Consider the following 55,445-nt stretch of genomic DNA (forward strand, 5'->3'; position numbering starts at 1 on the left):
CGCCACGCACTGCACTTCCTGCCAGTGGGTCGAAGGATACTTGGCCGTAAAGCAGCCCTTCTTCGGCTGCGGAACGGTGGCGATGGTAGCGCGCCAGTCTTCCTGGCGGCGAAATTGCCTGGCGGAAAGCATCGGGATCGGCCTCGCGGCGGCCGCTGCGCTGAGGGGCCGCCTGCTTTCGGCTGCAACGCCCGACGGCGCCAGCCCCGTCAGCCCCACCAGTATCGTCAGGGCAAGTCCAAGCCCCTGCAGGCTTCTGTAGACAACAGACATCGTCATATGCACGTCTCCTTTTCAAAGAAGGTTGCAATTTTAGAGGTAAATCTGAAATGAATGCTACTATAAGTACACACTGCGCCCATTGCTCGCGTCTTGCAAGGCGTATGTTTCGCGCAGTTTTTTAACGGAGAATTGCAAGGCATGGGGCGCATGGCGCGGCCACGCGACCTGCACGCCGGTGGAAGCGTTACCGGACCGTCGCTCTTGTTCGTCGATGCGCCACCAGATACACCGGATCCATGAGGCTGCGCAGCGACATCTTTGTATCCGCCCTGATCCGCCGGCTGTTTGGCCGGGGGGATTTTGCCGCGGTCGAGCGCAAGGGGGCGGAAGCTTCGGGGGCGATCTTCATACGCCAGCGGTTTCGCGACGGGCTGGAAACACTGTTCGGTCCGGCGCCGCAAAGCCTGTTCGACGAGGATGGTTCAAACGGCCGGATGTTCGAAGTCCGCCTCGAGCGTCAGGATGCCGAGACGGTGCGTCAGATGCTCGAGCGCGAACAGAAATTCGATGCCGATCTCTGGATACTCGAACTCGAGACCGACGACATCGCCGACATCGTGCCTGTCGCAGACCAGCGGCAAAATCCGCTCTGACACCTGGGGCCTTTAGCGCGCTCCGCCGCGCGCCCGGGCCGGTAAGACGTCGTTTTCCGCCTCGGGATTGCGCGCCTTGAATTGGCTGGCGGGCCTTGCCTGGTCCGGGGTGACGTAGGTGTAGCGGTCGGCGCGGCGCCAGGTTTCGACGCGCGCCTGGCTGTCCACCGGGTCGACCGAATCCATGATCCGCCAGGCGCGGCTGATGCTGCCGGTACCCTCGCTCAGATGCGGATAGAAGCGCTCCAGCACGAAGACCCCGTCGGCGAAGTTCATGCCGAGGCTGGTCAGCGTGACCGCCAGCTGTTGGCCGGAGAGATCGAGCAGGATGCGCTCGGCAAGCCAGCGGCTCGACGACAGTGCGTCGGCCAGCGCCGTTGCAAAATTCTGGGCCTCGCGCTCGCGGGCAAAGCGCACCAGCAGCGCTTCCTGGACATCTGTCAGGCTGCGCAGGCCGAGGCGATCGGTATCGTCGTGGGAGAGGTGGCGGGCAATCTGGCGCAATTGCTGGCGCAGTGCCTCCTCGCGGGCCAGTCTTTCGGCAATCGCGCTGTCGGGTGCCTCGAGCAAGGGGATACGCTCGGTCTGTGGCGTTTCCAGCGCCTTCGTCTTGCCGCGACCGGTGTCGGCATGGCGCAGGCCGACCAGCGCATCGACGACCGCAGGCGAGAGATTGTCGCGCTTGACGATGGCCTTGGCGTGTTCCGTTCCTTGCGTGCGGGCTATGGTGATCAGCGTGTCGTCGTCGATTGTTGCGGCACCGGCGATGAACGGAGCGGCAATCGCGATCGGCTGGCAGCCGATGAACAGCGCCACGGCCGGCGGCACATGCGGGCATTGCGACAAAGCAGCGACCGCCTGTCGCTTGGCCTCGTCGCTGGAGGCGAGAAACAGCGGCATGAACAATTCGGCAAACTGCCGCAGTTCGGATTTTCCGGGATGGGGCCGTTCCTCGAAGCTGGTAACCGTCGCCATCAGGACCACATCCTTCTTGCGCTCGCCAAGCGGTCCTTCCAGGTCTCGAAACCGATCACGCACGCTACCACCCACACACAGAACAAAGAGGGGAGCCGGAGATCAGCACGCGGGGCAGCCGGGCAAACGCGCTCCGGCGAAAACGTCGCGCGGAAAACGATAGGACCCGGCGGACGCTCGCGTCCGGATCTGGCTATGCCGTGACGTTAGCGCGATCAGGGTTAATAGGCAGTGAAAACTTTAATAAAAATGCGACGGAGGTGTCACGAAAAGGTACGCTCGTGAAAAGCGGGGAGGCGATTGCGGCAGCGAGGTTGCAGCAAGCATGCCGCCGGTTACTTTCAACAGGTTACGCGTAGGAAACGCCCTGGCGGGCACTGTGGCTGCGCAGGGCGACCAGCAGCCTGTCGCGGGTATCGTAGCCCGATTGAAACAGGTCGAGCGCGGCCGCAGCCGCAAACTGCGCTTCCGTGCTCTTCAGGTCGATGCGTTTTTCCGCATACCAGCAGTCGAGAGCGCCGCGAAGCACGTCTACATCGTCGGTTGTGAAGGCTGAGTTGAGCAGAAGCGTCATTGCACATCTCCCAAGCTGTGGGATGAAAACACTGTATGTCATGAACTGCCGGTGTTTGCAGGGCCGGCCAGTAGGGGAACCATACGCCAAACGGCCAAAGTCGCAAATAATATTTGCATGACGTTTTCGTGTCACACACGCTCGCAGCAGGGCTCGCCGACAGGCGGGCACTGGTGCTAACAATATGAATCCATTCTATTTTAGAATTTTGCGCCTCAACCATTGGTGGTTTCTCATGCCAATCCGAAGCTCCCGTTCCGACCTGTTGGCACGGCGGCGGACCAAAACGCGTTGCAGGGCGTCCCGTGCCGTTAAGGTCTTGTTAACGATCCCCTGTCTCAATCCGCGCAAGCACACCGCGACCCGGCGTCTGTTCGAATCGCTACCGCCGCAAACCGTCCCTTCGGGCGCCCCGGCAAACCGTCAGACACGTACCGCACTGCTATTGGAAAGGCGCGAATGCCCTTCGGACATGCTCTTGCCAGCAAGACTTTTCCCGAGGGAGCGCCGGTCCGCCAAAAAGGCGGACAGGGTGAAATCGATCGCAAGTTCATCCGTCTCAAGATTGCAATGGAGACGAGACATGGCTGATATCATAAGACTGGAAGACCGACGAAACCACAAGCCGCCACCTCCGGCCCATGATGGCACGGCGGCCCGCATCCTGCTGTTTACCGGCGTACGCTACGAGCGGCTCGAGCCGCCCAAGCGCCGCACGGCGCCTGGCGCCAAGCGGCCGAAAACGAAGACGAGAAAACAGGGCTGACAGGCCTTGTCCTGATATAGCCGATCTAGCTTGCGTCGAAGGCGTCGCATCGCGCCTTGGCGAGAAAATCACTGGCGCCCTCTTTGAAACTCGGCTGCGGCGCCATGGTCCGCAACACCACGTAGCCCTGACCCTCTGTCATCTCCACGAGAATGGATTGCGCCAGCTCTGCAGGCAACGCCTTGCGGATCGCGGCAAGCTGCACCGGCGCTGCCACGAGCACGTCGAGCGCACCCCCGACCGAGGTCCGGTCGCTCATGCTGAAAACTTCGTTCGAAGCGCTGTCGTAGATCCCCAGGGACCAGAATGGCACATGGCCCGCCGCCATCAGGTGCACCGGCATGTCGGCAAGGTCGAAGGCGCAAACGGCGGTATGCATGTAGGGATCGCCGTTCGAGAGACTGCCCGCACTGGTGGTGGGGTCCAGCACGTGAAAGGCATCTTCCTCGCCGAGCGCCTCGACCCGCTGGAAGGCATCGCGATCGCTGTAGGCGGGCAGCGCCAAGATGATCACCAGATGCAGCAGGGCCGCACCGAGCACGCCGACGACGATGGCAAACAGCACCTTAAGCATGGTCGCAGCCGATCTTCTCGACCTTCGGCATCGAGAGGTCGATCAGCCCCGCGCTGCCAGCCGCCGGCGTGTCCAGCAGCGTCAGCACCAGCTTGAAATTGCCAGCCGGCGGCAGCGCCAGCCAGTTGCCGGCGGAGGCATCCTTCGAGACGACGATCGAAAAGCTGGAATCGCTGTCGCGTAGCACGTTCCAAGAGTTGATTGCTGCCGGGCGGCCGGGTTGGGCTGCCAGCGGCTTGCCGTCCGGGGCGACGGAGAACAGCGTCCAGAGCCGCGCCGGCGGCGTCTGGCCGCTGATGCGGTAGCGGCATCCGGCCGACAGCCGGTCATGCCCATCGTCGTCGCCAGCGGTGAATTCCAGCCCCTCAGCGGTGCCGTAGAGCAGCCGTCCGTCGCGGGCGCGGTGGGATTTGGCATAGGGGTCGGCGTCCACGGTATGCAGCGCCGGAAAGGCCTGCCAGGCGCCAAGCCGGATCGCGCCGAAACCGGCGCTGGCATCGAGCGCATAGAGCGTGAACAGGATGCCGCCGCCAAACGCAATGGCCAGCGACAGCGCGACCAGAAGAGGAACCCGAAACACAGCGGCGTCCTTGTGAGAACTCAAGCGTCAAGCTTATTCCTGATTCTGCCGGGAGGGGGAAGGGCGGGATGGTCCGTGGGCCGAGCGCGCCCCTGCCAAAGCTTCGGCGAATGTGGCACATTGCCGGAAATTTCGTTCTTGCAAAGGACACGCAATGATCCGGCTGCTGTCACCCGACGATGTAGATCTGTTTCGGTCCATTCGCCTCGAAGCCTTGCGAGCCTCGCCGGAAAGTTACGCCAGTAGTGTCGAGGATTGGCAGGACCTTCCAGATCAGGAATGGCGCCGCCGTCTGGTGGACAATGATGTCTTCATCGCAGTCGAAAACCACCTGCCGGTTGGGATCATGGCGCTTGCGCGGCAGCGCCCAGCCAAGAAGGCGCACCGCGCCATGATCCAGATGGTCTATCTGCGCGAGAATGCCCGCGGCAGGGGGCTTGCGGAAGCGCTTCTGGAAGCATTGGTGGAATTTGCCCGTGGCCAGGGCATTCGCCAGCTGGAGCTCGCGGTCAGTGCCGAAAATGATGTTGCGATCCGCTTTTACCGTCGCCGGAGCTTTACCGAGATCGGTCGAATACCCTGCGCATTGTTGCACCAGGGCAGGGAGATCGACGAAATTCTCATGGCCAGACGGATCGTCGCCCTAAAAAACTGAAGACGGGAATCGATTCGCCGGTATTGAGCCTCACCCGGACGGCAACCCGCGAGCTGTCTCGAAAGCCTCTACGCCGGGGCTTCCCGGATGCCGACGCGAAATATCGGTTTCGTTTATCAACACACGCGGGAGATTTACGAAACGGTTCGCAAAATCGAGGATTGCAACACCAGTATCGGTTTTTCTGCATGGGTTGAACCGAGTAATTTCCGGTCAATGGCAACTAACGACCCTTGAGATAGCAGACTATTCCAGACGCTTGGGCGCTCCACATATTGCAGTGCACTATGAGCCCATCTCCGGGCTCGGTCGATCAGGCAAAAAGGAAAAGCCATGCAAAAGCTCCTCTCCGCTCTAGCCCTATCAACCGCAATCCTTCTCGGGCAGTCGGCTGCCCGGGCCGCTCCCGCCGACGATGCGATCGCCGGTTGGACCTCGCTTGGAACCTATGTCTTCGGCACCAGCGCCGTGGCCGGCACGGGCGAAACTGCCATCACCAACAAGGCGCAACTGGATGGCAAGTTCAACTATTTCCAGAACAATGCGGCAGAAGTAACGATCGGCTCGGAAGTCCAGCGCTATACCGCTGGCAACGCCCAGACCCACGTCTTTGCCAGCGACCGGCTTAACCTGACCGGCGTGCTTGGCGGCGGCGACGCCTCCTATTCCGGCGGCTTCACCAATGTCTTCGGCCAGATCAGCGGCTCGATCAACGTCAACAGTCCGATCGACCCCGCACAGTTCGGTTTTGCCAGCGGCACCAAGATCGAGGTCGGCAACATGATCGTGCTGCAGTCGCGCGGCATATACAGGGTCGACTCGATAGGCACCGATGGGAAGATCACGCTTCTTGCCATGTTCAACTCCAACACCACCAATCCCGTCACCAACGCGCTTGCCGTCCTGACGCCCTTCTATGCCCTGAAACTCGCCCAGCCGACCGCCACCAACGCCGCCGGCACGGCCACCACCATGGTGTTCGACACCATTCCCGCCTCCATGCCGACAGGAATGGCCGTCGGTTATGTCAAGGACAACGCCTTCCAGCGAAACGACGACTACCGGGCTGTCACTGTCGACAAGACCACCAAGACCGTGACCACGCAGAAGAAATTCGTGTTCATCAGCCAGCCCTCGACCTATCAGAACCCGGCCGGCCAGCTGATGATCTTCGTGCCGCCGATCCGCTCTGCGCAAATCATCACCAAGGACACCTTTGACCTCAAGAATGGCGACTACGCCTTCGATGCAAACGTCAACTACCCTGAGGCCGTTGCCAGCCGCCAGGTCAACACGATTGCCGAGCTGAACGCCTTGCCCGCCAACCAGCCGAACGGTTTCTGGGGTGCTGCCTGGCTCTACGGCAAGAATACCACCGCCTCGACAACGAGCTCCGACGAGATCGACAGCGAGAGCTGGTTCGACTTCTACAAGGGGCCCGACATCTTCTCGGCCTTCACCCACGGCGAGACCGTGACCCAGGGCTTCCAGCTCAACAACGACGAATGGGCGCCTGCAACCGCGGATGTCGGCGCCGGCTATCTCAAGCGCCTCACCGGTCCGCTGGTCGGCGATATCAGGCTCACGAAAGTCGTGCGCACCAGCGCCGGCAAGGTCGATACCTACGTCAACGGCACGCTGGTGGATACGAAGAACTACACCTGGACCAATGCCAATCCTGCAGAGTTCATCGTCAACCTCGCCATCGGCTCGATCAGCGGCAGCTACTCCGCCAACGTCCTGTTTCCGCTCAAGCCCTCCAACTTCAACAATATGAAAATCGGCGTCAAGCGGCTGGCGTTTTACAAGAAGTAATCAGCTTTTGCTGAATGAAGGGACTGCGGCCCTCTGGCCGCAGTCAGCTGAGGTTAAATGAGTCATTGATGAAATCCATCGGCGTCCTGCTGCTGGCTCACACCTGGCGAAGCGTGGCACCGACTGTCAGCAGCAGCGGTGAATGATCCGAGACTTCGGGCTCTGAGACAACCTCGAAAGCGTCTACGCCGACGGCATCGTTGACCAGCATATAGTCGGCGTAGCGTTCTCGCTTGGGGTAGAATGACGTTCTGGTGCCCCGAAAGCCCCGGCCGGTGACAAGGTCGGTGAGGCCTATATTCCTGAGAACATCGAATGTCTTGCTTTCAGGCAGCAAATTGAAATCGCCGCACGCCACGACAGGCTCTCCCGGTCGCGCAGTCGACATGATCAGCAACGCAAACCTGTTGGCCTGCTGATGCCTTTCGGGAGTGTCGTGCTTGCCGCTCAAGTCGCGCAAGCCATGCATCTGTGCAATGGTAATGCATTGCTGCAATTCCACATCGAACAGCCGAACGGCGTGTGCGGTCCGCGACCGCGGATGCAGTCCGTATCCGTCAGACGAATAATCTCCGTGAACGAAGCCCTGTGTCTGGCCAATGATGGGAATGGTGGCGCGAACGAATGTCGCTAGACCCCATTGCGACTTATATGGCTGCTCGCCATCAAACAGATCGCCCTCAGCGGCCGGGCAGAAGATCGACGTGTGATGGGGCAGGGCCACCGCAACGTCAACCAGAAAATTGGCTCTTTGCGGTAGGGCGGTACCTTGGTCGCGGTAGGTGAGCCAACGCTGCCCTGTACCCGGTGTCTTGACCACTTCCTGCAGGCAGAGAACATCGGGGTCGACTGCAGCCACGTAGGCAACGAGGCGCTCATAGAGGCGTCCGCCCCAGCCGTTCAGACACAGCACGCGCACATCTGCCTCCCGTACTCCAATGCATCAATCTCAAACGTGAAACCGGCGATGTGTCTAGCAATCCTTCACGGCAACTGCTGGAATTGCCGTCACTACTCCACACTCGCCACCCGCTGTCCCTTCAGCGGTGGTGCGGTCTTCAACTGCTCCTCTAGATCCCGCAGCACCTTGGTCGATTCGGCCGACAGCGAGCGGGGCCGGACCGGGGGTGGTTCGGCGCTGGCGGCGGCGTCCGTGGCGGCTTTGCGGGCGGCTGTTGTCATCGGTTTCTGGGCCGGGAAGGGGTCGGCGATGCCGGGGATGGCTTTGAGCGCAATGCCCTGATGGGCGTAGTCCATGATCTTCTTGAAGGTCATCGCCGGCAGGGTGCCGCCGGTCATGTTGTTGGTCGAGGTGTAGTCGTCGTTGCCGAACCAGACGGCGCAGGTGTAGTTGCCGGAAAAGCCGATAAACCAGGCGTCGCGGTAGGCCTGCGTCGTGCCGGTCTTACCGCCGACGACGATGCCGCGGTCGAGGGCTGCCTTGCGACCGGTGCCGATGACCGGGATCTGCGTCAGCATCTGGGTCATCGAGGCATTCGCCTGCTCCGACAGCACGCGCTTTGCCGCAGGTTCGTCGCGATTGAAATCATAGAGGATCTTGCCGTCGTAGCCGACAATCTCGCTGACGCCGTGGCGCCGCGATTGCAGTCCGTCCGAGGGAAAGACGGCGTAGGCCGTCGCCTGGTCGAGGACGGTCACCTCGGAGGTGCCGATCGGAATGGTCTTGTCGTTGCGAACCGGGCTCTCGACGCCCATTCGCTTGGCCATCTCGCGGATCGGCTGGATGCCGAAATGCTCCTTGGCAAGCCGTACCGGGATGGTGTTGATCGACTTGGCGATGGCCTCGGTCAGCGTCACCCGCCCTTCATAGCGGTTCTCGTAGTTGTGCGGGCTCCAGTTGCCCCAGGAGATCGGCGCATCGACGATGGTCGTGGCCGGCGTCATGCCGTTCTCCATGGCGACCGCGTAGGTATAGATCTTGAACGACGAGCCCGGCTGGCGCAGCGCCTTGGTGGCGCGGTTGAACTGGCTTTCGCCATAGTCCCGGCCGCCGACCATGGCCCTGACGGCGCCGCCGGTTTCGATCAGTACTGACGCGCCCTGCTTGGCATTGTAGTGCTCGCCATATTCAAGCAGGCTGGAGCCGATGGAATCCTCGGTTGCCTTCTGCAGGCTCATGTCGATGGTGGTGCGAACGATCAGCGAGCGCTCGGCAAAGCGTGCCGACAGCCGCTGCACCTCGTCGAACGCCCAGTCGAGGAAGAAATCCGGCGACACGACTTCGGCCCTGTCGACCACTGAGGCCGGGTTGCGGCGCGCGGCCACCACCTGGCCCTCGGTCATGAAGCCCGATTGCACGAGGTTCGACAGCACGTCGTTGGCGCGGGCGCGTGCCGCCGGCAGGTTGACGCTGGGCGCATATTTGGTCGGCGCCTTGAACAGGCCGGCAAGCATCGCCGCCTCCGCCAGATTGACGTCCGAAATATTCTTGCCGAAATAATATTGCGCCGCCGCTGCCGCCCCGAAGGTGCCGCCGCCCATATAAGTGCGGTCGAGATAGAGCGAGAGGATTTCCTTCTTCGACAGGTTGGCCTCCAGCCAGATCGCCAGAAACGCCTCCTTGATCTTGCGTTCGATGGATCTTTCGTTGGAAAGAAACAGGTTTTTAGCCAGCTGCTGGGTCAGCGTCGAGCCGCCCTGGACGACGCCGCCGGCTTGCGCATTGACGGTCAGCGCCCGGAACAGGCCGAAGACGTCGATGCCGAAATGATCGAAGAAGCGCCGGTCCTCGGTCGCCAGTACCGCCTTGACGAAGTAATCCGGCAGTTCATCGACCGGTACTGAGTTCTCGTGGATGATGCCGCGGTGGCCGATTACATTGCCGTAGCGGTCCTCGAAGGTGACGGCGAAATTACCGCGGTTGCGCCAGTCGCCGACCGTCGATTCGAAGGCCGGCATGGCAAGCGCCAGCATCACCACGGAGGCCGCGACACCGAGCGTCATGCCTTCGCCGAGCAACTCGAACACGATGCGCTTCCAGCCATGCATGCGGAAGCGGCGGAAGAAGATGGTGATGTCTTCCCAGATTTCGGCGGCCCGGAAACCGGCATTCCAGACGGTGGAATCGATCAGCGAATCCAGCCGCAGCAGCAGGAAGCGTTTTCGGCGCGGCCTCTTCGGCGAAGGCCCTTCGGGCTCTATCGGCTCCTGCATGCGTGATTTCCCGTATGATCTTCGAGCCTTCCGCCGAATGCGGCAGGCTCAGCCTTCCCCGGCAACCCGATATCCCCTATATCCGCCACAGGTTGAACAATTGGTTGCTTTCCGGCAAATCACAAAACAAAGCAGCGCGGCTTTCCTGAAACGGCCGGCGCGCAGGGATAGCAAGAGCATGGACGAAACCCCCTTCTGGCAGCGCAAGACCCTTGCCGACATGACACCGGGCGAGTGGGAGAGCATCTGCGACGGTTGCGGCCTCTGTTGTCTCAACAAGATCGAGGAGTGGGACAGTGGCGACATCTATTTCACCGATGTCCGCTGCAAGCTGATGGACAGCGACAGCTGCCGCTGCACCAGCTATCCCAACCGCTGGGATTTCGTACCCGACTGCGTCCAGCTGACACTTGAGAATGTGTCGGAAATCCAGTGGCTTCCACCGACCTGCGGCTACCGGCTGATCAACGAGAGGCGCGATCTCTACTGGTGGCACCCCCTCGTCTCCGGCGACCCCGAGACCGTCCACGCCGCCGGCATCTCGACCAGGGGCCGCACCTTCAGCGAAGAAGACGTGCCGGTCGACGACTACGAGGACCACGTAGTGGACTGGCCGCTGACGGTCGGCGACATGCCAAGGGATGGCGACGGCGATGCGGAAGAAGACGAGCGCCAGCGGGCTGATGAAATAGGGAAATAATCCTCTATTCCCAAATTCAAATACCGAAATCATCATTATAGGAAAATAGTCCTTGACGGCGTGACGGTTGTTTGTTAGTTTTAGGTATAGTCGGAGAGGTGCGGGCAAGAAGACCCCCAGCCTGATCTCCCCCCCTTGTGGGGGAGATGTCAGCGTCGCTGACAGGGAGCCTATCGAGACCGCCGCATTCACCCCCCCTCTGCCCTGTCGGGCATCTCCCCCACAAGGGGGGAGATCAGCTGGGGCCGTATTGTCTGCATCCCTGGTAATTAGATGCCTCACATTCTGACACCTCATGGTCTGCCGCCAAAAGCGGGGACGTTGGTGAGGTAACGGCCAAGGCGACGCCAGCCTGATCTCCCCCGCTTGTGGGGGAGATGTCAGCGTAGCTGACAGAGGGGGTGGCCACCGTGATTTCTGGGGGTATAGGCAGGTTGTAAACGGCTGCCCTCGCGGGTATATAGAAATGATGTGTTTCTATAGGAGCTAGCGATGTCCTCCACAATCTCGGCGAATGTCGATGGCAAAACGGCCACGAAATTGAAGATGGTGGCTTCGATGGAAAACAGGTCCGTATCGAACGCGGTTTCCAGCGCAATCACTGTTTTCGTTGGGCTTCCCAAGGGCGTTCGCGATTTGCTGCTCGAGTTGAACGCACAGAACGACCAGGACACGATCACCAGGCTTGGCCGCGAAATGATGGCTGCGGCCGCAAGGGTCCGTCTTGAGAAGGCAACCGCCGATCTCGCATCCGAGCACCGTTTCGGAGGGCCTGAAGATGCGTCCAGCGAGATCGACATGTTGGAGGAGGCCACGTCCCTTACCCGAGCCGTAGCGCACCGGAAGTAAGGCATGGATCGTCCGGTCCGGGTGGTGCTCGATGTCAATGTCTTCGTCGCCAACATAATGGCGCACGACCGTGGTCATGTGGGAACTGCAACGCAGACCCTGGTGTCGATGGTGAGCAACCAGAAATGGGGCGTGGCCGACAGGTCTCAGTTGGTCGTCTCCTTCGAGATGATCGAAACCCTTGAGACGGTTCTCCGCCGGCTGCAATTTTCGAATGACCGCATTGATGCCTATACCGGCTCTATTGTCGATATCATGAAATATGGGCCGGATGGGCTTGATCCCTATCTTATCCTGGGCGGAGAAGAGCGCTTCGCCATGTCCGACGTCGAGGATGCAGGCGTGCTGGCGACGGCCTTCGGGTCCGAAGCCGACATTCTTGTCACGGATAATTTGAAAGATTTCGCTTCCAACGATGCGTCTGTCGTCGACACTCAAGTGGTGAACACGACGTCTTCTGGCAAGCGAACCCTCCAGGCTCTCAGATACGAGATCGGCAGCGCGGATCTGATTATCGCGCACCCGTTCGATGTCATGCAGTGGATACGCCTGGGCTACGATTTTACGCCCGGCATCCTGTGGAATACGATCCAGAAGCCAGACAATTCGGTTGGCCTATGAGTATTTCGGCAACTGCCGAGACTGCCGCATTCACCCCCCTCTGCCCTGTCGGGCATCTCCCCCACAGGGGGGAGATCGGGTGCGGCGGCCTCATTGGTTCAGCATTCCGAAAAATTCCATGTCCCGCCCGCTGACGCTTTCGTGTCCGGCGCGCTGACCCGTGAGAGTTGCCATGCATGAATTCGAGGGTTTCGATCCCGGCCTGTTCGGGTACTGGCCGAATGCGCTGGCCTATCGGGGTTGCGATATCGGGTGGGGTGCCAACGAGTGCCTTCGACAGGCGGAAGCCTGCCTGCTGGAAATCAAATCCGGCAGTGCCGAGGATGTCCTTCGGACTTTGCTCAACGAGATGACGGTCGAGATGCGGGCCGAGTTCGACTATTTCAAGGGACTGCGCTCTGCGGCGGAAGCGTCCGGCAAGGCGTTTGCGGAAGGGACGGGCGACGAGGCTGCGGCAAAGCTTGCCCGTGCCGATGTCAAGCTGTCGGTCGATGCGATGTCGCTGATCGTCCGGACGCTGGAAAAGATCGATGGCCTGCAGCGCCAGATGGCGCGCGACCGGGAAACGGAGATCGAGCGCCATGCCGATGGGCCCGGATATGTGGAAAACAAGCGCCGGCTGCTGGCGATCATCGAGCAACGTGCCGAGGATCGGGCGCGGGCAATTGTTGCGGAACGCGATCTTCAGCGGGCTAACCCCGGTCTGGATCCCGCCGCCACCGCCACCGGGCCGCCGCAAGGGGATCCGCCGGCTGCTGAAGCTGATGCGGTATTTTGACGACGTGTTGAAGACCCACAGTACGGAAATGGCGCAACTCAGGTGCACGAGCCGCGCCGCTGCGATTTCGGCGGACAACCGGGCCTTCAGGCAGGCCGAACCTTCGCCGGCAAGTGTGACGGCCGTGTCCGAGCAACTCTCAAGCGTCACGGCGTCGGGGCTTGCTTCAGGCCAATCGGCTGGTGCCGGTCCGGCGCTGGCGGCGAGGGGAGGCCGGATGGCGGGCGATACCGATTGCGATGCCGTCCTCAATGCGCTTGCCGCGGAATATCTCGCCGTCAAGGACTGGGAGATCGCCGGTCGCGATCACCAGAGGCCGCCGCCGGGGTGTTGGCGCAGCTGGTTGCTGCTCGGCGGTCGCGGCTCCGGCAAGACAAGGGCGGGTGCAGAATGGGTGCATGGGCTCGCCAGCGCCGGAGACCGGTCCGATCTTCGTATCGCGCTGGTCGCCGAAACGCTTGGCGATGCCCGCGAGGTGATGATCGACGGCGTGTCCGGCATCTGTCGCATCGCCCGGCTGAAGCGGCCGGATTTCGAGATCTCCCGCCGCCGGCTGGTCTGGCCGAATGGCGCGGTGGCCCAGATATTCTCCTCCGAAGATCCAGAAAGCCTGCGCGGGCCGCAGTTTCATTTCGCCTGGTGCGACGAGCTGGCCAAATGGAAGCATGGCCAGGAAACCTTTGACATGCTGCAGTTCGGGCTTCGCCTCGGCGAGCATCCGCAGCAGCTGGTGACCACGACGCCGCGCCCGGTGCCGTTGCTCAAAAACCTATTGGCCGATGCCGGCACGGTCGTTACGCGTCTGTCGACGCTGTCCAACGCGGGCAACCTGTCGCCGGGTTTCATCTCGGCACTTGCAGCCCGCTACGGCGGTACGCGGCTAGGGCGCCAGGAGCTGGATGGAGAACTGATAGAGGACCGCGAGGATGGTCTCTGGAAGCGCGACACGATTGCGGCGCTGGTGCAAAAACTGACTGGCCCGCTCCGGCGCATCGTCGTTGCCGTCGACCCGCCGGCCTCCGCCGGGCCAAATGCCTGCTGCGGCATCGTCGTCGCAGGCCTCGAGGCCTCGGGAAGGGCGGTGGTACTGGCCGATTGCTCGGTGGAAGGCGCAAGTCCTGCCACATGGGCGGGGGCTGTCGTCAGGGCCTTCCGGCGTTTCGATGCCGACCGCATCGTTGCCGAGATCAACCAGGGCGGCGACATGGTGACGGCCATGCTGCGCAGCATCGACATCAACCTGCCGGTAACGACGGTACGTGCGACGCGCGGCAAATTTCTGCGGGCCGAGCCGGTGGCAGCCCTCTACGAACAAGGCCGCGTGGGTCACGCCGGGCGTTTCACGGCGCTGGAAGACCAGATGTGCGATTTCGGACCGGATGGATTGTCGCTCGGCCGGTCGCCCGACCGGCTCGATGCGCTGGTCTGGGCGTTGACGGCGCTGATGCTGGAAGGTGGCGGCGAGCCCCGTGTCCGCGGCATCTGAAACCGTGGATAATGACGGGCAGCGCCGGGCTGCCCGCAGTCTCAGGCCTGGGCGGTATGGGTCGCCGGCTTTGGAGCCGTCTCGCGGGTTTGCATCTGGCGCCATTCGCTTTCATGGCGCTCGAAAACATGCTGTGGAACGGTTTTGGTGCTTTGATCGGGCTTTGACATCAGAACCTCGCTGGACGTTGACTGGGCAGATAACGACTTTGTGACATCATAGTTCCACAGCTTAAAGCGGTTGTAAATCAGGGGTTTAAACATGTTAAACGATTGAATTTTTTTTAAACCGATTGAAGTTGTGGAGATCATGCAATCCCCGGCCACGTTGCCGGATCAAAGCCTCGTCGGCATCGATGTCCTCTGTCGAGTTCAATCCAGGATGCTTGCGGCCGTGCCCAATATACGCGCGCAGGGTTGTGTCGCTGAGCTATGAATCGCCTCACAAAGAAAGGACACGCAGCGCTCTCCGGAGCGCATTCGCGACGTGACGACCTCCGGTGCACAAGTCCATTCCGCTGCATAGACAATGGAGAGACAGATGAGCCTGAACCGCGACTTCTTCTTCGACCAGCTGCGCGAAAAACTCTATCCAAACGGCCTGAACATGGCGCAGGTCGAGGGCCACGAGGCCGTCCTCGATGCCTGGGAAAAGGACCACGCCAAAAGCGACGACCGGTGGCTCGCCTATATCCTGGCGACCGCCTACCACGAATCCGCCTTCACCATGCAGCCTGTCCGCGAGACGCTGGCCAACACCGACGAGCAGGCCGCAGCCAAGCTGGAGGCGGCCTGGGATGCGGGAAAGCTCTCATGGGTGAAGACGCCGTACTGGCGCAAGGATGCCGATGGGAAATACTGGTTCGGCCGCGGACTGGTGCAGATCACCTTCAAGGCGAATTACCGGAAGCTCGGGGATGCCATCGGCGTCGATCTGGTCGCCGATCCCGATCTTGCGCTGGATCTGGACGTGGCCGTCCTGATCATCTTCTACGGCATGCTGAACGGCAGCTTCACCGGCCGCAAGCTGGCGGACTATTTTAACAAGACCAAGGGCGACTGGGTCAACGCCCGCCGGATCGTCAATGGCCTCGACCGCGCCGACACGATTGCTGGCTACGGCAAGATCTATTACGCGGCGCTCAGCTACACGGTTTAGAGGCAACCAGCCTTAGTCGGGCAGGAACCTGCGGACGAGGTCGCGTGCGACACGCTTGGGCTTGCGGGTGGCCGCATCGACGCAGCACCAGGAACTGATGACTTCCGCGGACACATCCTTGCCGCGCTTGAAGATGGTCTTGAACGACGCCCGCGAACCACGGGTCTCCGTCGCCGTCACCAGCGCCTCGACATTGTCGTCGAGGAAAAGCGGCGCACGGTAGGTTATGTCGTGCTTGAGCGCGACCCAGAGCAGGCCTCCCCGGGCCTCGATCGGAGCGACATGCTTCCAGTAGCTGACGATCGTCTCCTGCACCCACTGCAGATAGACGGCGTTGTTGACATGCCCCATCTGGTCGATGTCCCCCGGCGATATCGTGATGCGGTGCTCGAACGTGGGTGTCGGGTGATGCGGCATGTCCTACACTTGGGAGCAGCGGGAGGGCTATTCAATACCGGGGTGAGGAGAGGCTCAGATCCAGCCGGTCTTTTTGAAGCGCATGTAGAGCCCGCCGCAGAGAACGACGATGACGCCGAGCACGACGTAATAGCCGTATTCGGTCTTCAGTTCGGGCATGTTTTCGAAATTCATGCCGTAGATGCCCGCAATCGCAGTGGGCACGGCAAGGATAGCCGCCCAGGCCGCAAGCTGCCGGGTAATCACCCCCTGGCGCTGCTGCTCGAGCAGGTTACTGGCCTCGAAAACGGAGGTGATGACGTCCCGGAGACCGGCAACCATCGATTCCACCCGGTGGACATGGTCGAGCACGTCGCGGAAATAGGGCTTTGCCTCATAGTCGAGACAGGGCAGGTCGAGATGGACGAGCTTGCCGCACAGTTCCGACATCGGCCCGAGGACGCGCTGGAACAGGATGACCTGACGGCGCAGCTGGAACAGGCGGGTGATCTGGGTCCGCTCCAGGAAGGATTCGAGCATGCGGCTTTCCATGCCGAGCACATGGTCCTCGATCGTCTGGACGACCGGCAGGTAGCCATCGACGATGAAATCGATGATCGCATGCAGCACGTAATCCGTGCCGTGGGCCAGCAACTGCGGCGATTCCTCGAGCTGGCCGCGCAGCTGGCTGTGGCCCCGGTCCGATCCGTGCCGGACGGTAATGATGTGGCGCTTGCCGACGAAGATCGCCGTCTCGCCATAGTCGATGTCATCGCCGGTGAGGTGTGCGGTCTTTGCCAGCACGAACAACTGCTCGCCGTAGATATCGAGCTTGGGGACCTGCTTGGCATTCAGCGCGTCCTCGACGGCCAGGCGGTGCAGCCCGAACGAGCGCTGCAGCACCTGCAGTTCGTCGAGGGTCGGATCATGCAGCCCGATCCAGACGAATTCGTTCTCCGCCACCGGCGCAACCGCTGCCGCAATCGGCACCTTCTCGGCCCGCACTCCATCGCGATACAGAAAGGATGCAACAACACTCATGCAAAAGGACCCCGTCTCGGCCCCATGCAACACCCGCATGAACGCCATCTACCGCCGCTATCTAGGCACCCCGCCGCGCGATGTAAGGGCGGGTGCGAATTTTTGCGTGGTGCAAATCGCATCCGTTGGAAGTTGACAATCGTCTGTGGGTTTCAATGTGTGAACCGGTCTTGCAACTGTCACGAAACTGTCAAGCAGCGCGGCTAGCGTCGGGCTCAGTCAAGAGATCGGAGACAGCCATGACATTGAAATTTCTATCCGCCGTGCTCGCAGCCGGAGTTGCAAGCCTTTGCGCCATCGGCGCTGCCGGAGCCGCCGACCAGCCGCACAATGTCATCCTGTTTGTTGCCGACGGTCTCCGCAGCCCCGTTGTCGACGACACCACGGCGCCCAACATGGCGGCGCTCGCCCGCAACGGCGTCTATCTGCGCAACAGCCACTCGCTGTTTCCGACCTTCACCACGGCCAATGCCTCCGCACTGGCGACCGGCCATATGCTTGGCGATACGGGCGATTTCTCGAACACCATCTACACCGGCTTCCAGGTTCCCGGCGCCGGCAAGAGCCTGACGCCGTTTCTCGAAAGCGATCCGGTGCTCGGCGATGTCGACGAGCATTTCTCCGGCAACTACCTGAACGAGGCGACTATCCTGCAGCTGGCCCGCGACAAGGGGTTCGGCACCGCCTCGATCGGCAAGCTCGGTCCCGCACTGATTTTCGACCACACCGAGCGAACCGGCGAAAAGACCATCCTGATCGACGATGCTACCGGCACCGAGAAGGGTATCCCGCTGTCTGCCGAAACGCAGGATCGCCTGAAGGCAGCCGGGCTGCAACTGGCGGCGCCAGGCCGTGGGCCCAACAGCAAGTCGGGCGATTTCCAGACGGCAGGGACGAAATCGGCCAACACCATCCAGCAGGATTATTTCGCTGCCGCCGCCACCCGCGCCGTGCTGCCCGAGCTTGCCGACAAGCACAAGCCGTTCGTCATGGTCTTTTGGTCCCGCGATCCGGATGGCACCCAGCATAGCCAGGGCGACAGCCTCGGCAAGCTGGTGCCCGGCATCAACGGCCCGACCTCGATGGCGGCCATCCGCAATGCCGACGACGATCTCGGCCGCCTGCGCGCTGCCCTGCAGGAACAGGGACTGGCCGACAGCACCGACATCATCGTGACCGCTGACCATGGTTTCTCGACGATTTCGAAGCAAAGCCAGACCAGCGCCGCCGGTAAGGCGAGCTACGCCGACGTCACCCCCGGCCTTTTGCCGGTCGGCTTCCTTTCGCTCGACCTTGCCAAGGCGCTGAGCCTGCCGCTGATCGATCCGGACCAGGATTACAAGGCGATCGACGCCGGCCAGCACCCGAAGAGCGGCAACGGCCTGATCGGCGGGGACAAGGACCACCCGAAGGTGGTGGTGGCTGCCAACGGCGGATCTGACCTGATTTACCTGCCGGACGGCGACAAGGCGATGGCAAAGAACGTCGTCGATGCGCTCCTGAAGCAGGATTACGTCAGCGGCATCTTCGTCGCCAAATCGCTCGGTGCCTTCCCCGGTACACTGTCGCTCGACGACATCGCGCTGGAAGGGTCTGCCGTCACGCCGATGCCGGCCATCGCCGTCAACTTCCGCTCCTTCTCGACGATCTGCGGCCAGCCGGAGCGCTGCACTGCCGAGGTCGCCGACAGCGGACTGCAGCAGGGCCAGGGCATGCACGGATCCTTCAGCCGTGCCGATACCTGGAACTTCCAGGCGATGATCGGCCCGGACTTCAAGTCAGGCTTCGTCGACGCCGCGCCGACCAGCAATGCGGACATCGGCAAGACCATCGCCCGCATCCTCGACCTCAAGACCGAAGACAAGGGCAAGCTCGTCGGCCGCGTCATCACCGAAGCGATGAAGGACGGCACCATGCCCGAGGTCGCCACGAAAATGCTGGTGTCGGAACCGGCCGAAAACGGTCTGAAGACGATCATCGACATGCAGATGGTCGGCGATACCCGATATTTCGACGCCGCCGGCTTCCCCGGTCGCACTGTCGGTCTCACCGTATCGGACGGCACATCGATGAACTGAGGCAGGCCGATCGAGGTTCAAAACGGCGCGATCTCGGCGCCCTGGGAAAAGATCCCTGCCGAGATCGCATTGGACTTTCCCGCTTGATGGACTGAGCCCGGGGCAGCATGCCCCGGTTGAACGCCGGCGGCACGCATGCTAACCGCTGCGACAGACAACGTCCTCGAGGAGTGCCACGCGTGATCCGTCATATCGTCTTCTTCAACGTCGCCGATCGGGCCAATCTGGAGGCGGTCCGGGCAGGCCTGTCGATCCTCACCGAAATTCCTCACGCCCGGCTGCTGGAGATCGGCACCAACGTCAAGACCGACCAGCTCGGCACCGACGTCGACCTCGTCGTCTACGGCGAATTCGACGACGAGGCAGCACTGGCGGCCTACAAGGCCCATCCGAATTACCAGATCTCGATAGAACGCGTCCGGCCGCTGCGCGAGATGCGGATTGCCGCGGACTACGACAGCGAGACGGCGGTGCGGGAGGCGATTTAGGGCGGCGGGGCGTTTGGCTGGCGGATTTCGAGCGGCTGGGTTTGCGGAAAGCGGCGGTCGCTTGAGGGCGCGCGACAGGGATGTCCATTGCTACTGTAATGGCCTACGCCCTTTAAAGCTGCGGTATCTGGGAGCAGCACGTGAGTTTTCAAATGAATACCAAATCTAAACTGTGCCTCGCTCTTGTCCTTTCACTGGTGCTGCTGGTTGCCCGCGCAGAAGCCAGGCCGGCTATGCTGAAACAATCAACGATTGACGGCGTCATGCATGCGATCATAGCACGCTGGAATTTGCCGTCTGATTTGGCGATTCGCGGGCTACGCGCCGAAGTTCGGGTCAACCTGAACACGCGTGGTGAAATCAGCGGCAAACCCGCGCCACATATAACCGGTGGTACCGCCGCTCAGCAGCAAAGATTTGCAGAATTGGTCACTCGAACGATTTTGCAAGCCGCACCGTTTACCGGGTTGCCATTGGACAAGTACAAGTCGTGGAAGACACTGATCGTCAGGTTCGAAGCACAAGCATTTTGAGGACACGTCGCGTTTTCGGGACAGCGTGAACAGACGTTCAAAGCGTGGCGCAGATATCCTCCCAGGCGGGGGAGACATCAGCGTATATGCCAGCGAATTCTAACTTTGCGCAGAGCCCCCTCTGCCCTTTCGGGCATCTCCCCCACAAGAGGAGATCCGTCGAGCCTGCTCTGCCAGCCCCACAGGCTTAAGGCGACTTAATCGCAACTCAAAAGGACATCCCGATGAAACTCCCGTTCACCCTGCCGTGGCGTTCCACGGCGGGCCGCAGGGCTGTGGCCGAGCACAAGGCAAGCGGCTCGATGATGACGTTGACGTCCGAGGGTCGGGCGCACTGGACGGGGCGGTCCTATGGGGCGCTGGCGCGTGAGGGGTTCATGAAGAACCCTGTGGCGCATCGTTCGGTGCGGCTGGTGGCCGAGGCGGCGGCATCTGTCTCCTGGCTGCTCTACGAGGGTGACCGGGAAGTTGGCGAGCATCCGTTGCTGTCACTGATGCGACAGCCGAACGGGCGCAAGGCGGGCCCGGATTTCTTCGAAGCGCTGCACGGCCATTTGCTTCTGTCGGGCAATGCCTATGTCGAGCCGCTCATAGTCGGCGGCGCGTTGCGCGAGCTGCACCTGCTGCGGCCGGATCGTGTCGCCATCGTCGAGGGCCGCGATGGCTGGCCGGAAGCCTATGAATACCGCGTTGGCGGCCTCGTGCGCCGCTTTGCTGCCGAGAGCGATGGCCTGACGCTGCTGCACCTGAAACTGTTTCATCCGCTCGACGACCATCTTGGCTTTCCGCCGCTGGCAGCTGCCCAGGTGGCGCTCGATCTGCACAATGCCTCCTCCACCTGGAACAAGGCGCTGCTCGACAATTCGGCGCGGCCATCGGGGGCGCTCGTCTACCAGCCGAAGGAGGGCGGCAACCTGTCGCCGGACCAGTACGAACGGCTGAAACAGGAACTCGACGAAGGCTATTCCGGGCCGATGCGGGCCGGCCGGCCGCTGCTTCTCGAAGGCGGGCTGGACTGGAAGTCGATGGGCCTGTCGCCGAAGGACATGGATTTCGTCGAGGCCCGCAATGGCGCTGCCCGTGATATCGCGCTGGCTTTCGGGGTGCCGCCGATGTTGCTCGGCATCCCCGGCGACAACACCTATGCCAACTACCAGGAGGCCAATCGCGCCTTCTACCGGTTGACCGTCCTGCCGCTGCTAACCCGCACCGCCTCGGCGCTCTCCCTGTGGTTTGCCACGGCTTATGGCGAAGGCCTGCGGCTGGAGCCGGATCTCGACAAGATCGCCGGCCTTGCCGCCGAACGCAGCGAATTATGGGCCCGTGTCGGCCAGGCGGATTTCCTGACAGACGCCGAAAAGCGCCAGGCGGTGGGTTATTGAGGTGGCGCCCGAAATTTGTTATACATCGTATAACAAGATAAGGAGCTTCCCGATGACAAAGCCCGTCCTCTCAGACCCCATCGCCCTGCGTATTCCGGAAGACATCCTGAAGGACATCGAAACCATCGCCAAGGTCTCCGAGCGCAGCCGCAGCTGGGTGATTGTCAGGGCACTGAAATATTACCTGATGCAGGAAGGCAATGACATCCTGCAGATCATGGAAGGCGAGGAACAGATTCGCAATGGCGAGGTCATCGACGCTGAGGATCTGTTTGCAGAGTTACTATCTCCCGTGCAACATGATGCTGCATGAGAAAAATCATTCTTTCGGCAAATGCCGGAGACTATCTGCGGTGCGAGAAGGCCTATCTCGCAAGCTTCAATCCGCGAGCATCAGACACCGCAATGAGACAGCTTCGCTCGGCATTCCGGCTGCTGGCCGGATACCCCCAGGCGGGCGTCGCGGATACAAAGCTGCCGGGTCGTCGGATTTACGTGGCCGGCAATTACATCATCGCTTACCGCGTCGAGCCGGACGCCATCAAGATTTCCTATATCCGGCATGGGCGCCAGCAGGCGCCTGATCTCGACAAGGACGAAGGCGCGGATATTCCCGACACGGATTAGTTCCGAGATTAAATCAAGCCATGTGGGGCCGGCAGCAGCAATTTAGCCGCCCGTTATCCGCTCATTCAAAATATCAAGTTCCTCGCCAAGCCAGCGAAGTTCGGGCGCGAACGGATTCAAAAGACTCACTGAAATCGGAACCTGCCGTCCCATGCCGAGCATGGTCGACGCTGGCAGCGGCATGCGACATCCCGTTCCTAAACCGGAGATCTTAACAATGGCGCACCTTCCAGGCGAGACTTCGCTGTGGGCGACGAGGCTCGTCGGCGCTTCGGCGGGGGCGGCTGTGTCGCTGATCTATCTGCTGCCTAAAACCCGTCGCGAGGCGGCCATGCGCTTTTTCACAGGCCTTGCCTGTGGCCTGATCTTCGGCGGTCCGACAGGCGTCTGGGCGTCCGAGCGGCTCAATGTCTCGCACGTGCTGGCAGCATCGGACATCATGCTTGCCGGCTCCGCCGCCGCCAGCCTCTGCGCCTGGTGGGCCCTCGGCATCCTGTCGCGGCTTGCCGACCGCTACGGCCAGAAACACGACGCCTGACGGGAGCGCCTAAACCGCCCCTGACGGGAGCCGGTAGACCGCCCCTGACAGAAGCGGGCCACTGCCCCTGACGCCATCAACATCGCAATCCGGAGACTTCGCCATGACCGCACCCAGCGTGTCTGCTCGATCCCCCATGGGCATCGACAGCTGCAAATTTGCCAGTCTCGAACTCAGGGGCCTCACCCGCGACGGCAGCTTTTCCGGCTATGCCAGCGTCTTCGGCGAGGTCGATCTCGGCAGCGATCGCGTCGAGCGCGGCGCCTTTGCCCGGTCGCTCGCCACCCGCGGTGCATCGGGCATCCGCATGCTGTTCCAGCACGACCCGTCCGAGCCGATCGGCGCCTGGAAGACCATCCGCGAGGATGAGCGCGGCCTCTATGTCGAGGGCCAGCTGGCAGACGGTGTGGCGCGTGCCCGTGAGGTGCATCAGCTCTTGAAAAATTCCGCCCTCGATGGCCTGTCCATCGGCTTTCGTACCGTCAGGGCCCGCACCGACGCAAAGTCCGGCGTGCGGCACATCCTGGAAGCCGACCTCTGGGAAATCTCGGTAGTCACCTTTCCGATGCTGCCGTCGGCGCGTGTCCAGAATGTCAAGAATGCGCGGTGGTTCCGCGACAGGGAGACCGAGCTCGTCCGCCACATCAGGCGGGCGGCGCGGCAATTGATGACCGAAACCTTCAAACAAGGATGATCGCATGAGCGAGCAGACAGCGACGGCACCGCGCGGTGGTGCCATGGAAATCAAGACAGTGCCGGAAACCGTGGGGGCTGCCTTCGAAGAATTCATGGAGGCGTTCGAAGCCTTCAAGGATGTCAACGACCGGCGCCTCGGCGAGATCGAGGGCAAGCTGACATCGGACGTGGTGACGCGCGAAAAGGTCGACCGCATCAACAAGGCGATGGACGATCACAAGAAGGTCCTCGACCAGCTGGTGCTGAAAAAGGCCCGCCCGCCGCTCGGTCGCAGCCTTCCAGGCTCCGTCGATGCCGCCGAACACAAGGCGGCCTTCGAGACCTACATTCGCCGTGGCGACGCGTCGGGATTGCGCGAGATCGAAGCCAAGGCGCTGTCGGTCGGTTCCAACGGGGACGGCGGCTATCTGGTGCCCGACCAGACCGACACCGAGATCGGTCGCCGCCTGTCGGTGGTCTCGCCGATCCGTGCGCTGGCGACGGTTCGCCAGGTGTCCGGCTCGGTGCTGAAGAAGCCGTTCACCACGCAGGGGCTTGCCTCCGGCTGGGTGTCGGAAACTGCCGCCCGGCCGCAGACCACCGCGCCGCAGCTGGCCGAGCTGACCTTTCCAACGATGGAACTCTATGCCATGCCGGCCGCCACCCAGGCGCTGCTCGACGATGCCGCCGTTGACATCGAGAGCTGGATTTCCAGCGAGGTCGACATTGTCTTTGCCGAGCAAGAGGGTACCGCGTTCGTCACCGGCGATGGCGTCGCCAAGCCGAAAGGGTTTCTGGCGTACCCATCGGTGGCGGATGCCGGCTGGAGCTGGGGTAATCTCGGCTATATCGCCACCGGTGCTGCCGGTGCCTTTCGCACCGCCGGGCCGACGGACGTGCTGATCGATGCCGTCTATGCGCTGAAGGCCGGCCATCGCCAGAACGGCAATTTCGTCATGAACCGCCGCAGCCAGGCAACCATCCGCAAGTTCAAGGATGCCGATGGCAACTATCTCTGGCGGGCGCCGTCTGCCGCCGGACAGCCGGCCTCGCTGATGGGCTTCCCGATTACCGAAGCGGAGGACATGCCGGATATCGCCGCCGATGCGCCGGCCATTGCCTTCGGCGATTTCCGCGCCGGCTACCTCGTCGTCGACCGCACTGGTATCCGCGTCCTGCGCGATCCCTATTCGGCCAAACCCTACGTGCTGTTCTACACCACCAAGCGCGTCGGCGGCGGCGTGCAGGATTTCGAGGCGATCAAGCTGATCAAGTTCTCGGTCAGCTGAAGCACCCCTCATCCGCCTGACTGCACCTTCTCCCCGAGGGGAGAAGGGAATGCCGGCACCGCCTCTCGCTCCATCTCCCTCTGCCTTCGGGGAGAGGGCAGGGTGAGGGCGCGGGCCGCCTACTCGATCTCATATGAAAGATGTCCCATGACCTATGCCCAGATCACTCCGCCCTCAGCGGAGGCGTTGACGCTCGCCGGGGTGAAGGCCCATCTGCGGCTGGATACGTCCGACGAAGACGAGCTTGTTGCCGGCCTGATCGCGGTTGCCCGCGAGCATCTGGAGCGCAGCACAGGCCTTTGCCTGATGACCCAGCGCTGGCGTCTCTATCTTGATTCAATCTGTGAAGACGGCGTGATTCCGATTGCCAGGGGCCCGGTGCAAGCCATTGTTGCCATTACCGTTTATGACGAGCTCGGCCAGCCCTCGATAGTCCCGCTCGAAGGTTATGTGCTGGATGGCATCAGGCAACCGGCGCGGCTTATGCTCCGCCAGCGCCTGTCGTCCGGTCGCGCCGTCAACGGTATCGAAATCGATTTCGTCGCCGGTTTCGGCCCGACCGCCAACGATGTGCCGGACACGCTGAAGCGGGCAATGCTGACCCATGTGGCGCAGATGTTTTCGTGCCGCGGCGTCATCGGCATCGAGGACCAGCCGGCGCTGATCCCGCCCGGCTACGACCGGCTGGTTGCGCCCTTCCTGCTCCGGAGCCTTTGACCATGCGCTCGACCTTCTTCGACCCCGGCCGCATGACCGCCCGGCTCAATCTGGAGGCGCCGCTCGAAACGCCAGACGGCCAGGGTGGCGTTACCCGGACCTTCGTCGAGACGGCATCGTGCTGGGCGCTGATCGAGCCGGTCAGCGGGTCGGTGGAAGAGGAAGCGTCGAGCGAGATATTCAGGCGCACGCACCTGATCTGGCTGCGCTGGCGCAGCGATGTCGTGCCCGGCATGCGGCTTCGCAAGGGCAACCGGCTGTTCTCTATCGGCGGCACGCAGGACCCCGACGATAGCCGCCGGTATCTGATCTGTCATTGCCAGGAGAAGTCGGTATGACCGCCCTTTCGACATATACCCTGCCAGACCTCGCGGCAGTGCTGGCAAAGCTCTTGGCTTCCGGCAACGCGCCTTTTCGGCACCCGGCAGGCAAGGAGACCCGACGATGAGATCCGCTGCCAACGAGTTGTTGCAGGCCATCCACACCGCGCTTGCCGGCAGCATATCCCTGACAGAGACGATCGGTAGCGACGGTATTCGCGATCGGCTTGTCACCGGCCGGCAATTGCCGTGCATCGTCGTTTCCGAACTCGCCAGCAACGATTATTCGACATCCACCGAGCCCGGAGAGGAGCATTTTCTGACGCTGCAGGTCTGGTCCGATGCTGCCGGCCAGCGGCAGGCCCAGCAGATCGCCGCCATCGTCGGCAGTCTCCTGCAGGACGCGTCCCTGCCACTTGCCACATACGCGCTGGTCAATTTCCGCCATCTCGCAACGAAGGCAAGGCGCGAGCCGAAGACGCGGCTGTTTTGCGCCGAGATGCGGTTTCGGGCGGTGACCGAGTAGAGATGGCAGCGACCGGCTATGGCTCTCACGCTTGCGCCAGCACGGCACCCACCGCCGTTGCCCGCCGCACCAATAGTCCGAGCGCCAGGATCAGCATGAGTGCGCCCGACGAGAGAACGACACAGACGCCCAGCGCAGTCGGCGCTCCGGCGTAATCGAGGACGGCGGTGAAGACTACAGGGGCAGTGGCATTGGCGAGGTTCTGCGGCAGCGATAATCGTGCGGAATGCAGGCCGTACTCGCTTGGCGAAAACAGCGCCAGCGGCAGCAGCGCCCGCGCGACCGCCATGACGCCGGAGCCGAACCCGAACAGCAGCGTGAAAATGACAAGCTGCGCCGTGGACGCTCCGAAAAGCAGCAGGAGCAGGAAGCTCGTGACCATGAGGCCTATGCCGATGATGGCGCTCAGCACCGGGTTGCCGCGCCGGCCAAGCAGCATGTCCATCAGCCGCGCGGAAATACCGATGACACCGCGTGCCGAACCGAGTTGCAGCGCCAGTGCCGGCGACGCGCCGTATTGCCGGAAGATCTCGAGCAGCGACGGGGCCAGCCCGAAGGTCACGAAGGTGGATATCGTCGTCGCCGATGCTATCAGCAGGAAGGCCTTGCGCCGGCCCGCCGGTGACAGCGGTACAGGCGGCGTCAGGTGTCCGGGCTCGCCTCTTTCGACGACGACAGGCTTCGGCAGGGCAAATAGATAAAGCGGCAGGCAGAGACAAAGGTGCAGGGCGGCGCAGGCGACATAAGTTCCCCGCCATCCGAGATGGGCATTGAGCAGGGTCAGGATAGGCCAGAAAAGGGTGGCCGAGAGGCCGGTAAACAGCATCATGATGGTGATGATGCGCTTGCCGTTCATCCCCTCGCGCTCGATGACGGCGGCATAGGCCGGTGCATTCAGCCCGAGCGCACCGCCGAACCCGATGACAAGCCAGGCGATCCCGTAGACGACGATACCGTTTGCCGCCGAAAGCAGCAGCAGGCCGACTGCAAAGACGATCGATGAGGCTGCAAGCACACGCGCCGCGCCGTAGCGGCCAAGCCAGCGACCGGTGACCGGGCTGCAGAGGCCGCTGACTACCATCATCAGGGTCAGGCCGGAAAAGACCACCTCGTTGGGAAGGCTGAGATCGGGCGCTACGATGCGCCCCATCACGCCGAGCATGTCGAAGCTGGTGCCCCAGCTGATAAGCTGCGTGATGCTGAGGACGGCAACGATCTGGGCCGAGCGCGGTGAGAAGGCTTTGGGCATGAAAAGCGGTGCTTTGTGACCTGTTTGTGACCTTGCGTAGCAGCTTGGCCGAGGCGTTGAAAGTGACATCTCGATGACGTCCGGACGCTGCCTTTTGCCGATGTCCGGCGCGCAGAAAATTCCGGTTTTGCAAGCGCCGGTTACGGCGCATTTTCCTTGAAAGGATATCCCGATGGTCGCGCAGAAAGGCAAGGACCTGCTGTTGAAGATCGACAATGGCGGCGCTTACGAGACGGTGGCGGGCCTGCGCAGCAAAAAGCTGTCGTTCAACGCCGAGACGGTGGATATCACCGATGCCGAGAGCGCCGGGCGGTGGCGCGAGCTTCTTGGCGGCGCCGGCGTCCAGCGCGCCGGGCTTTCCGGTTCGGGCCTGTTCAAGGATCATGCGTCGGACGCCCTGATCCGAACCGCCTTTTTCAACGGATCGATCCTCTCCTGGCAGATTGTCATTCCCGATTTCGGCACCGTCAGCGGTGCGTTCCAGGTATCGGCGCTCGATTATGGCGGCGAGCACAATGGCGAGGTTACCTTCGATATCGCACTGGAATCGGCAGGCGTCATCACCTTCGGGGTGCTGTGATGCTGCGCCCGCGCACAGGTGCCCGCGCCAATCGTCGCCGCGGCGAGATCGAGGCGGAAATCGACGGCGAGCGCCGCATCCTCTGCCTGACGCTCGGCGCACTGGCCGAACTCGAGACCGCGTTTGCTGCCGACGATCTCGCCGGCCTGGCGGCAAGATTTTCGCAAGGCGGCCTTAAGGCGGCCGATCTCATCCGCATCCTCGGTGCCGGCCTGCGGGGAGGCGGTAACGTCTATTCCGACGACGACGTCGCGGCGGCCGGCATCGGCGGCGGCATCGCTGCCACGGCGGCTATCGTTGGCAATCTGCTGGCGGCAACGTTTCTCGGCGATCAGGAGCAGGCATCGCCGGGCCCTCGCTAGCCGCAGCAGGCGAGGCAGTTGACGGGGCCGACAGGGCAGGGCCAGCAGCCTTTCCCTGGCATCGTGCCTTGCATGTCGGCCTCTGCCTGCTGCGGCTTCCCCCCGGCATATTCTGGGCGATGACGCCCATTGAATTCCACGCCATGGCCGGAGGCCTGTCGCCGCACAGTTCGTCGCTCGACCGCGCCGGACTGGCCGCAATGATGGTGCTCTTTCCGGACTGATCCCATCAAACGTTGCACCGAGCTGCAGGAACCCGATGACCGAAACAACCGATCTCTCAGACACCAACACCGAGGCGCAGGCCTTGAAGCATACCCTCGACGATCTCGACAGCCGCTCACGGTCGTTCGGTTCGGCGCTCGGCAGCGCACTGACGTCTGCGACCACAGGCGGCAAGGGGCTCGACAGCGTGTTGCAGGGCCTTGCCAGCCGGCTGACCAATATCGCCCTGTCGGCCGGGTTGAAGCCGCTCGAAACGGCACTCGGCGGCGCTGCGGACAGCCTGAGCAGCGGCATCGGCAAGCTGTTCGGCTTTGCCAAGGGTGGCGTACCCGGGAACGTAACGGCCTTTGCCGACGGCGGTGTAGTAGCCTCGCCAACCTATTTTCCGATGGGCAGCGATCTCGGGCTTATGGGCGAGGCGGGCTCCGAAGCGATCCTGCCGCTGAAGCGCGGCTCCGACGGCTCGCTCGGAGTGGCGAGTTCAGGCGGCGGCGGTTCGTCCGTTGTCGTCAACATCACCACGCCGGATGTCCAGGGCTTCCAGAAAAGCCAGGCGCAGATTTCCGCCATGCTGGCGCGCACGGCACTGCGCGGCCAGCGCAATCTTTGAGGCTACCGATGACCCTCGCATTCCACGATATCCGCTTTCCGCTGCGCCTGTCGCTGGCCACCAGCGGCGGGCCGGTGCGGCGCACCGATATTGTCAACCTGTCGAACGGCCGCGAAAGCCGCAACAGCCGCTGGCGCGATGCCCGCCGCAGCTACGACGCCGGCTCTGGCGTCCGCTCTGTCGCCGATCTCTATGAGGTACTGGCGTTCTTCGAGGCCCGCAGCGGCCAGCTTTCCGGCTTCAGGTTTCGCGATCCCATCGACTTCGCATCCGCACCGCCCGGCGCACCGGTGACGGCCCTCGACCAGCCGATCGGCACGGGTGACGGCACGACGACCAGTTTCCCGCTTACGAAGACCTATGCAGATATGGCCGGGCAGTCCGTGCGCGGGATCGCAAAGCCGGTGGCCGGCTCTGTGCTGGTGGCCGTCGGAGGCATCGCCGTTCCGGCAGGCGACGTCTCCTGCGATCCGGCGACAGGCCTTGTCGTCTTTGCAAGCCACGCCATTCCGGCGGCGGGTGTTTTAGTGACCGCCGGCTTTGCCTTCGATGTCCCCGTAAGGTTTGCCATCGACCGCATCGATATCAGCCTGTCCGCCTTTCAGGCGGGCCGCATCCCTTCCATTCCCCTGGTGGAGATCTTGCCATGAGAACGATCGATCCGGCGCTGGCTGCCCATCTCGCCGGCGACGCCACAACGTTGTGCCATTGCTGGCGTGTCATCCGCCGCGACGATATCGTTCTTGGCTTCACCGACCACGACCATGACCTTGATTTTCTTGATACACGTTTTCTCGCGGCAAGCGGCTTTGCAGCCAGCGACGGCGAGGAACAGGCCGGATTGCCAGCAACCACCAGCGATGTCACCGGAGGCTTCTCAAGCGATGCCATTTCCGAGGCGGACCTCGCCGCCGGCCGCTACGACGCGGCTCGTGTTGAGGTCTATCTCGTCAACTGGTCCGCGCCCGACCAGCATCTGCTCCTGAAGGTGCAGGAGATCGGCGCTGTCACCCGCCAGATCGGCCAGTTCCAGGCGGAGTTGCGCAGTCTCGCCGCCCGCCTCTCCGAACCGCAGGGACGCATCTACAACCGCCGCTGCGACGCCATCGTCGGCGACCCCAGGTGCGGCATCGATCTCGCCTTGCCGCAATACCGCGCTGAGGGACTTGTCGCGTCCGTGGAAGATGCAACCAGGATGACGCTAACCGGCATTGCCGGGTTCGCTGACGGCTATTTCGCGCGAGGCAGCATGGTTCTTCTCGATGGGCGAAACAGTGGCACGGCCGCCGATGTCGATAGCCATTCGACCAGCGGCGCGGTAACGCAACTGACCCTTTGGCTGCCCCTGTCAGACGCGCCCGAGATCGGCACCCGCGTTGCGCTGACGGCCGGCTGCGACAAGGCGTTCACCACCTGCCGCGCCAAGTTTGCCAATACTGCCAATTTTCGCGGCTGCCCGCACATGCCGGGCGCCGACTTTGCCTACACCTACGCGGACGGGACGAGCCTGCACGACGGGAGCCCGTTGTTTCCATGAGCGAAGATGTTGCACGACAGGTGCTGGAGATTGCCGAAAGCTGGATTGGCACGCCCTACAGGCACCAGGGCGCCAGTAAAGGCGTGGGGTGCGATTGCCTTGGTCTCGTCAGGGGTATCTGGCGCGGACTCTACGGTGAAGATCCGGAGTTGCCTCCTGCTTACGCGCAGGACTGGGCGGAGCGCAGCGGCGAAGACCGTCTGTTGAACGCAGCGCTTCGGCATTTCGGACCATCCGGGTGCCTCGAAAATGCAAAGCCGGGCGATCTCCTCCTGTTTCGCTGGCGAGCGGAGCATGCTGCCAAGCATGCCGGTATTCTCGATCATGCCGGACATTTCATCCACGCCTACGAACAGGCAGCCGTGATCCGCTCGCCATTCGTACCGTCCTGGCGCAGACGGGTGGCCGCCACGTTCCGCTTCCCGCCGCGTTAGACAAGGGCGGTCACTTGCAAAAGGGCGCAACCTTTAGTATTTTGAAGTGGTGAGCGAAGCGCTAACCTCGCTCACCGTTTGCCTACGCTATGATGTGGACCCGGACGGTTACAAACCAGCCCGTCCGGGTTTTTCTCACAGTAAGCGTGATGCTAAGTGGAAACCACCACATAACCTCACCTCCATGTTCGAGAGCAAGGCCTTTGCCAATGCCGGCGTAGCCAATGCTCGCCGACGCGCCGGCTGGTACGACGCTTTCTGCTTCTGCTCCCGATCTTTGACGACAATACAATTTAAAAGGGTATTTTCAAGCGCGGGATTTCCCGGCGCTGACCTCCCTTGTCCAACTCAGCGAGATGTTCATGGCAACCATCCTCTTTCAGGCGGCGGGTGCTGCTCTCGGTAGTGTTTTCGGACCGGTCGGCGCGATGATCGGCAGGGCCGCAGGTGCGTTGGCGGGCAGCGTCGTCGATAAGGCGCTGATCAACGGCAGCCGCACCGTTTCGGGTGCGAGAATGGCGACGGCGCGCATTCCGGGTGCCGACGAAGGGGCGGCAATCATCCGGCTCTACGGCACTGCACGACTGGGAGGCACCTTGATATGGGCGACCCGTTTCGAGGAGGAGGTCTCCACCGAGCGCTCCGGCGGCAAGTCGACCGGGTCGCGTGTCGAGACATTCCGCTATTTCGCCAACTTCGCCGTCGGCCTTTGCGAGGGACCCATCGCCTGCATCCGCCGCGTCTGGGCGGATGGCAAGGAGGTGGATCTGACCCAGATCGAGATGCGCGTCTACAGAGGCTCCGAAGACCAACTGGCGGATCCGCTGATCGAGGCCAAGCAGGGCGCAGGCCATGCACCGGCGTACCGGGGAATTGCCTACGTCGTCTTCGAACGACTGCCACTCGATACATTCGGTAATCGCATTCCGCTGTTCCAGTTCGAGGTGGTGCGGCCGATCGGGCGCCTGGAGCGGCAGATCCGCGCGGTAACGATCATTCCGGGCTCGACAGAGCACGGTTACAGCACGACCCGGGTAACCGAAAAAACCGGTGCCGGCAGCATGCGCGCCATCAACCGCAACGTGTTGACAGCGACGACCGATTGGCAGGCCTCGCTCGACGAACTGACGGCACTATGTCCCAATCTGAAAAGCGTCGCACTCGTCGTTGCCTGGTTCGGCACCGATCTGCGCGCCGGGCACTGCCGCATCGTTCCCGGCGTGGAGACGCTGGCCCGTGACAGCGAGAGCAGTCGGTGGTCCGTGTCGGGTATCAACCGCGCGGACGCCCATCTGATCAGCCTCAGCGAGGGTACGCCTGCTTATGGCGGCACCCCGGATGACGCCAGCGTATTGCAGGCAATCGCCGATCTCAGGCAGCGCGGGCTGGGCGTTTTCATCTACCCGTTCCTGATGATGGATATTCCGCTCGGCAACGGGCTCCCGGATCCGGAAGGGGCAGGGGAGCAGGCGGCCTATCCGTGGCGCGGCCGGATCACCGCCTTCCCGGCGATCGGCAGGCCCGGCACGGTGGACCGGACAGCTGTGGCGGGCGCACAGGTTGCAGCTTTTTGCGGCGCGGCCTCCTCAACCGATTTTTCCATGGACGGCGCGGCGGTCGCCTATCACGGCACTGACGAAGGTTATCGCCGCATGCTGCTGCACTACGCCCATCTGGCTGTTGCAGGGGGTGGCGTCGACGGGTTCATCATCGGTTCGGAACTTCGTGGGTTGACGCAACTGCGCGATGCCGGCGGCAGCTTTCCCTTCGTACAGGCTCTGGCGACGATGGCGACAGACATCCGTGCCATCGTCGGCCCCGCGACAAGGCTCACCTATGGCGCCGACTGGAGCGAATATTTCGGCTACCATCCAGACGACGGCTCCGGCGACGTCTATTTCCATCTCGACCCGCTGTGGGCCTCGCCGGATATCGACGCCGTCGGCATCGACAATTACATGCCGTTGTCCGACTGGCGCGACGATGACCTCGCAAAGGCCAATCCCGACGGCTTCCGCATCCAGGACGATCTTGCGGGCATGACGGCGGCAATCGACAGCGGTGAAGGCTTCGACTGGTACTACTCAAGCGCCGCTGACAGGATTGCGCGGGACCGGTCGGCGATTTCGGACGGCCTTGCGGCAAAGCCCTGGGTGTTTCGCTACAAGGATATCGGTAGCTGGTGGAGCAGCCTTCATTATGAGCGCGTCGGGGGTGTCGAGCGCACCACGCCGACAGCCTGGGTACCCCATGCAAAGCCGATTTGGCTGACGGAACTTGGATGCCCGGCAATGGACAAGGGCGCCAACCAGCCGAACGTCTTTCTCGACCCGAAATCGGTGGAATCTGCCGCGCCCTATTTCTCCAACTGCATGCGTGCCGACAGCGTTCAGCGCCGCTTTCTCGAGGCCCACCACGATCACTGGGCCGGCTCCGGCGTCGTCGATCCCAATCGTATTTTCGTCTGGACCTGGGATGCGCGGCCTTATCCTGCTTTCCCTGTCGATACCGGCCTTTGGAGCGATGGGAGTAACTGGCGGACGGGGCACTGGCTGAACGGACGGCTCGGCGCCGGCACCCTAGCCGACGTTATCGCTGCCATCCTGACGGATCAGAATTTCACCGATTTCGATGTTTCCGAGGTGAGCGGAGACCTCTCCGGCTATGCCCAGGGAGATGTCACCTCCGCTCGCGACATGCTGACGCCGCTCCTTGAGATCTTCCAGATCGACGTGATCGAGGACGGTCCTGTGCTACGGTTTCGCTCGAGGGCTGCGGCCAGCCTGGCTCCCATTCTTATTTCCGCCGTCGTCGATGTCGAAAGCCAGCCGCTCTGGCAGGAAACGCGCGGCCACGACAGCGATTTCGCCGCCGAGGCCATCGTCACTTTCTACGACCCCCTGGCCGACTACGAGCAGGCCAGCGTCCGCTCGAGGCGGGCACCCTCTGCATCGAATCGCGTGCTCCGCAACGATCTCGGCGCCGTCGTGCCGGAGGAAGCGGCGCTGCAGGCAGCCGAAAATCTGTTGCGCGACAACAGGGCCTCGCGCCGCTCGGTCACCCTGTCGCTTTCGCCGACAGCCAGTCACCTCCAGCCGGGCGATGTGATTTCCATGGCAGATGGCCCCGAAGGCCGCTTCCTGGTGACCCGCATTGAGGACGGTGCCGCGCGAAGTATCGAAGCGCGCGAGTTCGCATCGCTTGGCGGCGGCGCGATCGCAGCCTCGACGCCGGTAAAGGCGAGTGGCGGCGGGGCGGCCTCTGATGTCTTTGCCCCTGTCGTCGAACTGATGGACCTGCCGCAGTTCGAAAGCGGCTCGCCAAGCGATTTTGCATGCGGTGCCGTCTACGCCCGACCGTGGCGCACGACCGTCCTGTCCTCGTCACCATCCACCGAGGCGTTTGCCCGGCGCGTGATGCTCGACCGTCCGGCAAAGATAGGCTCGGTCGTGGCGCCACTATTTCCCGGCGTCAGCGGTCGGTTCGACTGGTCGCAGTCGCTTACCGTCGATCTTGCCTATGGCGGGCTGGAGTCGGCACTGAAGATCTCGGTGCTCAACGGCGCCAATCGCTTTGCGGTGCAGAGCGTCCCGGGAATGTGGGAAATCGGCGCGTTCATCGAGGCGGAGGAAATTGCGGCTAAACGCTGGCGGCTGTCAGGCCTGCTGCGCGGGCTGGCGGGAACGGAGGATGCTACGGCGGCAGGCATTGCCACACATGCTCCGTTCGTCATACTCGACGCGGCCGTCAAACCGCTCGGCCTTGCCAGCGGCGAGATGGGCCTGCACCTCAACTGGATCGCCGAGGCGCCAGGATCGAACGACCGGGCAGGACCCATCGTCTTTGCAGGCGGTATCCGCGCCGAGACGCCGCTGTCGCCGGTCCACATCGCCGGGAGCCGGAATGCGGAAGGGGCGGCTGTCTTCACCTGGATACGCCGGGGGCGGATCGATGCGGACAACTGGATACCGTCCGACATTGCCCTCGACGAGCCGACCGAGCGCTACCGTGTCGATCTCATGCAGGGCGGGGTGCTGAAACGGCGGGTCGAGGTCGTTACGGCCGGATGGACCTATTCGGCGGGCGACGAGATCGCCGATTTCGGCGCGACCCAGCCCCATCTTGAGATTGTCATTTCGCAGATGGGCCAGCGGGTGCCGATCGGCATTCCGGCCGCTGCCGTCGTGGCAGTCTAGTTTTCAACCAGAGGAGTAGAGCATGGAAGACGGGAAACACTGGTACTATTCGAAGACGATCTGGGGCGCGTTGCTGGCGATCGGGTCGTCCGTCCTGCAGATGAAGGGGCTTCAACTTGGCGAGGCGGACCAGGCGACGATCGTCAACTCCGCCGTTTCGATCGCCGGCGCAGTGGGCGGATTGCTGGCAGTCTACGGCCGCATCGCTGCCAGCACCGCGATCAAAGCCAGCTAGCCAACGCTGCTTTCGGGGAATGCCGTTCCCCATACAGGATGGGCACAGGATATCTATGCCCATTCATTTGCCATTCAGACGGCTTTGAGTAACTATTCGCTCACGTTATTGTCCCCCACGGAAGTTAATGAGCATGGCATCATCCTTGAGCGTAGCAGCGGTACTCGCCATCATGGCGGGATCGGCTGTGTTGCCGGTGACGACGCCGACGCTTGTCGCGCGAGCGAAGTCGGATTGCAGCGATGCGGCGTCGCAGGTGGTCGAGAAGACCGGCGGGCAGCTTCTGTCCGTCCAGCCGTCCGGCGACAGCTGCGTCATAACAGTTCTCGTTCAGGGCAATGGGGAGCGCCCGCGTAAGGTGACTGTAAAGGTTCCGATGTAGGAGGAGCCTCGTCAGGTATCGCGAATCGTTAGGAATTGGGCGGAAACATGCGCATTCTCGTAGTTGAAGACGACGTCACACTGAACCGGCAGCTTGCCGACGCGCTGAAAGAGGCCGGCTACGTCGTCGATGTCGCTTTCGATGGTGAAGAGGGACACTATCTCGGCGATACCGAGCCATACGACGCCATCATCCTCGACATCGGCCTGCCGGAAATGGACGGCATCACCATGCTGGAAAAATGGCGTGCGTCCGGCAAGGGAATGCCGGTGCTGTTGCTGACGGCCCGCGACCGCTGGAGCGACAAGGTCGCCGGCATCGACGCCGGTGCCGACGACTACGTGGCCAAACCATTCCATGTGGAAGAAGTGCTCGCCCGCATCCGTGCGCTCATCCGGCGGGCTGCCGGCCATTCCTCCTCCGAAATCACCTGCGGCCCGGTGCGGCTCGACACCAAAAGCTCAAAGGCGAGCGTCGATGGCAAGCCGTTGAAACTCACCTCGCACGAGTATCGCCTGCTCGCCTATCTCATGCATCACAAGGGCGAGGTGGTCTCGCGCACCGAGCTCGTCGAGCACATGTACGATCAGGATTTCGACCGCGATTCCAATACCATAGAAGTATTTGTGGGCCGCTTGCGCAAGAAAATGGGAGTTGATCTCATCGAAACGGTCCGGGGGTTGGGCTATCGTATTCAAGCGCCGACCAATGATAATTAAGTCTCTCACCGCCCGCGTCCTGCTGCTGACCACGATCTGGTCTGCCATGGCGCTGGTGGCCATCGGCTTCGTCATCTCGACCCTATACCGAAATAGCGCGGAGCGCGGTTTCCAAGACCTCTTGCGGGCGCAGCTTAATAACGTCATCAATTCCGTCACTATCGGCGAACAGGGCACGCTGACAGGCAACCCACAACTCGGCGACCTGCGCTATGCCCAGCCGAAGACAGGCTGGTACTGGATCGTTGAGCCGCTAGGCACCTTCACGTCAGCGCCGTTGGTGTCCCCCTCGCTGGGTTCGGTCAACCTGCCGGTCCTGTCAGTGATGGAAGCGCCTTTCAACAAGTCCTACGAACGGTACTACATCGTCACCGACAGCGTCGGCAACCGGGTCCAGGTGGCAGAGACGGAGATCGTGTTCGTCGAAGGGGATGGCCGTGCGGCACGGTTCCGGGTGACCGGCAATATCGGCGTCATCGAAGCCGATGTCGAAACCTTTTCCCACAGCCTCTATCTAGCGTTGGGCGTCTTCGGGATCGGCAGCCTGATTGTCAACGCGCTTGCCATTCTTTACGGCCTCAGGCCGCTCGACGAGGCGCGTGGTGCTCTCGAGCGCATCAGGGCGGGTGAAAGCGAGCGGCTGCAGGGCGATTTCCCACGCGAAATCCTGCCGCTTGCCAACGAAGTCAATGCGCTGATCGACAGCAATCGCCGCATCGTCGAGCGGGCCCGCATGCAGGTCGGCAATCTCGCCCACTCGCTGAAGACGCCGATCGCCGTGCTGCTGAACGAGTCGCGCGTGCTGGATCAGTCGCATGGCGATCTCGTCAAAGGTCAGGCCGAGGCCATGCAGGGCCAGGTGCAGTCCTACCTCAACCGCGCCCGCATCGCAGCCCAGCGGGAATCGGTACTTGCCCGGACCGACGTAGAGCCGGCGCTTGAGCGCCTGGTTCGGGTGATGCGGCGGCTGAATACCGAGATCGAGTTCCAGCTCACTGTCTCCCCCGGTCTGGCGCTGGCGATGGAGCAGCAGGATCTGGAGGAAACGGTGGGCAATCTGCTCGAGAACGCCGCCCGCTTTGCGAAGACAAAGGTGATTGTCACAGCCAGCGAGGCCGCCCCGGACGTGAAGGGTCTCGATCCCGCCCGGCGCCACTGGGTCGCGCTTACCGTCGAGGACGATGGTCCGGGACTGGAGCCCGATCAGATCCGCGAGGCGATGAAACGCGGCCGCCGTCTCGACGAGACGAAGCCCGGCACAGGCCTTGGCCTGTCGATCGTCAGCGAGATCACCGCGGAGTATCAGGGAGTGCTGACCCTCTCGCGCGGCAGCGCGGGTGGTTTGCAGGCAGCCTTAATTCTGCCGGGCATCGTAAAGGATGTTGCGTGAGAGACGGCATGATGACAGAAAGATCATACGCGCCATGGGGATGCCCTGTGGAGACCACGGAACGATATTTTATTTTTTTGGCAGTTAATTCTGGTTCGGTTGCATGAAGCTTGGCATTTCCTCTTTGACCGCTGCCGCCCTCCTGGCCGCCCTGTCCCTATCCGGCTGCAGCACTACAGCTGGAAAAGGCGCTCTGGCGCGCCTGTCGCCGATCAAGAGCAACTCCTCGGCGACCTTCATTACTGCGCTCGACGGTGGCATAATCGGCAATACCGGGCTGACGATGAGCGACAACGACAAGCAGCGCGCGCTGGAAGCGGAATATCGCGCCCTGGAGGCAGCCCCGGGCGGCCAGCCGGTGGTCTGGAGCGGCCGTACGATGAGCGGCCAGGTGGTCGCCGCTGCGCCCTACCAGGTGGGATCGCAGAATTGCCGCCAGTACACCCATACTGTCACTGTCGACGGCAAGCAGACCGTCGCACGCGGCTCCGCCTGCCGCAACGACAACGGCACCTGGACACCGCTGGAATAGGTTTTCGGTCTAGTCGGGAAATGAGAGCGTCAAGCTCTCTGTGTCCAGCACAGCGTCGCGGCCGATCGGAACGACGAGCGGCGACATGCCGTGCCCGAGCGGCAGTCCGCCGAGAACCGGAACGCCGAGCGTTTCGAGATGCTCCCTTAGAATATCGATGGCTGACATTACACGCGGCGTCTCGAACCCGGTGAACTGGCCAAGCGCTATTCCGGCCACGCCCTGAAGGTGTCCCGCCTTGCGGAGCATTGTGAGTTGGCGATCCAACTGCCCACGCATCATGTTGACTGCCTCTAGCAACAGGATGGCGCCAGCCAGCGGTGGCAGTGCCCAGCCCGCAGTCGTTGCCACCATATCGAGATTGCCGCCGATAAGCGGACCCCTTACATGGCCGGATGTGGTGAGCGCCGCAGTCAACTCGTCCGGTCGCGAGAAGATGGAGGCATGACCCGGCAGCATCAGCGCCTCGTGCATGGCCTCGCAATTTTCTGCATCGAAGGCTCCGTCGGCATTTGGCATGACGGCACCGTGAAGCCCGACCAGGCCGCAGTGGCGATAAAGGCTGAGATGCAGCGCGGTGATGTCGCTGAAGCCGACCATGAATTTCGGATCCCTGCGGACGGCGTCGAAGTCGAGACGGTCGGCGATGCGGTAGGAGCCCTTGCCACCCCGCGTCGCGAAAATGGCGCGAATCCCAGGATCCTGGAATGCTGCGTTGACGTCGGCCAGCCGGTCGTCGTCTTCGCCGGCAAGATATCCTTTTTTATCGAAGATGTGGTTGCCGAACTCGACCTGCAGCCCCCAGCCTTCGAGGATCGCGGTCTGGGCAAGCACACTTTCTCGCTCGGGAGGGCTGGCTGGCGAAACGAGCCGGACCCTGTCGCCAACCGTCAGCGTCGGTGGGATGACGGCCATCGGTATCTCCCGTCGCGTCGAATGATGCACAAGACTTAGCGGCGATGATACGGCCCGGCAAGCGGCTGCAAAATCCCGGCATGATTGCGCCTCACTGCGCCTCTAGGATGCTTGCGACCAATCGCCTCAAATCTCTGCGATTATCGCTTTGGTGATTGGAATGTCTTGGCCGTTCAAGTATTGGAAATCCATGTTGTTCTGGATCATCGTCGCCGTACTGACGGCCAGTGTCGGGGCTGTTTTACTCAGGCCGTTGTTGCGCGGCGCGCAGGCGGTAGCGCTTGGCCGCGAGGGCGAAGCTGCCGTATACCGGGACCAGCTTGCAGAACTCGACCGCGATCTCGCAGGAGGGGCGATTACCGCCGAACAGGCAGGTTACGCCCGGGCGGAAATCGGCCGCCGCCTGCTCGCAGTCTCGGCTGCTCCCGAGAAGACGCGGCCGGCACAGACCGGACGCAAGACCTACCGGCTGGCGCAGGCTTTCATCATCGTTCTTCTGCCTGCCCTCGGGCTCTGTCTTTACTTGCGGACCGGCGATCCCGGTCTCCCGTCGCAGCCGCTCCAGGCGAGGCTCGACAATCCCGGCAACGACATGGCCATTCTGGTGGCCAAGGCCGAGCGCCATCTGGCAGAACACCCGGATGACGGAAAAGGCTGGGATGTTCTGGCGCCGATCTATTTCAGGACGATGCGCCTGCTCGATGCCGAGGTTGCCTATCGCAACGCGATCAGGCTGCTGGGGCCGACACCCGATCGGCTTGGCAACCTTGCCGACACACTGATGGCTGCCTCCGACGGCATGGTCACTGCACAAGCCCGCGAAGTGCTGCAGCAATCGATACAGCTTCAGCCCGACAACCCGCGCGCCCAGTTTTACCTGGCGCTGGCTTTCGAGCAGGAAGGCAAGGCGGAAGAGGCGAGAAATGCCTTCACCGCCCTCGCCAGCCAATCTCCGGCGGATGCCCCTTGGCTGCCTGTTGTCAACGAGCATATCGCCAAGAACGGCGGCACGCCTTCAACCCCGAAGACTGCGGACGCGAAGAGTGCCGACCCGAAGGCGCCCGGCGGCCCCGATGCCGCGCAGGTTGCTGCTGCCCAGACCATGGACGCCGGCGACCGCCAGCAGATGATCAGGGGCATGGTCGACACGCTCGATGCCAAGCTCCGGCAGGACCCGTACAATTTCGAAGGATGGATGCGGCTGATACGATCCTATGCCGTGCTGAACGACAGGGAGCGGGCGGCCGATGCGCTGAAACGCGGACTGGTGGCTTTCCCGGCCAGCGGCGAGAAGGGCCAGCAACTCGCCGCCCTTGCAACCCAGCTGGGTCTTCCTCTTGAAGGTGCCACGCCATGACCCGCAAGCAGAAACGCCTGGCCGTCATCGGTGGCGGCATGAGCTTCATCATCGCGGCCGTGCTGCTGGTGATGTTCGCCTTCAGCCAGTCAGTCGCCTATTTCTACATGCCCGGCGACCTCGCCAAGAAGCCGGTCGGGCCCGGCACGTTGATCCGGCTCGGCGGCCTGGTCGGCGAGGGGTCGGTGGTGCGCGGCGAGGGGACGACGGTGCAGTTTGCCGTCACCGACGGCAGCGACGCCATCAAGGTCCGGTATACCGGCATCCTGCCCGATCTGTTCCGAGAGGGGCAGGGCGTCGTCACGGAGGGGCGTTTCGAGCCGGGCGACGATGTTTTCGTTGCCGACACGGTGCTCGCCAAGCATGATGAGCGCTACATGCCCAAGCAGGTTGCCGACCGCCTGAAGAAGGACGGCGTCTGGAAAGGCGAGGAAGCCAGCAAATGATCATCGAGCTCGGCCATTACGCACTGGTTCTGGCCTTGGCCACCGCCATCATTGTCGCGACACTGCCGATGGTCGGTGCGCGCAGGCTCGATCAGGCAATGATGGACGTGGCGCGGCCGGGCTCGATCCTGCTGTTTGCGCTGGTCGCGTTTTCGTTCAGCGTGCTGACCTATGCCCATGTCGTCTCCGACTTCTCGGTCGCCAATGTCTGGGAAAATTCCCACTCGCTGGTGCCGATGGTCTTCAAGGTGTCCGGCGTCTGGGGCAATCACGAGGGATCGATGATGCTCTGGCTGCTGATCCTCGCCCTGTTCAGCGCCCTCGTCGCCCTGTTCGGCCGCCATCTGCCGGACACGCTGCGAGCCAACGTATTGTCCGTTCAGGCGTGGATTTCGGTAGCATTCCTGTTCTTCATCCTTTTGACCTCCAATCCCTTTATCCGCCTCGACCCGGCGCCGGCCGAGGGCAAGGATCTCAACCCGGTGCTGCAGGACATCGGCCTCGCCATCCATCCGCCGCTGCTTTATCTCGGCTATGTCGGCTTCTCCGTCTGTTTTTCCTTTGCCGTCGCCGCGCTGATCGAGGGCCGCATCGACGCGGCCTGGGCGCGCTGGGTGCGGCCGTGGACGCTGGCGGCATGGATCTGCCTGACGGCAGGCATCGCCATGGGGTCCTACTGGGCCTATTACGAGCTCGGCTGGGGCGGCTGGTGGTTCTGGGATCCGGTCGAGAACGCCTCGTTCATGCCGTGGCTTGCCGGAACCGCGCTGCTGCATTCGGCGCTGGTCATGGAAAAGCGCGATGCGCTGAAGATCTGGACGGTGCTGCTGGCGATCCTGACCTTCTCCCTGTCGCTGCTCGGCACGTTCCTCGTGCGCTCCGGGGTTCTCACCTCCGTGCACGCCTTTGCCAGCGACCCGACGCGCGGCGTGTTCATTCTCTGCATCCTGCTGATCTTCATCGGCGGTGCGCTGTCGCTGTTCGCCTTCCGCGCCCCGCGCCTCACGTCCGGTGGGCTGTTCGCGCCGATCTCGCGTGAAGGGGCGCTAGTGCTGAACAATCTCATTCTCACAGTCTCCTGCGGAACGGTGCTCACCGGCACGCTCTATCCGCTGGCGCTGGAAACGCTGACCGACGACAAGATCTCTGTCGGCCCTCCCTTCTTCAACCTGACCTTCGGCCTATTGATGATCCCGCTGCTGCTGGCGGTTCCCTTCGGACCGCTGCTCGCCTGGAAGCGCGGCGACCTGCTGGGCGCCTTCCAGCGGCTCTATACGGCGGCGGGCCTTGCCTTCGTCGCGGCGCTGGTGCTCTTTTATGTGCAGCATGGCGGGCCGGTGATGGCCGTTCTCGGCCTTGCCGCCGGCCTGTTCCTGATTTTCGGCGCGGCCACGGACCTCTGGTTCCGGGCCGGCATCGGCAAGGTTGCCGCCGACGTGGCGTGGCGGCGTTTTGCCGGCCTGCCGCGATCCGCCTTCGGCTCGGCGCTCGCCCATGCCGGACTTGGCGTCACCGTTCTCGGCATCGTCGCCGTCAGCACCTTCCAGACTGAAAACATCCTCGACATGAAGCCCGGCTCAACCACGGAACTCGGCGGCTACAGCCTGCATTTCGACGGCATGAAGCCCGGCATCGGTCCCAACTTTACCGAGGATCGCGGCACCTTCACCGTCAGTCGCGGCGGCGTCGCGGTCGCCACCGTCTCGTCGGCCAAACGCATCTTCACCGCCCGCAAGAGCGCCACCACCGAAGCCGGGATCCTGACCTTCGGCCTCAGCCAACTCTACGTCTCGCTCGGCGATGCCGGCGCCAATGGCAGCATTGTCGTGCGCATCTGGTGGAAACCGTTGATCGTCTGCATCTGGGGCGGCGCCATCATCATGGCACTCGGTGGCATGGTCTCGCTTAGCGACCGCCGCCTGCGCATCGGCGCCCCCAGCCGCCGTGCCAAGCCTGTGCGCGTGGCGATGGAGCCGGCGGAATGAGAGCGTGGGGGTTATACCCCCCTCTGTCGGCTGCGCCGACATCTCCCCCACAGGGGGGGAGATCATTCTTTTCCCTATTTGGCTCTAACGTCTCGGCTAATCTCCCCCCTTGTGGGGGAGATGTCCCGAAGGGACAGAGGGGGGCTCTCGCCGCAATCGCGATACTCCTGGTCCTCATGCTGTTCCCCGTGGCGGCCCTTGCCGTCAATCCGGACGAGGTATTGCCCGATCCAGGTCTCGAGGCGCGGGCGCGGGCGATCTCGACCGAACTGCGCTGCATGGTCTGCCAGAACCAGTCGATCGACGATTCCAACGCGGATCTTGCCCGCGACCTTCGCCTGCTGGTGCGCAAGCGGCTGATGGATGGCGACAGCGACCGGCAAGTGCTGGATTACATCGTTTCCCGCTACGGCGAGTTCGTGCTGCTGAAGCCTCGGCTTAGTGAAAAGACCTATGTGCTCTGGGGCGCCCCTATTGTCCTCTTGGCCGTCGGCGGCCTCGCCATGGCACTTTTCGTCCGTCGCCGTGGCGGTAAGCCGACTGGCACAGGTCTTACTCCCGACGAGGAAGCGCGTCTCGAGGAATTGCTCGGCAAGTAACGTTTCGGTTTCTTCACCTTGGCGGAAACATTCTGCAACATTACCAACATTTCATGGGCCGGACAGTTCACCGTAACGTGCAAGATCCTATATCCTTTCCATCAACTGATCGCCGCTGACCCCACGGCGCCAGTCCAGACGAAAGAGAAGGTAACGCACATGTTCGAGACCATCAAAGGCCGCCTGACGCGCAGCACTGCCTTGAAGGCTTCCGCTGTCGCCGGCATTGCTGTTGCTGCCCTGGCGACAGGCGTCCCAGCCATGATTTCCAATTCCTATGCAGACGCCGTGGTCGTCCAGGCGCCGCAGGTTCCAAGCTTCGCCAATGTCGTCGATGCCGTGTCTCCCGCCGTCGTGTCGGTGCGTGTCGAGTCCCGCGTCAACCCCGCGGCTGCCGATGAGGACGACAGCTTCGGGCTCGGTCGCGGTTTTGACGACCTGCCGGACGATCATCCGCTAAAGAAGTTCTTCAAGCAGTTCGGCCAGCAGCCGAACGGCAAGGGCATGCAGGGCGAGCAGCAGAAGCCGAATGCCGACAAGGGTCGCCTCCGTCCGGTTGCCCAGGGCTCGGGCTTCTTCATCTCCGATGACGGCTACCTCGTCACCAACAACCATGTCGTCTCCGACGGTGCCGCCTTCGTCGTCGTGCTCAGCGATGGCACAGAACTCGATGCCAAGCTGATCGGCAAGGATCCGCGTACCGATCTTGCCGTGCTCAAGGTCGACGACAAGCGCAAGTTCACCTACGTCAAATGGGCCGACGACGAGAAGGTCCGCGTTGGCGACTGGGTCGTCGCTGTCGGCAATCCCTTCGGTCTGGGCGGCACGGTCACCGCCGGTATCATTTCCGCCCGTGGCCGCGACATCGGCTCCGGCCCTTACGACGATTATCTCCAGGTCGATGCGGCCGTGAACAAGGGCAACTCCGGTGGCCCCACCTTCAACCTCAGCGGCGAAGTCGTCGGCATCAACACGGCCATCTTCTCGCCATCGGGCGGCAGCGTCGGCATCGCCTTCGCGATCCCTTCGACGACCGCCAAGGACGTCGTCGCCGACCTCATCAAGACAGGCTCCGTCTCGCGCGGCTGGCTTGGCGTGCAGATCCAGCCCGTCAGCAAGGACATTGCCGAATCGCTCGGACTTTCCGAGGCAGCCGGGGCGCTTGTCGTTTCGCCGCAGGAAGGTTCGCCGGGCCAGAAGGCCGGTATCAAGAACGGCGACGTAGTGACCGCAGTCAACGGCGAACCTATCAAGGACCCACGCGATCTCGCACGCCGCATCGGTGCCATGGCGCCGGGCAAGAAGGTCGAGGTCGCCATATGGCGCAACGGCAAGTCGCAGTCTGTCACCGTCGACCTCGGAACCTTGCCTGCCGAGCAGAAGGCATCGGCCGACGGCAACAATGCGCCGCAGGCAGAACCGCAGCAGCCAGCCTCGGAAAAGGCGCTTACCGATCTCGGCCTCACCGTCGGTCCGTCCGACGATGGCAAGGGTGTCGCGATCACCGGCGTCAATCCGGACTCCGACGCTGCCGACAAGGGCGTGAAGGAAGGCGAGAAGATCACCTCGGTCAATAACCAGGAGGTCGCCAACGCCCAGGATATCGCCAAGGTCATTACCCAGGCGAAGAAGGACGGCCGCACCCGCGCGCTCTTCCAGATCCAGTCGGACAACGGCAGCCGCTTCGTGGCTCTGCCGCTCAGCCAGGGCTGATCGCGGAGAAAGTAACGTGGAGGAAGCCGTGCAAGCCCCCGCCTGCACGGCTTCCTTGTTTTCAAAGCAACCATGGGTGAAATCATGACCACCGGTAGCCAGCCAAAATCAAACGCCGCCGATTCCGGTTGTGCAGCAGTACCGCCGGCGGGTAATGTCACGCACATGAAGATTTTGATCATCGAAGACGATCTCGAGGCCGCCGCTTACCTGACAAAGGCGTTCCGCGAGGCCGGTATACTTGCCGATCACGCCAGCGATGGCGAGAGCGGCCTCTTCATGGGCTCGGAAAACACCTACGACGTCATGGTCATCGACCGTATGCTGCCGCGACGCGACGGGCTTTCGGTCATCGCCGAACTGCGCCGCAAGGCGATCCATACGCCTGTGCTGATCCTTTCGGCGCTCGGCCAGGTCGACGACCGCGTCACAGGCCTTCGCGCCGGCGGCGACGACTACCTGCCGAAACCCTATGCTTTCAGCGAATTGCTCGCCCGCGTCGAAGTTCTGGGCCGCCGCAAGGGCACGCCGGATCAGGATGTGCTGTACCGCGTCGGCGATCTCGAACTCGATCGCCTGTCCCACGAGGTCCGCCGGGCCGGCAAGGAGATCGTCCTGCAGCCGCGCGAGTTCCGCCTGCTGGAATACCTGATGAAGAACGCCGGCCAGGTGGTGACCCGCACCATGCTGCTGGAAAATGTCTGGGATTACCACTTCGATCCCCAGACCAACGTCATCGATGTCCACGTCTCGCGCCTGCGTGCCAAGATCGAGCGGGATTTCAACATGCCGCTGCTGAAGACCATTCGCGGGGCAGGGTACATGATCAAGGACGAGGGATGAGTCGCTTCCGCGTCCTCTTCAAGTCCACCGCCGTCCGCCTGTCCGCCCTCTACATCCTGCTTTTCGCGCTCTGCGCTGCGACGCTGGTGTTCTACGTGACATCCATGTCCGAGCGGCTGATGACGGGCCAGATCCGCGATGCCGTCAGCCAGGAAGTCAATCAGGTCAAGCACGCCTATGAGGGCGGCGGCCTTAACCTTCTGCTGCGTACGATGGAGCGCCGCGCTCGCCAACCGGGAGCCAATCTTTACGTTATTGCGAGCCCTACGGGCGTCATTCTTGCCGGCAACGTCGCGTCCGTACAGCCCGGCACCTTCGACGACCAGGGCTGGACCGAAGTCCCCTTCACCTACGAGCGATATGCCGATACCGGCGCCGAGCGTCGCCACCTCGCCATCGCCAACATCTTCACGCTCGACAACGGCCTGCGCATCCTGATCGGCCGCGACCTCGGCGAGCCCGAGCGGTTTCGTCTGCTCGTACGCCAGGCGCTGATGCTGGCGCTGGCGATCATGGGTGTCGGGGCACTGGTGATCTGGTTCGGCATCGGCCGCAATGCGCTCCGCCGCATCGACCGGATGACCGATGCGAGCCGCAAGATCATGGCCGGCGACCTGTCGCAGCGTCTTCCGGTCGGCGGTTCCGGCGATGAGTTCGACCGCATGTCGGATTCGCTGAACACCATGCTGGAGCGCATCGAGAAGCTCAACGAAGGCCTGCGCCAGGTTTCCGATAACATCGCCCACGACCTGAAGACGCCGTTGACTCGTCTGCGCAACAAGGCGGTCGACGCGCTCGACATCGACAACGAGGATCGCCGGCGCGGCGCACTCGAAGGCATCATCGCCGAATCAGACCAACTGATCCGCACCTTCAACGCTCTTTTGATGATCTCCCGTGTTGAGGCCGGCGCGGTTGCAGCCGAAATGACCACGGTCGATCTCTCCGCCATTGTCGCCGACACCGCCGAACTCTACGAGCCGGTCGCCGAAGATGCCGGGCTTGTCCTCACGGCCGAGATAGAGCCCGGCGTTGAAATCCAGGGCAATCGCGAACTGATCGGCCAGGCGTTGTTCAACCTCATCGACAACGCTCTGAAATACGCGCCTGGCGGCAATGGTCAGCCGGAGGTCATTCTCAAGCTCAGCCGTGGTGCCGATGGCGTCACGCTCTGTGTCGCTGACCGTGGTGCAGGCGTGCCGGTAGAAAGGCGCGAAGACGTGGTGAAACGCTTCTTCCGTCTCGACGAAAGCCGCTCGAAGCCGGGCACCGGCCTCGGCCTGTCGCTGGTCGAAGCTGTCATGGAACTGCACGGCGGCAAGCTGCAGCTTTCCGATACCGACCCCGACAGCAGCGAGGCCCGCGGCCTGACCGCGACGATGGTGTTTGCGAACGCCGGCAAGGCGTAGGGCGGCCTTCACAAATCGGACATCGACCCATATTACCGCTGTGAACAACTTCAATGAGGACCTCACGCCATGGCTTCAGTCATTTCCGTCGCCCGTGATCAGGTGCACCAGTTCTCCAAGGCTGTGGTCGATCGCATCGAGATCGTCGAGAATTTGGGCGTTGAGGGCGATGCCCATGCGGGCGTCACGGTGCAGCATCGCTCGCGGGTGGCTGTCGATCCGAACCAGCCCAATCTCCGTCAGGTCCACCTGATCGAGCGTGAACTGCTCGATGAACTCGCAGGCGAGGGGTTCGAGCTGCAGCCGGGCGATCTGGGCGAAAACATCCTGACCGAGGGAATTTCGCTTCTGGAACTGCCGACCGATACGATCCTGAAGATCGGACCCGACGTGAGGCTGAAGGTGACCGGCCTGCGCAATCCCTGCGCCCAGATCGAAAACTTCCGGACCGGGCTTTTGAAGAAGGTCGTCTATACCGGAAAAGACGGCAACATCGTCCGCAAGGCCGGGGTCATGACCATCGTGCTTTCTGGCGGCAGAGTGCAGCCCGGCGACCAGATCGCGGCCGACCTGCCTCCGTTGCCGCACCGCCCTCTGGAACGTGTGTAAGAGAAAATCATTGCCATGCCCTTGTCGCGAACCATCGCGATCAACGCTATTGGCGGGGAGTGCACTTCGTCCTAGATTGGCTGGCAATCAGCGTCGCGCCTGTTGGCCGGGGCGTCTGACCACGACCGCTTGAACAGGCCGGAGTGCTGTGTGACCCCATCGACAGATCGACTGGATACCGTGGCTCCCGGCCTTCTGCGACCGTTGAGCCAGGCCGAAGCCAAATCTGCCCTGGCCAGACTGAAGACCCTTGGCAAGACCGAGCCGACAATAGCGGCGTTGCTGGACGGCGATACGGCGTTGCGGGATTTTATCGTCGCGGTCTTCACGCTTTCACCCTACCTCCGCGATACCGCCGAGCTCGACGCGCCTCTGCTCGCATCCGCGATCAATGTGCCGTTGCTGTCGCAGATCGACCGGTTGGTTGCCGATGCCCGGGAGGCGTGGCGGCCCGTCGACGGCGTCGCCCCTTCCGAAACCGAGCTGATGGCCCGGCTGCGGCGTATCAAGCGCAAGACGGCATTTCTGATCGCGCTCGCCGACCTAGGCCGGCTGTTCGATGCAAAGACGTCGGCCCGCCTGCTGAGCGGACTTGCCGAGGCCTCCATTTCCGCAGCAATCGACTTCCTGTTGCTGTCGGCCCACGAGGCCCGCAAGCTGACGCTGGTGAACGTCACGGCGCCAAGCCAGGGCTCCGGCCTGATCGTTCTCGGAATGGGCAAGCTCGGGGCAGAGGAACTGAACTATTCATCCGATGTCGATCTGGTCATCTTTTTCGACGAGATGGCCGGCATCGTTGCCGATCCCGACGACGCCATAGAGATCTTCCCGCGACTGATGCGGCGGCTCGTCCGCATCCTGCAGGAGCGCACGGCCGACGGATATGTGTTTCGCACAGACCTGCGCCTGAGACCCGATCCTGGCGCCACCGCCCTTGCCATGCCTGTCGATGCGGCGATGATCTATTACGAGGGCAGGGGACAGAACTGGGAGCGCGCCGCCTTCATCAAGGCCCGCCCCGTGGCCGGCGACCGGGAGGCCGGGGCAGCCTTCATCCGCGATCTCGTGCCCTTCGTCTTCCGCAAATATCTGGATTTCGCCGCCATCGCCGATATCCATTCGATCAAGCGGCAGATCCACGTCCACAAGGGCCACGGCGCGATCACCGTGAAGGGCCACAACGTCAAGCTCGGGCGGGGCGGCATTCGCGAGATCGAATTCTTCGCCCAGACCCAGCAGTTGATTGCCGGCGGACGCATGCCGTCGCTGCGCAGCCGGGCAACGGAGGCAACGCTTGCTGAACTGACCAGGGCAGGCTGGATAGATGCGGAAACGCGCGACGAGTTGACCGAGGGCTACTGGTTCCTCCGTGATGTCGAGCACCGCATCCAGATGGTGCGTGACGAGCAGACCCACCTGCTGCCCGAGACAGACCCCGAACTGAGGCGCATCGCGCTGATGATGGGCTTTGCGGACCTGCCGCGCTTTTCGGAGCGGCTTGTGTCCGTGCTGAAGACAGTCGAAAAGCGCTATTCCCAACTTTTCGAGTACGAGAAGGGATTATCCGGCGAGGCCGGCAATCTCGTCTTTACCGGCCAGGCTGATGATCCCGAGACACTCCAGACCCTGCAGCGTCTCGGCTTTACCCGCCCGGCCGATATCTCCCGTATCATCCGCACCTGGCATTACGGCCGATATCGCGCGACCCAATCGGTCGAGGCACGGGAGCGTCTGACGGAACTGATGCCGCAATTGCTGCGCGCCTTCGGGGAAAGTACGCGGGCCGACGAGGCGCTACTGCGCTTCGATCAGTTTCTCGCTGGACTGCCGGCCGGCATCCAGCTCTTTTCTCTGCTCGGCAACAATCCCGTGCTGCTCGGCCTTCTCGTTACCATCATGTCGGCGGCGCCACGGCTAGCCGATATCATCGCCGCGCGCCCACATGTCTTCGATGGCATGCTGGATCCGGGCATCATGACCGAGCTGCCGACGCGTGACTACCTCTCCTCGCGCCTCGAAAGCTTCCTGCAGCCCGCCCGGCACTACGAAGACACACTCGACCGACTCCGCATCTTTGCCGCAGAGCAGCGCTTCCTGATCGGCATCAGGCTGCTCACCGGTGCGATATCGGGAGAGATGGCGGGACGGGCGTTCAGCCATCTGGCCGATCTCGTCATCGCGTCGGCGCTGGATGCTGTTCAAACCGAAGTAAGCCTGGCGCACGGCAATTTCCCCGGCGGCCGCATCGCCGTCGTCGGCATGGGGAAGCTGGGCAGCTTCGAACTCACAGCCGGATCCGATGTCGATATTATTTTGCTCTACGACTACGACGATGGCGCAACCGGCTCGGATGGTCAGAAGCCGCTCGACGCCACCCGCTATTTCACCCGCATCACCCAGCGCCTGATCGCCGCCCTGTCTGCGCCGACGGCCGAGGGCATTCTCTATCAGGTCGACATGCGGCTGCGGCCCTCGGGCAACAAGGGGCCGGTTGCAACCCGCATCAATGCCTTCGAGAAATATCAGCGCGAGGAAGCCTGGACCTGGGAGCATATGGCTCTGACCCGGGCCCGGCTGGTTTGCGGCGACCCGACACTGGTCTCGCATGCCGAACGGATCATCGCCGGCATTCTCGCAGCGCCCGCAGACAAGCCAAAGATCGCCACTGACGTGGCGGACATGCGGGCACTCGTCGATACCGAGAAGCCGCCCGCCGGAGTGTGGGATCTCAAGCACATGCCGGGCGGCCAGATCGACATCGAGTTCCTCAGCCAATATGCGCGGCTGGTGTCGCCGCTCGCCGTTACGGCGGAAGAAAACCGGGGCTTTACTACCGCGGAAGCGCTTGCGCGCTTCGGCCCCGGTCTCATCCCCGAGCAGGATCTCGCCAGGTGCCGGCAGGCGCTGGCGCTCTATACCGAGCTGTCGCAGCTGATCCGGCTTTGCATCGATGGTGTCTTCGATCCCGCACAAGCGCCGGCAGGGTTGATCGATCTCGTGGCCCACGCCGGCGATTGCCCGGATGTGGTGACACTGGAAGCTGAACTCCGCCGCCTAGGCGACGCGACGCGCCGCATATTTCATGCGGTCCTCGTGCGGTAAGGCACCCGTCGAGGTTGGCTGGTCCGGAATATAGACGGAGATGACGGTGCCGACGCCTTCGCGAGAACGGATGTTCATGGTGCCCTGATGCAGCGTTGCCAGTGAGCGAGAGATGGCAAGTCCGAGACCGGACCCACCTTTGCTCTTGGCGTATTGGTTCTGCACCTGCTCGAAGGGCTGGCCGATCTTGCCGAGTGCGGATTTCGGGATGCCGATACCGGTGTCAGCGATCGTCAGCATGACACCCTCGCTGACATCGCGCAGGCGCACGGCGATCCGCCCGCCATTGTTGGTGAACTTGACGGCGTTGGAGAGCAGGTTGAGCAGGATCTGCTTCATGGCTCGACGGTCGGCTGTCAGCGTCCTGCCTGTCAAGAAGCGCTGCTCCACCTGAATATTCTTCGAAGCAGCGGGCACGGAAGTAAAGCGCAGGCATTCCTCGATCAAAGGCACCAGGTCGATTGTCTCGCATGACAGCTTGACATGGCCGGCCTCAATTTTCGACATGTCGAGAATATCGTTGATAACGTTGAGGAGATGCTTGCCGCTGTCGTGGATATCGCGGGCATATTCGTCGTATTTTTCCGATCCGAGCGGACCGAACATCTGGTTCTGCAGAATTTCCGAAAAACCTAGAATGGCGTTGAGCGGCGTGCGCAGCTCATGCGACATGTTGGCGAGGAATTCGGACTTAGCCTTGTTGGCCGCTTCGGCGCGGTCTTTTTCGGCCAGGTAATTTGTGTTGGCAATCGAGAGTTCCGCTTTCTGGCGCTCGAGAGTCTGCCGTGAGGCGGAGAGGTCGTCGATGGTCGCGTTGTTGCGGCGCTCGGATTCGCGCAGGCGCTCCTGGTGGCGTTTCAGCAGCGTGATGTCCGTGCCGACGGAAACGGTGCCGCCATCGCGCGTCCGGCGCTCGTTGATCTGCAGCCAGCGCTCGTCGGCAAGTTGCACTTCGGTGGTGACGGAGTAGCCAGAGCGGTCCGCATCGGCGATGCGCCGCTCGATCACAGGACGGGCTGCGGCTGCCGCCACGGCCGAACGCTCGGTACCGGGCATCAGGACGCTGTCTGGAAGCCCGTAGGCCTGCTGATAGTGGGCGTTGCACATGACCAGGCGGTCGTTCTTGTCCCAGAGCACGAAGGCTTCCGACGTACATTCGATAGCATCCGCCAGCCGCTGGTCGGCTTCGGCGTAGCGCTGCGCCAGCCGGTGCTGTTCGGTGACATCCATCGCGATGCCGATCATGTGCTCCTGGCCGGAATTGGTGCGGATAACCTGGGCACGGACCCGCATCCACACATAGTGACCGCCGGCATGGCGAATACGCAGGATCTGGTCGATCTGGCCGGCCTTGCCTTTGGCGACGGCGCGCGCCAGCTCATACAGGCTGTTGTCGTTCGGATGCATCAGGCGGGCCGCGTCGCCGAAAGATAGCGTCTTGTCCGAGGCGGGCAGGCCGAGCATGTCGTACATCGAGCGCGACCAGAAGAATTCGCGGTTGGCAAAATCGAAATCCCAAAGGCCACACCGTCCGCGCGACAAGGCAGTCTCGACGCGCAGGTTGGATTCCAGAAAAGTCTCGTCTGCATCCCGGGCTCGCCGGACCTGCATGTAGTAGGCGTAGAGGATGACCAGCAGGATCGATGAAATCCCGGCAAATAGCGTCACGTTCAGGGTGAGCTCGTCGCGCCACAGGCGGCCGATCTGTTCCAGCGACACGGCCGACACGATGAACCCGCCCTTGTCGCCGATAAGCGCGATCGAGGCGTAGTAGGGCAGGCCGCCGATGGTGGTTTCGATCACGCCGCCGCCGTCCCCGAACCGGCGAATGGTTGAGACTTCAGGAAAGAAGTCCGAGATCGTCAGGCCGACGTACCGGACCCCGTCGATGGAAGAGGCAAAGACGCGGCCGCTTGCCTGCACAAGCAGCACGAAGTCGCCGCTGTCGAGCCTGTCCTGCGGCAGGAAGGTGCGAAGCCGCGCTTCGGCCGCATCCCTGTCGCCGACATCGAACAATGTCACGTCATGGGCAAAAGCGGCGGATGCGACAGACGCGGAGAGAACCGTGGAATGACGAGCCGCTGTTTCCATGCGGCCGTGCTCCATCACCATCGCTACGATATGCGAGGCAGCCACGACGGAGAGAAAGGCGAGGATCAGGATCGGGATTGCCCGCTTGAGGATGTTTTCTGCCTTGGAAAAATTGCGTGAAACGTTGCCGACGCTTACCCCCGCACGGTCGATAAGACCGTCATGCCAAGATTTAAGATCGTCAAAATTGACACGCAGCCGCCCCTCGGCCGCAGTCGCCCGCCGCACGTCCACCATATCTCGCCCTGAACCTCGTGTGATTCGCGGCGCCGCTCGCCCGAACCTGCGCCAATGAATCATTCGCGATTCGGCTTGTCCAGAGGGCGTGATAAAACTTTCTTAACTATTTGCTATTGCAGGTTTTTTAGAAGTCGAGATTGCGCGCGTCGGAGGCAATGCCCAGTCTTCGTTGCTCTTGTCGCGCAAATCACCTGTTGCGTCGCCGCAAATCACTCCTTCAAAATGCGGTCAACGATGTCACGGACGTCGGTAGAAAGCTCTTCCGCCCGCTCGATCTGCATCAGCGCCGCGCGCGCATGATCGGCGCGGACCGGCTCCAGTGATCGCCATGAACGCATCGATGTCAGGATACGGGCGGCAAGCTGCGGGTTGCGGGGGTCTATGGTCAGGATTTCCTCGGCCAGGAAGCGGTAGCCTCCGCCATCGGCGCGGTTGAAGCCCGTCGGATTGTTGAAAGCAAGGGTTCCGACCAGCGCCCGCACCCGGTTGGGATTGGCGCGCGTGAACAGCGGATCCTGCATCAGCGCCTGGACGCGCTGCAATGTTGCAGCGCCGGGAACGGAAGCCTGGATTGCAAGCCACTTGTCGACGACCAGTGCATTGTCTTCGAAGCGGGTCTTGAAGGTCGCCAGTGCCTCGTTGGCTTCCGCCGTTTCCGGAAAGCGATGCGCCAGGATTGTCAGCGCGTGGCTCAGATCGGTCATGTTGTTGGCAGCGTCGAAGGCGGCCTTGGCGCGCGCCGGCGTGTTGTCGGACAGCGACAAAAAGCCGAGCGCGGCGTTGCGGAGCGCGCGTCGGCCGGCGCTGGCGGCATCGGGGCTAAAGTCGCCCGGTGTTGCCATGCCCTCGTGGAGCGCCGCAAAGATATCCCTTCCGGCGTCGGCGATCTGCGAAAGGATCGCCTGGCGGCCGGCGTGGATCGCGTCCGGGTCGTTGTTGGCACCAAGCTCGCGAGCCAGGTCGGCCTCGCTCGGCAGGTTCAGCACCTGAGCGCGGAAGGCCGGCTCCAGTGTTTCGTCTGCGGCAGCCGTCAAAAGGGCGTCGATCAGCGTCTGGTCGCAGGCGACGGGCGCACGATTGCGGGTGTCCTGGACTGCCCGCAGCAGGATCGGCAACGCCAGATCGGTGAGCGCCTGCCAGCGCGCAAAATGATCGGACTCGAAGCGGGCAATGAGGGCAAGATCAGCTGCGCTCTGGTCGAAGTGCAGGTTGATCGGCGCCGAGAAACTGCGGTTCAGGGAGAGCACGGGACGTGACGGGATGTCGTGGAAGACGACAGTCTGGGCGCGTTCGACCAGATGCAGCACGTCCGTCGTGAACTCCGCACCCTCGACTTTCGCCGGTGTCATTGGCTTTCCGTCTTCGGAAAGCAGGCCAAGCCGCAGCGGAATATGCATCGGCTCCTTGGCAGACTGGCCGGGTGTCGCCGGTACCATCTGCTCGAGCGACAGGGTGAAGGTCCTGGCGGAAGCATCGTAGGCGCAGGAGGCGGTGA

At 62.6% G+C, this 55,445-nt stretch carries 59 protein-coding genes and 1 pseudogene (2 of these 60 cut by a window edge); 45 read left to right on the forward strand and 15 right to left on the reverse strand.

What is annotated here, in order from left to right; all coding sequences use genetic code 11:
- Positions 1 to 279, reverse strand: partial view of a hypothetical protein gene (locus J5274_RS09420; protein WP_142829887.1) — the beginning only. Its footprint begins 1,629 nt before the window's first position; the window shows 279 of its 1,908 coding nt (coding positions 1–279); the start codon lies at positions 277 to 279; the stop codon falls past the left edge of the window.
- A 239-nt stretch (positions 280 to 518) separates the two neighbouring features.
- Here J5274_RS09420 and J5274_RS09425 point away from each other — a divergent pair, with 239 nt between their 5' ends.
- Positions 519 to 875 carry a DUF1491 family protein gene (locus tag J5274_RS09425; RefSeq protein WP_142824370.1) on the forward strand — a complete coding sequence of 119 codons (357 nt, stop codon included), beginning with the start codon at positions 519 to 521 and terminating at the stop codon, positions 873 to 875.
- A gap of 12 nt (positions 876 to 887) precedes the next feature.
- Here the strand turns inward: J5274_RS09425 and J5274_RS09430 are convergent, their stop codons facing one another.
- Positions 888 to 1,913, reverse strand: coding sequence for a DUF2336 domain-containing protein (locus J5274_RS09430; protein WP_202617137.1), 1,026 nt, complete (start codon positions 1,911 to 1,913; stop codon positions 888 to 890).
- Positions 1,914 to 2,199: 286 nt separating this feature from the next.
- Entirely contained in the window at positions 2,200 to 2,424 is a 225-nt protein-coding gene (locus J5274_RS09435) for a hypothetical protein (protein ID WP_142824371.1), read from the reverse strand.
- A gap of 459 nt (positions 2,425 to 2,883) precedes the next feature.
- Here J5274_RS09435 and J5274_RS28775 point away from each other — a divergent pair, with 459 nt between their 5' ends.
- Both J5274_RS28775 and J5274_RS09440 read left to right on the forward strand, forming a co-directional pair.
- Positions 2,884 to 3,015 carry a hypothetical protein gene (locus tag J5274_RS28775; RefSeq protein ID WP_257625643.1) on the forward strand — a complete coding sequence of 44 codons (132 nt, stop codon included), beginning with the start codon at positions 2,884 to 2,886 and terminating at the stop codon, positions 3,013 to 3,015.
- Positions 3,008 to 3,190, forward strand: a complete 183-nt coding sequence (locus J5274_RS09440; RefSeq protein WP_142824372.1) for a hypothetical protein — start codon at positions 3,008 to 3,010, stop codon at positions 3,188 to 3,190. Before J5274_RS28775 ends, J5274_RS09440 begins: the two co-directional genes overlap by 8 nt.
- A gap of 25 nt (positions 3,191 to 3,215) precedes the next feature.
- On the opposite strand, the gene J5274_RS09445 is transcribed toward J5274_RS09440, so the two are convergent.
- Both J5274_RS09445 and J5274_RS09450 read right to left on the reverse strand, forming a co-directional pair.
- A complete protein-coding gene (locus J5274_RS09445; protein ID WP_142824373.1) occupies positions 3,216 to 3,764 on the reverse strand; it encodes a DUF1254 domain-containing protein in 549 nt (182 codons plus the stop codon).
- Positions 3,757 to 4,344 (reverse strand): DUF1214 domain-containing protein, encoded by a 588-nt coding sequence (locus J5274_RS09450; RefSeq protein ID WP_142824494.1) that lies wholly within the window; start codon positions 4,342 to 4,344, stop codon positions 3,757 to 3,759. Before J5274_RS09450 ends, J5274_RS09445 begins: the two co-directional genes overlap by 8 nt.
- Before the next feature lie 154 nt (positions 4,345 to 4,498).
- On the opposite strand from J5274_RS09450, the gene J5274_RS09455 reads away from it, so the two are divergent.
- Both J5274_RS09455 and J5274_RS09460 read left to right on the forward strand, forming a co-directional pair.
- Positions 4,499 to 4,999, forward strand: a complete 501-nt coding sequence (locus J5274_RS09455) for a GNAT family N-acetyltransferase (protein WP_219274570.1) — start codon at positions 4,499 to 4,501, stop codon at positions 4,997 to 4,999.
- A gap of 333 nt (positions 5,000 to 5,332) precedes the next feature.
- Complete coding sequence (locus J5274_RS09460; RefSeq protein ID WP_142824375.1) at positions 5,333 to 6,814, forward strand: hypothetical protein; 1,482 nt, start codon at positions 5,333 to 5,335, stop codon at positions 6,812 to 6,814.
- Between the two features lie 97 nt (positions 6,815 to 6,911).
- Here J5274_RS09460 and J5274_RS09465 read toward each other — a convergent pair whose 3' ends face one another.
- Together J5274_RS09465 and J5274_RS09470 are read right to left on the reverse strand one after the other, a co-directional pair.
- Positions 6,912 to 7,733 (reverse strand): endonuclease/exonuclease/phosphatase family protein, encoded by an 822-nt coding sequence (locus J5274_RS09465; RefSeq protein ID WP_142824376.1) that lies wholly within the window; start codon positions 7,731 to 7,733, stop codon positions 6,912 to 6,914.
- Positions 7,734 to 7,825: 92 nt separating this feature from the next.
- Positions 7,826 to 9,988 (reverse strand): transglycosylase domain-containing protein, encoded by a 2,163-nt coding sequence (locus J5274_RS09470; protein WP_142824377.1) that lies wholly within the window; start codon positions 9,986 to 9,988, stop codon positions 7,826 to 7,828.
- Positions 9,989 to 10,166: 178 nt separating this feature from the next.
- Between J5274_RS09470 and J5274_RS09475 the strand changes: the two genes are divergently transcribed.
- The 5 genes from J5274_RS09475 (at position 10,167) to J5274_RS09495 (ending at position 14,422) form a co-directional block, all read left to right on the forward strand.
- Positions 10,167 to 10,688, forward strand: coding sequence for a YcgN family cysteine cluster protein (locus J5274_RS09475; RefSeq protein WP_142824378.1), 522 nt, complete (start codon positions 10,167 to 10,169; stop codon positions 10,686 to 10,688).
- A 492-nt stretch (positions 10,689 to 11,180) separates the two neighbouring features.
- Positions 11,181 to 11,537 (forward strand): hypothetical protein, encoded by a 357-nt coding sequence (locus J5274_RS09480; RefSeq protein ID WP_142824379.1) that lies wholly within the window; start codon positions 11,181 to 11,183, stop codon positions 11,535 to 11,537.
- Positions 11,538 to 11,540: 3 nt separating this feature from the next.
- Positions 11,541 to 12,158, forward strand: coding sequence for a PIN domain-containing protein (locus tag J5274_RS09485; RefSeq protein ID WP_142824380.1), 618 nt, complete (start codon positions 11,541 to 11,543; stop codon positions 12,156 to 12,158).
- 172 nt (positions 12,159 to 12,330) lie between these two features.
- Complete coding sequence (locus tag J5274_RS09490) at positions 12,331 to 12,936, forward strand: hypothetical protein (protein WP_142824381.1); 606 nt, start codon at positions 12,331 to 12,333, stop codon at positions 12,934 to 12,936.
- A 217-nt stretch (positions 12,937 to 13,153) separates the two neighbouring features.
- Positions 13,154 to 14,422, forward strand: a complete 1,269-nt coding sequence (locus J5274_RS09495; RefSeq protein ID WP_142824495.1) for a DNA-packaging protein — start codon at positions 13,154 to 13,156, stop codon at positions 14,420 to 14,422.
- Between the two features lie 41 nt (positions 14,423 to 14,463).
- On the opposite strand, the gene J5274_RS09500 is transcribed toward J5274_RS09495, so the two are convergent.
- Positions 14,464 to 14,733: a hypothetical protein gene (locus J5274_RS09500; RefSeq protein WP_142829886.1), complete on the reverse strand. Its 270-nt coding sequence runs from the start codon at positions 14,731 to 14,733 to the stop codon at positions 14,464 to 14,466.
- 229 nt (positions 14,734 to 14,962) lie between these two features.
- On the opposite strand from J5274_RS09500, the gene J5274_RS09505 reads away from it, so the two are divergent.
- Positions 14,963 to 15,580, forward strand: a complete 618-nt coding sequence (locus J5274_RS09505; protein ID WP_142824382.1) for a glycoside hydrolase family 19 protein — start codon at positions 14,963 to 14,965, stop codon at positions 15,578 to 15,580.
- A gap of 12 nt (positions 15,581 to 15,592) precedes the next feature.
- Here the strand turns inward: J5274_RS09505 and J5274_RS09510 are convergent, their stop codons facing one another.
- Both J5274_RS09510 and J5274_RS09515 read right to left on the reverse strand, forming a co-directional pair.
- On the reverse strand, positions 15,593 to 15,997 hold the full coding sequence (locus tag J5274_RS09510) for a thioesterase family protein (protein ID WP_219274571.1): 405 nt from the start codon (positions 15,995 to 15,997) through the stop codon (positions 15,593 to 15,595).
- A gap of 54 nt (positions 15,998 to 16,051) precedes the next feature.
- Positions 16,052 to 17,017: a magnesium and cobalt transport protein CorA gene (locus J5274_RS09515; protein ID WP_142824384.1), complete on the reverse strand. Its 966-nt coding sequence runs from the start codon at positions 17,015 to 17,017 to the stop codon at positions 16,052 to 16,054.
- A gap of 239 nt (positions 17,018 to 17,256) precedes the next feature.
- Here J5274_RS09515 and J5274_RS09520 point away from each other — a divergent pair, with 239 nt between their 5' ends.
- From J5274_RS09520 to J5274_RS09545, 6 genes are all read left to right on the forward strand, one after another.
- Positions 17,257 to 19,095 (forward strand): alkaline phosphatase family protein, encoded by a 1,839-nt coding sequence (locus J5274_RS09520; RefSeq protein WP_219274572.1) that lies wholly within the window; start codon positions 17,257 to 17,259, stop codon positions 19,093 to 19,095.
- Between the two features lie 179 nt (positions 19,096 to 19,274).
- A complete protein-coding gene (locus tag J5274_RS09525; RefSeq protein WP_142824386.1) occupies positions 19,275 to 19,583 on the forward strand; it encodes a Dabb family protein in 309 nt (102 codons plus the stop codon).
- A gap of 140 nt (positions 19,584 to 19,723) precedes the next feature.
- Positions 19,724 to 20,116 carry a hypothetical protein gene (locus J5274_RS09530; protein WP_142824387.1) on the forward strand — a complete coding sequence of 131 codons (393 nt, stop codon included), beginning with the start codon at positions 19,724 to 19,726 and terminating at the stop codon, positions 20,114 to 20,116.
- A 224-nt stretch (positions 20,117 to 20,340) separates the two neighbouring features.
- Entirely contained in the window at positions 20,341 to 21,498 is a 1,158-nt protein-coding gene (locus tag J5274_RS09535; RefSeq protein WP_142824388.1) for a phage portal protein, read from the forward strand.
- A gap of 52 nt (positions 21,499 to 21,550) precedes the next feature.
- Positions 21,551 to 21,811, forward strand: coding sequence for a CopG family ribbon-helix-helix protein (locus J5274_RS09540; protein WP_142824389.1), 261 nt, complete (start codon positions 21,551 to 21,553; stop codon positions 21,809 to 21,811).
- Complete coding sequence (locus J5274_RS09545; protein WP_142824390.1) at positions 21,808 to 22,125, forward strand: type II toxin-antitoxin system RelE/ParE family toxin; 318 nt, start codon at positions 21,808 to 21,810, stop codon at positions 22,123 to 22,125. The genes J5274_RS09540 and J5274_RS09545 overlap by 4 nt, the downstream gene beginning before the upstream one ends.
- 42 nt (positions 22,126 to 22,167) lie before the next feature.
- On the opposite strand, the gene J5274_RS09550 is transcribed toward J5274_RS09545, so the two are convergent.
- The gene (locus tag J5274_RS09550; RefSeq protein WP_153816482.1) at positions 22,168 to 22,308 is read right to left on the reverse strand and encodes a hypothetical protein; all 141 of its coding nucleotides are present in this window, start codon (positions 22,306 to 22,308) and stop codon (positions 22,168 to 22,170) included.
- Positions 22,309 to 22,342: 34 nt separating this feature from the next.
- Between J5274_RS09550 and J5274_RS09555 the strand changes: the two genes are divergently transcribed.
- From J5274_RS09555 to J5274_RS09580, 6 genes are all read left to right on the forward strand, one after another.
- Positions 22,343 to 22,663 (forward strand): DUF6107 family protein, encoded by a 321-nt coding sequence (locus J5274_RS09555; RefSeq protein WP_142824391.1) that lies wholly within the window; start codon positions 22,343 to 22,345, stop codon positions 22,661 to 22,663.
- A 103-nt stretch (positions 22,664 to 22,766) separates the two neighbouring features.
- A complete protein-coding gene (locus tag J5274_RS09560) occupies positions 22,767 to 23,357 on the forward strand; it encodes an HK97 family phage prohead protease (RefSeq protein WP_202617138.1) in 591 nt (196 codons plus the stop codon).
- A gap of 4 nt (positions 23,358 to 23,361) precedes the next feature.
- Entirely contained in the window at positions 23,362 to 24,627 is a 1,266-nt protein-coding gene (locus J5274_RS09565; protein WP_142829884.1) for a phage major capsid protein, read from the forward strand.
- A 147-nt stretch (positions 24,628 to 24,774) separates the two neighbouring features.
- On the forward strand, positions 24,775 to 25,344 hold the full coding sequence (locus tag J5274_RS09570; protein ID WP_142829882.1) for a head-tail connector protein: 570 nt from the start codon (positions 24,775 to 24,777) through the stop codon (positions 25,342 to 25,344).
- 2 nt (positions 25,345 to 25,346) lie between these two features.
- A complete protein-coding gene (locus tag J5274_RS09575) occupies positions 25,347 to 25,682 on the forward strand; it encodes a phage head closure protein (RefSeq protein WP_142829880.1) in 336 nt (111 codons plus the stop codon).
- Between the two features lie 106 nt (positions 25,683 to 25,788).
- On the forward strand, positions 25,789 to 26,190 hold the full coding sequence (locus tag J5274_RS09580; RefSeq protein ID WP_142829878.1) for a DUF3168 domain-containing protein: 402 nt from the start codon (positions 25,789 to 25,791) through the stop codon (positions 26,188 to 26,190).
- 25 nt (positions 26,191 to 26,215) lie between these two features.
- Here J5274_RS09580 and J5274_RS09585 read toward each other — a convergent pair whose 3' ends face one another.
- Positions 26,216 to 27,439 carry an MFS transporter gene (locus J5274_RS09585; RefSeq protein ID WP_202617156.1) on the reverse strand — a complete coding sequence of 408 codons (1,224 nt, stop codon included), beginning with the start codon at positions 27,437 to 27,439 and terminating at the stop codon, positions 26,216 to 26,218.
- 172 nt (positions 27,440 to 27,611) lie between these two features.
- Here J5274_RS09585 and J5274_RS09590 point away from each other — a divergent pair, with 172 nt between their 5' ends.
- From J5274_RS09590 to J5274_RS09650, 13 genes are all read left to right on the forward strand, one after another.
- Complete coding sequence (locus J5274_RS09590) at positions 27,612 to 28,019, forward strand: phage major tail protein, TP901-1 family (RefSeq protein WP_111220336.1); 408 nt, start codon at positions 27,612 to 27,614, stop codon at positions 28,017 to 28,019.
- On the forward strand, positions 28,019 to 28,381 hold the full coding sequence (locus J5274_RS09595) for a gene transfer agent family protein (protein WP_142829875.1): 363 nt from the start codon (positions 28,019 to 28,021) through the stop codon (positions 28,379 to 28,381). Before J5274_RS09590 ends, J5274_RS09595 begins: the two co-directional genes overlap by 1 nt.
- The gene (locus J5274_RS09600) at positions 28,363 to 28,605 is read left to right on the forward strand and encodes a rcc01693 family protein (protein ID WP_219274950.1); all 243 of its coding nucleotides are present in this window, start codon (positions 28,363 to 28,365) and stop codon (positions 28,603 to 28,605) included. Before J5274_RS09595 ends, J5274_RS09600 begins: the two co-directional genes overlap by 19 nt.
- 35 nt (positions 28,606 to 28,640) lie before the next feature.
- A complete protein-coding gene (locus J5274_RS09605; RefSeq protein ID WP_219274573.1) occupies positions 28,641 to 29,216 on the forward strand; it encodes a phage tail tape measure protein in 576 nt (191 codons plus the stop codon).
- A gap of 8 nt (positions 29,217 to 29,224) precedes the next feature.
- Positions 29,225 to 29,866, forward strand: a complete 642-nt coding sequence (locus J5274_RS09610; protein ID WP_143122960.1) for a DUF2460 domain-containing protein — start codon at positions 29,225 to 29,227, stop codon at positions 29,864 to 29,866.
- A complete protein-coding gene (locus J5274_RS09615; RefSeq protein ID WP_219274574.1) occupies positions 29,863 to 30,753 on the forward strand; it encodes a DUF2163 domain-containing protein in 891 nt (296 codons plus the stop codon). The genes J5274_RS09610 and J5274_RS09615 overlap by 4 nt, the downstream gene beginning before the upstream one ends.
- Positions 30,750 to 31,187 (forward strand): NlpC/P60 family protein, encoded by a 438-nt coding sequence (locus J5274_RS09620; RefSeq protein ID WP_142829866.1) that lies wholly within the window; start codon positions 30,750 to 30,752, stop codon positions 31,185 to 31,187. Before J5274_RS09615 ends, J5274_RS09620 begins: the two co-directional genes overlap by 4 nt.
- A gap of 362 nt (positions 31,188 to 31,549) precedes the next feature.
- Positions 31,550 to 35,383: a glycoside hydrolase/phage tail family protein gene (locus tag J5274_RS09625; protein WP_219274575.1), complete on the forward strand. Its 3,834-nt coding sequence runs from the start codon at positions 31,550 to 31,552 to the stop codon at positions 35,381 to 35,383.
- 22 nt (positions 35,384 to 35,405) lie between these two features.
- On the forward strand, positions 35,406 to 35,618 hold the full coding sequence (locus tag J5274_RS09630) for a hypothetical protein (protein ID WP_142829862.1): 213 nt from the start codon (positions 35,406 to 35,408) through the stop codon (positions 35,616 to 35,618).
- 133 nt (positions 35,619 to 35,751) lie between these two features.
- Entirely contained in the window at positions 35,752 to 36,000 is a 249-nt protein-coding gene (locus J5274_RS09635; protein ID WP_142829860.1) for a hypothetical protein, read from the forward strand.
- 47 nt (positions 36,001 to 36,047) lie between these two features.
- Entirely contained in the window at positions 36,048 to 36,719 is a 672-nt protein-coding gene (locus tag J5274_RS09640; RefSeq protein WP_111220345.1) for a response regulator transcription factor, read from the forward strand.
- Positions 36,709 to 38,109, forward strand: coding sequence for a HAMP domain-containing sensor histidine kinase (locus J5274_RS09645; RefSeq protein WP_142829858.1), 1,401 nt, complete (start codon positions 36,709 to 36,711; stop codon positions 38,107 to 38,109). The genes J5274_RS09640 and J5274_RS09645 overlap by 11 nt, the downstream gene beginning before the upstream one ends.
- A gap of 103 nt (positions 38,110 to 38,212) precedes the next feature.
- Positions 38,213 to 38,641 (forward strand): hypothetical protein, encoded by a 429-nt coding sequence (locus J5274_RS09650; RefSeq protein WP_219274576.1) that lies wholly within the window; start codon positions 38,213 to 38,215, stop codon positions 38,639 to 38,641.
- Positions 38,642 to 38,650: 9 nt separating this feature from the next.
- Here the strand turns inward: J5274_RS09650 and J5274_RS09655 are convergent, their stop codons facing one another.
- Positions 38,651 to 39,556: an LD-carboxypeptidase gene (locus J5274_RS09655; protein WP_219274577.1), complete on the reverse strand. Its 906-nt coding sequence runs from the start codon at positions 39,554 to 39,556 to the stop codon at positions 38,651 to 38,653.
- A 190-nt stretch (positions 39,557 to 39,746) separates the two neighbouring features.
- On the opposite strand from J5274_RS09655, the gene ccmI reads away from it, so the two are divergent.
- The 9 genes from ccmI to J5274_RS09700 all read left to right on the forward strand — a co-directional run bounded on the left by ccmI (position 39,747) and on the right by J5274_RS09700 (position 51,619).
- On the forward strand, positions 39,747 to 40,913 hold the full coding sequence (gene ccmI, locus J5274_RS09660) for a c-type cytochrome biogenesis protein CcmI (RefSeq protein WP_142829852.1): 1,167 nt from the start codon (positions 39,747 to 39,749) through the stop codon (positions 40,911 to 40,913).
- Entirely contained in the window at positions 40,910 to 41,359 is a 450-nt protein-coding gene (ccmE, locus tag J5274_RS09665; RefSeq protein WP_111220349.1) for a cytochrome c maturation protein CcmE, read from the forward strand. The genes ccmI and ccmE overlap by 4 nt, the downstream gene beginning before the upstream one ends.
- The gene (locus tag J5274_RS09670) at positions 41,356 to 43,344 is read left to right on the forward strand and encodes a heme lyase CcmF/NrfE family subunit (RefSeq protein WP_142829850.1); all 1,989 of its coding nucleotides are present in this window, start codon (positions 41,356 to 41,358) and stop codon (positions 43,342 to 43,344) included. Before ccmE ends, J5274_RS09670 begins: the two co-directional genes overlap by 4 nt.
- Before the next feature lie 176 nt (positions 43,345 to 43,520).
- On the forward strand, positions 43,521 to 43,943 hold the full coding sequence (locus tag J5274_RS09675) for a cytochrome c-type biogenesis protein (RefSeq protein ID WP_142829848.1): 423 nt from the start codon (positions 43,521 to 43,523) through the stop codon (positions 43,941 to 43,943).
- Positions 43,944 to 44,102: 159 nt separating this feature from the next.
- Complete coding sequence (locus tag J5274_RS09680; RefSeq protein WP_142829846.1) at positions 44,103 to 45,656, forward strand: Do family serine endopeptidase; 1,554 nt, start codon at positions 44,103 to 44,105, stop codon at positions 45,654 to 45,656.
- 165 nt (positions 45,657 to 45,821) lie between these two features.
- The gene (locus J5274_RS09685; RefSeq protein ID WP_111220777.1) at positions 45,822 to 46,499 is read left to right on the forward strand and encodes a response regulator transcription factor; all 678 of its coding nucleotides are present in this window, start codon (positions 45,822 to 45,824) and stop codon (positions 46,497 to 46,499) included.
- Positions 46,496 to 47,908, forward strand: coding sequence for a HAMP domain-containing sensor histidine kinase (locus tag J5274_RS09690; RefSeq protein ID WP_142829845.1), 1,413 nt, complete (start codon positions 46,496 to 46,498; stop codon positions 47,906 to 47,908). The genes J5274_RS09685 and J5274_RS09690 overlap by 4 nt, the downstream gene beginning before the upstream one ends.
- A gap of 69 nt (positions 47,909 to 47,977) precedes the next feature.
- A complete protein-coding gene (locus J5274_RS09695) occupies positions 47,978 to 48,517 on the forward strand; it encodes an MOSC domain-containing protein (protein ID WP_142829843.1) in 540 nt (179 codons plus the stop codon).
- Between the two features lie 150 nt (positions 48,518 to 48,667).
- Entirely contained in the window at positions 48,668 to 51,619 is a 2,952-nt protein-coding gene (locus J5274_RS09700) for a bifunctional [glutamine synthetase] adenylyltransferase/[glutamine synthetase]-adenylyl-L-tyrosine phosphorylase (RefSeq protein WP_142829841.1), read from the forward strand.
- Positions 51,620 to 51,640: 21 nt separating this feature from the next.
- On the opposite strand, the pseudogene J5274_RS09705 reads toward J5274_RS09700, so the two are convergent.
- Together J5274_RS09705 and pepN are read right to left on the reverse strand one after the other, a co-directional pair.
- Positions 51,641 to 53,947 (reverse strand): annotated as a pseudogene (locus tag J5274_RS09705) (PAS domain-containing sensor histidine kinase); the annotation flags it as partial.
- A gap of 212 nt (positions 53,948 to 54,159) precedes the next feature.
- Positions 54,160 to 55,445, reverse strand: partial view of an aminopeptidase N gene (gene pepN / locus J5274_RS09710; RefSeq protein WP_142829838.1) — the 3' end only. It continues 1,363 nt past the right edge of the window; the window shows 1,286 of its 2,649 coding nt (coding positions 1,364–2,649); its start codon lies off the right edge, out of view — the gene reads right to left on this strand; the stop codon is at positions 54,160 to 54,162.

It is taken from the genome of Rhizobium sp. L51/94 (assembly GCF_019355555.1).
GTDB classification, from domain to species: Bacteria; Pseudomonadota; Alphaproteobacteria; order Rhizobiales; family Rhizobiaceae; genus Rhizobium; species Rhizobium rhododendri.

Coding starts and splice junctions, on each gene's coding strand:
- J5274_RS09425 (WP_142824370.1), top strand. CDS start 519: ATGAGGCTGCGCAGCGACATCTTTGTATCCGCCCTGATCCGCCGGCTG.
- J5274_RS09435 (WP_142824371.1), bottom strand. CDS start 2,424: ATGACGCTTCTGCTCAACTCAGCCTTCACAACCGACGATGTAGACGTG.
- J5274_RS28775 (WP_257625643.1), top strand. CDS start 2,884: ATGCCCTTCGGACATGCTCTTGCCAGCAAGACTTTTCCCGAGGGAGCG.
- J5274_RS09440 (WP_142824372.1), top strand. CDS start 3,008: ATGGCTGATATCATAAGACTGGAAGACCGACGAAACCACAAGCCGCCA.
- J5274_RS09445 (WP_142824373.1), bottom strand. CDS start 3,764: ATGCTTAAGGTGCTGTTTGCCATCGTCGTCGGCGTGCTCGGTGCGGCC.
- J5274_RS09455 (WP_219274570.1), top strand. CDS start 4,499: ATGATCCGGCTGCTGTCACCCGACGATGTAGATCTGTTTCGGTCCATT.
- J5274_RS09460 (WP_142824375.1), top strand. CDS start 5,333: ATGCAAAAGCTCCTCTCCGCTCTAGCCCTATCAACCGCAATCCTTCTC.
- J5274_RS09470 (WP_142824377.1), bottom strand. CDS start 9,988: ATGCAGGAGCCGATAGAGCCCGAAGGGCCTTCGCCGAAGAGGCCGCGC.
- J5274_RS09475 (WP_142824378.1), top strand. CDS start 10,167: ATGGACGAAACCCCCTTCTGGCAGCGCAAGACCCTTGCCGACATGACA.
- J5274_RS09480 (WP_142824379.1), top strand. CDS start 11,181: ATGTCCTCCACAATCTCGGCGAATGTCGATGGCAAAACGGCCACGAAA.
- J5274_RS09485 (WP_142824380.1), top strand. CDS start 11,541: ATGGATCGTCCGGTCCGGGTGGTGCTCGATGTCAATGTCTTCGTCGCC.
- J5274_RS09490 (WP_142824381.1), top strand. CDS start 12,331: ATGCATGAATTCGAGGGTTTCGATCCCGGCCTGTTCGGGTACTGGCCG.
- J5274_RS09495 (WP_142824495.1), top strand. CDS start 13,154: ATGGCGGGCGATACCGATTGCGATGCCGTCCTCAATGCGCTTGCCGCG.
- J5274_RS09500 (WP_142829886.1), bottom strand. CDS start 14,733: ATGATCTCCACAACTTCAATCGGTTTAAAAAAAATTCAATCGTTTAAC.
- J5274_RS09505 (WP_142824382.1), top strand. CDS start 14,963: ATGAGCCTGAACCGCGACTTCTTCTTCGACCAGCTGCGCGAAAAACTC.
- J5274_RS09510 (WP_219274571.1), bottom strand. CDS start 15,997: ATGCCGCATCACCCGACACCCACGTTCGAGCACCGCATCACGATATCG.
- J5274_RS09515 (WP_142824384.1), bottom strand. CDS start 17,017: ATGAGTGTTGTTGCATCCTTTCTGTATCGCGATGGAGTGCGGGCCGAG.
- J5274_RS09520 (WP_219274572.1), top strand. CDS start 17,257: ATGACATTGAAATTTCTATCCGCCGTGCTCGCAGCCGGAGTTGCAAGC.
- J5274_RS09535 (WP_142824388.1), top strand. CDS start 20,341: ATGAAACTCCCGTTCACCCTGCCGTGGCGTTCCACGGCGGGCCGCAGG.
- J5274_RS09540 (WP_142824389.1), top strand. CDS start 21,551: ATGACAAAGCCCGTCCTCTCAGACCCCATCGCCCTGCGTATTCCGGAA.
- J5274_RS09545 (WP_142824390.1), top strand. CDS start 21,808: ATGAGAAAAATCATTCTTTCGGCAAATGCCGGAGACTATCTGCGGTGC.
- J5274_RS09550 (WP_153816482.1), bottom strand. CDS start 22,308: ATGCCGCTGCCAGCGTCGACCATGCTCGGCATGGGACGGCAGGTTCCG.
- J5274_RS09555 (WP_142824391.1), top strand. CDS start 22,343: ATGGCGCACCTTCCAGGCGAGACTTCGCTGTGGGCGACGAGGCTCGTC.
- J5274_RS09560 (WP_202617138.1), top strand. CDS start 22,767: ATGACCGCACCCAGCGTGTCTGCTCGATCCCCCATGGGCATCGACAGC.
- J5274_RS09565 (WP_142829884.1), top strand. CDS start 23,362: ATGAGCGAGCAGACAGCGACGGCACCGCGCGGTGGTGCCATGGAAATC.
- J5274_RS09570 (WP_142829882.1), top strand. CDS start 24,775: ATGACCTATGCCCAGATCACTCCGCCCTCAGCGGAGGCGTTGACGCTC.
- J5274_RS09575 (WP_142829880.1), top strand. CDS start 25,347: ATGCGCTCGACCTTCTTCGACCCCGGCCGCATGACCGCCCGGCTCAAT.
- J5274_RS09580 (WP_142829878.1), top strand. CDS start 25,789: ATGAGATCCGCTGCCAACGAGTTGTTGCAGGCCATCCACACCGCGCTT.
- J5274_RS09585 (WP_202617156.1), bottom strand. CDS start 27,439: ATGCCCAAAGCCTTCTCACCGCGCTCGGCCCAGATCGTTGCCGTCCTC.
- J5274_RS09590 (WP_111220336.1), top strand. CDS start 27,612: ATGGTCGCGCAGAAAGGCAAGGACCTGCTGTTGAAGATCGACAATGGC.
- J5274_RS09595 (WP_142829875.1), top strand. CDS start 28,019: ATGCTGCGCCCGCGCACAGGTGCCCGCGCCAATCGTCGCCGCGGCGAG.
- J5274_RS09605 (WP_219274573.1), top strand. CDS start 28,641: ATGACCGAAACAACCGATCTCTCAGACACCAACACCGAGGCGCAGGCC.
- J5274_RS09610 (WP_143122960.1), top strand. CDS start 29,225: ATGACCCTCGCATTCCACGATATCCGCTTTCCGCTGCGCCTGTCGCTG.
- J5274_RS09615 (WP_219274574.1), top strand. CDS start 29,863: ATGAGAACGATCGATCCGGCGCTGGCTGCCCATCTCGCCGGCGACGCC.
- J5274_RS09620 (WP_142829866.1), top strand. CDS start 30,750: ATGAGCGAAGATGTTGCACGACAGGTGCTGGAGATTGCCGAAAGCTGG.
- J5274_RS09625 (WP_219274575.1), top strand. CDS start 31,550: ATGGCAACCATCCTCTTTCAGGCGGCGGGTGCTGCTCTCGGTAGTGTT.
- J5274_RS09630 (WP_142829862.1), top strand. CDS start 35,406: ATGGAAGACGGGAAACACTGGTACTATTCGAAGACGATCTGGGGCGCG.
- J5274_RS09635 (WP_142829860.1), top strand. CDS start 35,752: ATGGCATCATCCTTGAGCGTAGCAGCGGTACTCGCCATCATGGCGGGA.
- J5274_RS09640 (WP_111220345.1), top strand. CDS start 36,048: ATGCGCATTCTCGTAGTTGAAGACGACGTCACACTGAACCGGCAGCTT.
- J5274_RS09645 (WP_142829858.1), top strand. CDS start 36,709: ATGATAATTAAGTCTCTCACCGCCCGCGTCCTGCTGCTGACCACGATC.
- J5274_RS09650 (WP_219274576.1), top strand. CDS start 38,213: ATGAAGCTTGGCATTTCCTCTTTGACCGCTGCCGCCCTCCTGGCCGCC.
- J5274_RS09655 (WP_219274577.1), bottom strand. CDS start 39,556: ATGGCCGTCATCCCACCGACGCTGACGGTTGGCGACAGGGTCCGGCTC.
- ccmI (WP_142829852.1), top strand. CDS start 39,747: ATGTTGTTCTGGATCATCGTCGCCGTACTGACGGCCAGTGTCGGGGCT.
- ccmE (WP_111220349.1), top strand. CDS start 40,910: ATGACCCGCAAGCAGAAACGCCTGGCCGTCATCGGTGGCGGCATGAGC.
- J5274_RS09670 (WP_142829850.1), top strand. CDS start 41,356: ATGATCATCGAGCTCGGCCATTACGCACTGGTTCTGGCCTTGGCCACC.
- J5274_RS09675 (WP_142829848.1), top strand. CDS start 43,521: ATGCTGTTCCCCGTGGCGGCCCTTGCCGTCAATCCGGACGAGGTATTG.
- J5274_RS09680 (WP_142829846.1), top strand. CDS start 44,103: ATGTTCGAGACCATCAAAGGCCGCCTGACGCGCAGCACTGCCTTGAAG.
- J5274_RS09685 (WP_111220777.1), top strand. CDS start 45,822: ATGAAGATTTTGATCATCGAAGACGATCTCGAGGCCGCCGCTTACCTG.
- J5274_RS09690 (WP_142829845.1), top strand. CDS start 46,496: ATGAGTCGCTTCCGCGTCCTCTTCAAGTCCACCGCCGTCCGCCTGTCC.
- J5274_RS09695 (WP_142829843.1), top strand. CDS start 47,978: ATGGCTTCAGTCATTTCCGTCGCCCGTGATCAGGTGCACCAGTTCTCC.